Consider the following 57,671-nt stretch of genomic DNA (forward strand, 5'->3'; position numbering starts at 1 on the left):
ATGAGCGTCAATTTCGGCGACGTGATGATTGGCTAAAAGAATTTGCTCGTTGGCTTCATGGTCTCAATGATTTTTTTGTTTTGCTTTTTCTTGTCAATAATTAAACTTTTTGGTTAGGCGTTCTCGCAATTCTTCTAAATATTTTCGGCATAATCCCTGGCGGCGCGGTCAATTTCTTTGTCATTCCTCCTCTAATCCGCCGTTTTTGGAATAATATTCGTGAGTTTCGGCTGGCGTTCTTGGTCGGCCAATAGTGGAGAGACTTCAATAGTTTTCCAACATTTCTTCGGCGGTATAACAACCACCATCTTTTTTCTCATAAAAGTTATGATACTTGTCGTAAAATTCTGCTTTTTTAATACCGATTTTAATTTCTCGTCCACCATTGTCATTTTTTTCTCCCACATAAAGATACATATTGCCGTCTTGGCCGTCAATTATTTCTACTCACCCCGCAAAATGCGGATTTGTTGATTGGTAGATTTTGGTTTCATTTTCCCGCACATATTGGTGTAGTATTCATTTCAAATCTCAATTGTTTTCGGCTACTAAATAGCGGCGTAAAATATAATCTTCATTGTCTTTTTTAAGTTCTTTATAAGTAGTGTTATTTAATTTTCTATTACCACCACTGTCAGGATGAGCAAATTTTACTTCTGGAAAAAGTTGGCGAAGTTCAGATCGAACATTAACCTCGTCGAAAGATATCAAATCTTTTTCTACGAAATCCTTATAATCTAGATTACTTTCGAACGAAAGAATATCGACTGTCTGCTTTCCATTGCTGATTATAATTCCTCAACCTAATTTATTTTTCCTTTTCCCGATTCCTTTGAACGGTATTTCTAAATATCTTTCTCGCAACTTTCACTCTCCACCCGAATTTTTTCACTTTTTGGCTTCGGCAATTAATTCTTGTCCATTATTTACTTTTATTTTTTGGATTTCAATATTTTTGTTCATGGTTAATATAATTATTGATTTTATTATTATACTTTTGGAGATAACTCAACCCTGAATATATTTTAACAAAGTCAGTAGTCAAAAACCTCAATTTAATCGTTATATTTTATTAATTATGTGGCTACTTTTCTTTAAAAAATTTTCTTCATTCTTCAATAAAGAATCCTCGGTTTCTTTCCACGATTTCTAAAATTTTTCTTTCTTCGGAATAAGTTAAACCACGCGAATATTCTACTGATAAATCTTTTAGTAGAACTTTCATAATTCCACCCGAACCTTCGGCATGAATATGTGGCTCCTCTCCGCGGTCATGGGAAGTAAAGAAAAAGCGAAAGCCTTTCTTTTTCTCAAAACCTCTAATGGTTGGCATATTCTAGCAACAACCACTTTCTAAGCCGTCCGTAAACACTCGTAAACTGATATCCTCGTCTAATTCCGGTCAGTGAATATGATAAGCATCTGGTAAAATGCGATAATTTTTTAATTGTTTTAACGTGGCTTTTCGCAGTCTAGTAAACCAAGTAGTTGGGATACTTAATTTTCGGCCATCATCTAGACAGGCGGTAATTTCTTGCTTGCTGCACTCTAAACTCAAAACTCGGGGCTGATATTTGTAGAATATTAATGGCTCTTTTTGGTTATTTATTATTTCTTTTGCTCGCACGATAAGTAATTATTTTTTTGTTATATTTATTATTTTAAATCTTTTTTCCGCTTCTTCCTTATTTAATAAGTAAATAACATGAGGCAATTCAGGTCCTTTGTCGGTTCCTGTCAATACTTTTCGCACCAAGAGATAAAAATCTCTTTGGGGGGCTTGGTTGCTTAAACAAACCGATTTAAGAACTGATTTAATATTTTCTACTTCCCATTTGGCTAATTGATTCAATTGTTCTCTCAATTCTTTCAATCACAAGACCTCATTTTCCTCAATTTTAATTTTTTGAGCGGGCCTTTGAAAAAAATAAGTGGTTAAATTAATTAATTCCGCAAAATAATTCAGTTGTGGCCGGAATAACCAAGAGATTTCTTTTACTCATTCTTTTTTTTCTTTTTCGGATTTTAATCAATCAATATTTTTCTCACCTAAAAATTGTCAAGCATATTCGGCGAACTCTTTTTCTCCTAATTGCTGAATGTAGCAATTATTATATCAATTAAGTTTTTCTAAATCGTATACGGCTCCGCTGGCATGTAATCCGGACAATTTAAATTCCTTAATTGCCTCTCGCAGAGTGAAAATTTCTTGGGTGGTTCCGGGATGTCAGCCTAAAAGGAGCAAATAATTAACAATTGCTTCCGGTAAATATCCCTTGGCTCGTAATTGACTGATTAGTTGTCATTGACTAGTTTCAGGGTCCCGTTTGGAAAGCTTTTTTTTTTCTTGGTTAAGAATTATTGAAATGTGGCCGAACCAAGGCGGTTTTCATCCCAGGGCTTCGTATAAGACTAATTGTTTTCCAGTATTGGATAAATGCTCCTCACCTCGTAAAACGTGGCTAATTTTCATTAAGTAGTCGTCAACCACACACGCAAAATTGAAATTAGGAATGCCATTTTGGCGAAGAAGCACAAAATCTTCAATGTCTTGGCTCCGAAAATTGACTTCTCCCCGCACTAAATCAGTAAAAGAGTAATTTTTAGCGGAGGGAATTTTTAAGCGCAAAACGTAAGATTTTTTATGGTGGAGAAATGATTGGGTTTCCTTTTCACTTAATTGTAAGCACTTCCGGGAATATTGATAATTGCTTCGTTTATTTTCTTGGCTGAATTTTTCTCTTTCTTGAGCCAATTCCTCCGGAGAACAAAAACAATAATAGGCCTTTTTTTCGGCTAATAACTTTTCGATATATTTCCGATAAACATCCAATCTTTGCGTTTGCCGATAAGGACCGTGTTGGCCGGTTTGAAAAATCGATTCATCGGGCTTTAATCCCAACCATAGTAAATCCTCATATAAATTATTAACAAATATTTCTCGATTTCTTTCTAGGTCGGTATCCTCAATACGGAGAATAAACTGACCGTCATTTTGTTTGGCAAAAAGATAATTAAAAAGTGCCGTTCGGACCCCACCAATATGTAATTCTCCGGTCGGACTGGGTGCAAAACGAGTTCTAATCAGACTGTTTGGCAAGGGGCTTATTTTTAGCATGTCTGTCAACTTGTAATTTTTCAATTTTTTTTAATTCTCGGGCAATTGACATCATATCGAACGCTGTGAAAACTAGGGGGATAAGATAACTCAAAAGTAGTCAACTACCATGAGGTTCTAAATCTTTATCAATAATACCTTTTCCCATAATAAAAATTCTTATCATCTCAATCACAATAGTCAACATACCCATTTTTTTAAGCGTTTCCTTACAGTGCTCGTTAGATCTAGTAGCCAATGTTATTATATGCCTTTTCTTTTTATATGGTATCCCTTCTGACTTGTTAATAGCATAACACATTTGATTAAAAGGCGATTTTAGTAAAGCCGTTACAAAACCATCTAAACTAAATAATAATCCTTGTAATATAGCAATACCAATGACCAAAACTCGACTATTTTTGTCGTATCTGTGTGAATGTAAAAAATCACCAATCCCTTCGGCTACATTAAACCAAATAAAATAACAAACGATATATACAACAATTAATCCAAATAAATATTTTTGATACTGTTTAAATTCTTCTTTTATTCTCTGAAAGGTTTTTTTATCTAACCTCTTTACTTCTAATTTCTTATTTTTAAATTCTTTTTTACTACCCATATTTGACTAGGATATATATTTTAAGGTTTTTTTCACACTCAGTTGTCAGCGACCTTTCCGACGACGAGCCTGCAAAATTTTTTCGCTCCGGGCCAGATATCCGTGCTTTCTCAATCTTTTTTTTTTCTTGGGTTGGTAGGTCCGTTTCATTATTAAATAATTTTAATATATAAGCCTGATGCTGTGAAGACCTCATCGTCTACGAAAAAATTGGCAATTTCAAACCATAATCACGAAAGGAAAGAAGTTGGTCAATCCTAGTTTTGTGGTTTTTTTTCTAGCCAATAATTTAAATAATTGCCAATTTGGCATTAGCACACCCAAAAAACTGCTAAAAAAGGCGGTTGAACGTAATCGCTATAAAAGGCAAGTTCGGGAAATGATAATATCTTACTTGAAAAAAAATCAGGACAGTTGCCAAACGAACGGCAACCACTCTCATAATAATTTCGTCGTTATTATCCGTTATCCTTATCTTGACCTTGATTTTGCTACTAATCAGAAAAATCTCCACAAATTATTAATTTCCGCTTCTCAGCAAAAAAATGGTTATCGCTTGGAGAATGCTTAGGATATAAGCCAGGCAAAAGTTGAATAGAAATAATATTCACTAATTAGAAATCTTTTGGTTTATTATTTGCTCCTGGCAACACTTTCTTTATTGGCTAACTTGTACCATTTTTTTTGATTATCTCTCCTAATTTCCTTAATAATCTTTGTCCAACAAAATATTCTCATCTATTTTTCTTTTTCCGCAATTGATTCATCTACTCGTAGAATATTATATTCAGTTTTCCAAGTTTTAGTGTGAACCTTGTCATGGTGAGCCGCTAGTAATTCAATGGTTCCCTTTTGGTTAAGGAAAAGTTTAAAATCGTTAGCAAGTTCACCGGTGGGAAAACTGACCAAATAAACAATTTTTTTGCTGGAATTAAAATCCTCCGCAATTTTTTCTTGGCGAGTAATTTGTTGGTCCCAAATTTTTTGCTGATGGTGAAAATTTTCGGTGGGTGAATAATAAAAGGCTTCGCTTCAATTTTTAACCTCAATAAAGTAGACTTTTTCTTTGGTTTCTCCATAAATGTCTATTTGTAAACCTTCAATTTCTTGTCAATTTCGCACTAATTTTTCCCACTTGATTTTTTTGTTATTAGCCAAAAATTCAAATACTTTTTTCTCTCCCTCATCTCCCATTATTTCGGCTATTGAACGAGTCGGATTTGAATGTTGATGGTTTGAACTATGGTAACTGGCGGTTATTTGGGACAAATCGGTCGGCAATAATTCAATTAGATTACGGTCCAAACATTTGAGATACCGCGAGCATTCATCTCAACAACTAGCAGTCAAATATAATTCTTTTTTGGTTCGGGTTATGGCTGTGTAAAACAAATTTACTTCTTCCCATTCTAACGGGTTTTCACTAGGTAGAGTTTCTTCGTCGACCGCGATTAAAAAAACGTAGTCAAATTCTAATCCTTTAGCCTTGTGAATCGAAGAAAGTCTGGTTTTACCGGCATTTTCAATATTCCTTTCTATTAATTGCTTATCAATCTGTCGAGTAAATTCGTAAATTTCTTCTTCTGTCAAGCCCGTTTCAGCCCTTTCTTCATCCAGTAATCTTTCTTGGTCGAATTTTTCGATTATTTGCTGAAATTTATAGATACTTTTTCAATTTATTTTCAAATGGATCAGAAAATCCTCCATAGAGTTAAACGAGGAGAGGGAAAAGGGTCGATTTTTTATTTCGTCCCGAATTTTGTTAATAACAAACTTAACCAACCGGTTTTGATTATCCCCCACCACCACGAAGTCATGATTATTAGTTTCAATGAACCAATTTTTCAGCCAATTACCAATTTCATTTTTGCGATAGAGGATTACGCGAGAAAAAGATTTATCCAATTGATTGATTATTGAGAGAATGAATTCCACCTGCCGACGCAATTTTTTGGTTCATATTTCTTCTTTAATTAATTTACTTCTTAATTTTTCTGTTTTTCGGTTTTTTTTAATTTCGCTTTCTTCTTTTTCTCAGGGGATACTTTTGAGTTTTTCTTCAATTTTATTTTCCTCTTCCTCAGTTAATTGATAACCTTGCTCCGAGCCAGCCAAAAAAACCACCGGATTTTTGCCACCATTAGTTTTATTAGTGGCCAATTTTGGCTTACGCCGGGACATAAACTTCCGGGTGAAATCATTAGCCATGACTGCAATTTCCTCCGGAACCCGAAAACTGATTGATATTTCTTTTTGAACGCAATCGGGAAATTTTTCTTTTAGTAATTGAAAAATATCGTCAGTAGCACCCGCAAAAGCCATAATATTTTGCTTGGGGTCACCCACGAAAGTAAAATTGGCCTCTTTATGGCTAAATATTTCCGTAATCAGGGTCAGTAGATTTCTTTTTAAGTCCTGGCACTCATCAACTAAAATGTAGTCAAATGCCGGTCAATTAGTCGGGGTATCAGGACGGTTGCCAAAAAGTAGAACATTTTCAATCATATCTTCAAAACTTAATCAGATATTTTTGGTTTGGTTTTCTTGACAAATAGCCAGCAACTCGGAGTACAAATTTAACTCGTTGTCCGGATAGAAACCTTCAATTCGGGCCAAAAAATCCTCATATCCATTAATACTTCAATGATAGTAAGGCTCACTTTCCCGCTCGATTTCAATTTCCTGACGAAAAATGTCCCATAACTCTTTTTTGGTTTCTTTGGTTAATTTTTCTTTGGTGATTTGATTAATTAAAAAACTGAAAATGCGGCGTTTGCGAGTAATAATTTCTTGAGTGGTTCAATGAATTTTTTCATTGATTTTAGGGAAGTTATTGTTTTGATAGAGCAAACTTAAGTCTTTTTTATAAGCATTGGTTAAGACATGAATTTTTCTTTTTTCTTGAAACTTTTTGGCAAATAACTGTCTAATCATCCAATAGGCTAAGGAATGAACAGTGCTAGTCAAAATTATGGGCTGATTGTGTTCTTGGCATTTGGGACAATCTGTGTCATCACAGGGAGGAATTCTATGAGAGAATTCGGGTATTACTGATCTTAAACTGTGGTGAATCTTTTTTAGCCCCGCTTCTTTTAATTTTCTTTTTATTGATAAACTAATGTTCTTGCCAACCGCTAAAACTAAAATAAACTTTCTCCGTTTTTCATTTTGTTGATGAATAAATTTAACTCGATGTCTTAAAATCTCAGTTTTGCCGGTGCCAGGGTCAGCATCAATTATCAAAATTCGCTCGTTAAGTGGATACTCTACACAATCTTTCTGCTCCTGGGTCAATTCAATTTCATTCATAATATTTTACTTATGTGTTTGCTACTATAAAAGATTTTTTTAATTAAAATTATTTTAAAATTAAATAATAATGAATAAAAATGACAAATGCACCATTAATTATGTTCGCCGAAGTTGGTTAGATATTTTTCAACAAAAAGGCTACCACTTACTAGAAACTGTCTCGCTCATTCCCCAAAATGATCCGTCTTTGTTATGAATTAATTCAGGGGTGGCTACTTTAAAGAAATATTTTAATAACCCAGATTTGGCTCCGGCTCGCAATTTAGTTAATTGTCAGCCAGTAATCCGCACCGATGATTTGGCTAATATTAACGCCCAATCTTATCACCAAACCCTTTTTGAAATGTTAGGTATTTTCTCCATTGGTGGCAATTTTAAAGAGGAAACCATTCCAATTATTTGAGAATGATTTACTTCTCCACAATGATTAAATATGAATCCAAAAAATCTTTTTATTACTGTATGAGAAAACGATAAGACAAGTTTGGAAGTTTGAAAAAAACGGGGCGTAAAAGATGATCATATTCTTTTTGGAAACAAAGAAACTAATTTTTGGTCCATGGGTAATGGTCCTTGCGGACCAAATACCGAGATTTATTTTGATTTTCGTCCCGAAAAAAATGTGCCAAAAAATATTGAGGAATTGGATAATAAGCGTTTTATTGAGATTTGTAATGTTGTCTTTCCTGAGTTTTACCAAAAAGGAGAAGAATATTTGCCATTAGCCGAAAAATGCGTCGACACCGGAGCTGGATTAGAAAGAATTGCTATGGTTTTACAAGGTAAAACAAGTACTTTTGAAATCGATTTATGAGAGCCAGTTATTAAATTGATAGAGGGTTATTGTAAAACAGGAGAAAAATAATTTATATTAATGACCACTCAACAAAAAAAATCCACCAAAAAGATTATTCCTCTTTTAATCATTATTTTTTCTCATATTTTTCCGGTTATTCTTTCTGCCTTTTACGACCAGGCCACACACACCAGCCATAATGTCAAATTAACCGAATTAAGATATTGATTATGAGCCTTTACTTGATGATCGGCTTGGACTTCCTTGTTAACAGTGCCATGAGCGATTTACAAAATATTTGCTTCCAAAAGAAAAAAAAGCGGTTTTGGTGAACAAATATGAGATTTAATAGTTGTTGAAACTAATTTACTCGGTGGAGTAATTTTTTGCGGTGGTGGCTTTTACTTGACACTCCATACAGCGTTTAAAAAACCGATGATAACTTATCCTTTACTTGGTGATGTTAAGACCATTTACATTTGGCTTTTTTACAATTTTTTTTGGCATGTTTTAGCACCAGGTTTGGTTTTTTATTATTTTTGAAAATATTGCCAAGTTGACAAATTAGCCAAAAAAAAATGATTAGGTTTGGTTGCCAATTTGTCTAATCCCACTATTTATCTTTTTTATTTGATGCTACGACCATTAGTAAGCAGTTTTTCAAAGCACCCCCCCAGTTTTCCTCATAAATATCCCCCTGATTATCCTTATCCGCCTTTTTTTTGGATTAGAGGCGAGTATGCGAATGGAACCGAGCAACGAGCCGGACGAAGTAAGTTTTTAGGTTTTAGTTGGCCGCCGAGTTGACAGGCGGGGATAATTTGGTTAATCATAACCGTAGTTTTTTGGTATACAGTTTTTTCTCTACTTTTCCATTTTCTTGTAAAACTTAAATTGCGAAGGGACCATTCGAATCAAAAAAACAGCCCAATTTTGTCCCTAAACTGAAAAAAATAAATCAATGACTTTTATCGCTTTTGGTAATCATACTGTCCGTAATTTGCTCCACTCTCCTTATTTTTCTTTCAAAAAAATACTTTTACGGACAGAACACCACCAAGACAAAGAATTATTGCGACTTCTGGCCCAAAAACAAATATCTTATCAATTATTAAATAGAGAACAATTTGCTCGTTATAGCACCGATAAAAAAAACCAAGGCATAGTGGCTTTTATTCGGAATTATGATTATGTTTCGCTTGCTTCTTTGTTATCTTGTAAGCCAAGAGGTAAATTTCCTTTAATTATCATGTTGGATGGCATTGAGGACCCTCATAATTTTGGGGCCGTTTTGCGGACGGCTGCGGCTCTTAATATTGATGGAATCATTATTGCCAAAAAAAATCAGGTGCCAGTTAATAGCACGGTGGTTAAAGTCTCGGTAGGGGGGGTGGCTCAAATTCCGGTCTGCCAAGTTGCCAGTCTGCCCGAAGCACTGAATGAGTTAAAAAAAAACGACTATCAAATTATTGCTACTGTTTGTGAGCCCAGAGTCATTGAATATAGCAAATTCGATTTTAGTTTTCCCATTTGCTTAATTTTTGGCAACGAGCACACAGGGATTAGAAAAAATTTAATCAAAAAAAGCGACAATTCTCTCTATATTCCCATGAGTAATAACATTGGTTCTTTAAATGTTTCAGTTAGTTGCGGGATTATTTTAGCCCAAGTGGTTTCCCAATGGGAAAATCACAGAACAAAAAAAGCGGTAACCTGAAGAGAAAAAAAGATTTAATAATAATTACTTAAGGGTTGCATTCTTGTCGTTAAAATATTAAAATGATATTAATGAGTATGATGATAAAGAGAATTAAAAAACGGAAAATTAATTAACAAAAATAATCTTATACAATGAAATAACCATAAAACTATATATATATATATATATATATGACACAAGAAATCACAAATAAAGAATATTTAAGAAATATAATAATAAGCGGATTAGAGGGCAAGAAGATAAATGAACGAGAAAGTGAAGAATTAATAAAGACAATAAGTAATTTGAATCAAACTGAATGACGAAATTTTAAGATAGTGAGTAAAGAAATCCTTAAAGAGTGAATTGATGAGAAAATAACAACAACAGGTCAAATAATACCAAGCAATTTACAAAATGAAATGAAAAATTTGCTTCATGCATACGTGGATTTGGTTGCGGCAGTGTTTAGCCAGGAAATCTTGCAGGAAAGTGTGCGTTTAGCGAAAGAAAAAAATCCTCGAGGCCAACAAATGTTATCTTTAGTGCCATTATACACCCGACAGTTGAATAAAATTGCGGCTAACAAAAAGACCCGCAAACTAGATGCCGGTGCCTACCACAAGGCTGAAAAAAGTTTAGTCAAGAAAGTTAATCAATTAAAATCCATGGCTATCAATACTGCTTTCACGGGCAAAAGCTTAACCGGCCAACAAGCAGTGGAGATGGTGAAAAAAGTAATAGACCTTTTCAAAAATCTCAGTGCTGACGAAATTTATGTTGCCAAAGAGAAAGCAAAAAGTCTAATTGCTGAATATTTGAACAATTATGCTCCGACCGAATTTCGCCAATACCCACAATTGAAAGAGTTATCCAGTTCAGTCATTAATTTCCTGGACGCTTTGCTTGATGAGGAATTGTTGGCTGAGGCGGTAAAATTAACGGCTGAAGTCTGCGAAATTGCAGTGGAAAAGTTTGATTTGAAAAAGTTGGCTAGTTTCGATAAATTGCCACCAAAAGAGGCATACAAAAAGGGATACGAATATGGAGAAAATATAATGAAGGAGACCCTTCTTCAAGCGTCTCTAAAAGCCAATCTAGAAAATCGGGCTCGCAGTTTGCTGGTTAATTTAACTAATCACATTAACCGTTTAGCCAATGAGGAGGTTAATAATAATGTTTCAACGAGCGAGAAGCAGTCAATTACTCAAAGATTTTCCACTTCTCGGCAATTGCACGACTTAAACAACAACCCGGCTGAAAATACCGGAACTGGGCTATCGTTTATATCTCCGGTCAATACTTTTGGTTCAGTATCAGTAGGAAATGGCAATTCCGGCGGGCTTTCGTGAGTGGAATTTCTTGGAAAATCCCTTGACAAATTCACCACTGTGGAATCAAAAGGAAAATGATATCAAAATCCTTGATTTATCGGTTTTTCCATAGTCGGAGTCTTGGCAGTTGGTGGTTTAGCAGTCTGATTATTAATGCGAGGCAAAAAGAAAAAGGTGGTTTATCAAGAGGATAATCGTTGATAATTGCCATCTAACAAACAATATTATGTTAACCAATTTAAAAGTTAATCATAGTAAAGGCTTCATGCCGTGGGGTCAGGCATCCCCCAATCAGTTTAAGATTTAGGATAAGAACGACAAGTTCCCCGTTCTCTAAAAGAGAGCCTATAAATCTTAATAGTTAACATTTAATTTAAGTATTGTAATAAAGTAAATAAAATTATAAGTATGATATACAAACACACACACACACACAACAAAATTGTAATTGAAAGTTTTGGGGAATAATGATAAGTTTAGGTTATGATGGTTAATGTAGAAGAGTATAAAATAAAGTTAGAAACTGCTTATAAATCCCTAAGCGAAGGTCGAAAAAGTAAATCAATTTCCCTAAAAAAAGCCTATGATTTATTGGCAGAGATAATGAAAGAAGGTAAAGATCTTACTAAACAAGAAACTGACAAAGAGCTTGCAGAAAATGCGGCTTGGGTTTTTATTGAATATCTTTGGATAAATAATGATTTTTGTCTTAAATGAGAGAAAAGTAAGACTCATCCCACTAAGGAAGAGTTTGAGGTGATTAAAAAACTTTCTGGCAAGTTTGTAGAATTTTTTACTGATATAAGAGAGGAATATCCTTCGGTTATTAGTGATAAACTTTATTCAGATTTAAAGGAAGAAGTAAAAGAATTAGAGGATTTTATCAAACAAGAAGAAGAACATCAAAAATCCCCTTCTGGCAACGGTAATGGGAATGACACAAACAACAATTATAATACAGGTAATAATGATAATTCCAACGGCTCAAAAGGGAGCGGGAGAGGAAAAAAACCTTCTTCCTCAAACAATTCTGAACTGGAAGAGAAGATGAAAGATTTACAAAATCAATTAAGCACAGTCAAGCAAGAATTAGAAAAAAAGCAGCAACAAAATCCTAATTCCATTGATAGCCAGCAAGAAGAGCGAAAAAAGGATGAATTAGAAAGAGAGTTAGAAAGATTAAAAAGAGAAAAAGAAGAGAATGAGCGAAAGTCGGGAAACCAAAATCCCCAAAAAGATAGTTTTCCTTATGGATTAGTTATTGGTGGGGGAATAGTAATTTTTTTACTATTAATTGCGGTTATTTTTTTCTGGCGAAGGAGCAAAAGGAGATAAAAAATATTAATGACCCTTCCTAATAAACCGCGTGGCACCCAAGACATTTATCCACCTCGCTCGCTAATTTATCAGAAAATACAACAAATTGTTGCTGAAATACTTCATCAAAACAATTATCAACCGATAATTTTCCCCACTTTTGAAGCAAAAGAGTTATTCACCACTTCCTTGGGTTCCACGACCGATATCATTCACAAGGAAATGTATACTTTTCTTGACCGAAAAGGGCGAGAATTAGCATTACGACCGGAGGGGACCGCCAGCATGGTCCGTCTGGTTTGTCAAAATAAATTAATTAGAGAAGGTTATCCGCTGAAATTATATTACTGGGCCAATATGTTTCGTTATGAACGACCACAACAGGGGAGATATCGGGAATTTTGGCAATTGGGGGTGGAATTAATTAATGCCGACGGGGCTATTGCCGATTATCAAATATTAAACTTAACTGCCGATATTTTGCGTGGTTTAAGGATTAAAGATTTTAGTTTTAAATTGAACTATTTAGGCAACAACGAAACCAAAGAAAGATACAAAAAAAAATTAAAAGACTTTATTAAAAATACTGCTCCTGATTTATGCGCTGATTGTCAAAGGAGAAATGAAACTAATCCTCTAAGAATACTAGATTGCTCGCTTTGTAAAAATAAATATCAATATCCTTCTTATAAGAATACTTGGAGTGAAAAAGATAACAATTATATAAATGAACTCAACCGGATTTTAGACAAATTTAATTTTTCTTATCAATATGATTATCATTTGGTGCGAGGTTTAGATTACTATACTGGATTGGTTTTTGAGGTCGATTTAGGAACTGAGAAAGCAATTTTAGGCGGGGGTCGTTACGATAATCTTTACCGAGAAATAGGGGGCATAAATGCCCCAGCTATAGGTTTAGCTATCGGGATTGAAAGATTAGTGGATTATTTGACAGAGAAAAAGTTGCTGAAAATTGACAATAAGGTCGACATTTTTTTCTTGGCGGTCGTACCGGAGTCCTACATAGATATCTTGGCTTGAAAAGAGGAATTAAAAAAATGTCCTTTAATAATGGATTATAACCCAGAAATTAAAACACTAAAATCGCTAGCAAAAATTATTGACTATTACCAACCAAAAATATTGATTATAGTGGGAGAAAGAGAATTAAAAAGCGGTAAAATAGCAATAAAAGACTGCCAAAAAAGACAAGATTTTTTGGTGGAAAAAGAAAAATTAATAGAATGAATTAGTAATTATTTACTCCAAAATTAATCATTTTAGTTAAAATTACATTAATTATCACCACCAGATAAATTCCGTGGTGGCAAATAAAATGGTAAAAAAAAGTTTAGACCTGGAATTAAGGTTTTGAAAGGATTATCCAATAATCGCAGGAGTTGATGAAGCCGGGCGCGGGGCTCTGGCGGGGCCAATAATAGTTGCTGCTGTTGTCCTACCAACCGGCTTTCAAAATCCCTTAATTCAAGATTCAAAAATACTTAATCCCAGCCAAAGAAAAAGAGCCTATCGTCTCGTCAAAAAAGAGGCCCTGGAATATAATATTATTGCTAAAAGCGCCCGAGAGGTAGAAACCAAAAACCCTCTTGCGGCCACCAAAGAAGCCATGGCCGAGACTCTGGCTAACCTAAAAAATAAACCCGATTTATGCCTAGTGGACGGCCAAGAGAAAGTTGTGATGGAAGGATTTAAAATTGTCAGTGTGGTAGGTGGCGATCGACGATCCATTAATATCGCCGCCGCTTCAATTGTTGCCAAAGTAACCCGAGACACCATTATGCAGAAACTTCACAAAAAGTATCCTCTCTACGATTGATTTGGCAATAAAGGCTACCCTAATAACGCCCATTTGGCTGCTATTTTCCAGCATGGAATCTGCGATTTACATCGCCAAACCTACGAACCGATAAAAAGTCTATTAAAACCGGACTGCGATAAAAAAAAACTTGCGGAGAAGTATAAGATTGCTTAAAAGTGGGCTTTTTTATTGGCTTCGGAGGCTTCCATATATATAAAAATAGTGCTTGAATAAGTTATAAGAAAATTATGGCAAACTGAAAAGATTTTAAAAACTGGCTAGAAAGGAAAATAGTAATTTCCGACGGCTTAAAAGTTAAAATTAAACTAGAAAAACAAACAATATATGGAGGTACGAGAGAAGGAAAAATAGAAGCATTGGAAAAACAATTGAAAAATAAAAATAAGGAGGTAAAATGACTACAAGAACAGTTAAAAACAGGTTTAGGGATTGAGAAATATCACTTGCAAATTGTAGTCAATTATCCACCCCAGTAAATAATAAATAAAATTATATTATAGATAGAGGAAAGGGATATAAAATGCTCTCTCTCTGTATCAATAACAATAATAAAACTTTAAAATAAATTAAATAAATGGTAAATCAAAATCTATATCAAGGGTTCTCAGAAGCCTTTTTAAAAAAAGTAATTACTGCTAGTGGGAAAAAAATTAACGTTACGGGTAAAGATTATTATCAGATTTTAAGTCTCAAGGCTGATGAATTGCTGAATCAAGAAGTGGAAAAAAAACAAACAGGTTCAAACGCTGGTGATACTTATAATGAAGCAGGGACAAAAATTCGCAAGGCTTACCTTAGAGCCGTTATTAAGGCCCACCCCGACCGCGGAGGAACTAGTGACCAAAGGATGTTAGTAGAAGAAGCTTGAACCATATTGATTAATAATGCTGCTAAACTAGAATACGATAAAATTTATCGGAATAACATTAGCGATGTCGCTTCGGATGCCATTCGACGTAAAACCAAGGAAAGGCTGGCTGAATTAGCCAACCGCACCGACCCCAGTGGCGGTTCTATGACTAATGATGGTTCTACCGGTCAAGAATGGGGAGGCCAAAGTGTAGATGTTAGCCGCTGAAAAGCAACTTGTTTTCCTAGCAATGCTTTCATTGCCGGTAGGGTAGATGGAGCAACCAGCAAAAAATATCTGGGTCGTTTCGCTAATTTTGTAGTTTACGTTTACGGCAAGTTGCGTCCTTTGCAAACGGAATTGTGGGGAGAAGGACATTTAAGTAATAGGATCATAAACGAAACCGAATTAGGGGCTTATGCCAATTTCAAACAGGAAGTTTGGAAAAAGAATTCTTTAGACGAAGTAAACGACTATTTAGAGAAAGTAGAAAATGCCTTAAAAGATGCAGCTCTGAAGGGTGGTCCGACAACAGAGCAAGCAGCCCAAGCAGTTAATTTAACTAAATTAAAAAACTTGCCGGATTAGGATTTGTTAAGTGGGAACGAAGATGCAGCCGAAACCGAAACTTTTCATTTCGTGCAAGGTTGACCCGGAACTAACAAAAAAGGAATTAGCAAACGAGGCATCAAATCGATTCATGAGACTAATCCAAATCACATAGCCTATCAAACAGTAATAGAAAATGCTAAAATTTTCATTCTCTATAAGAAAAAAATTCAGACCAAATTAGGAGAATTAGAAGGAAAAGATTGATGAAACCCCTTTTTGCCGGCCATGAAGACCTTATTCCGAAACAAACTAAATCGGCTAGGAGAATTAGAATTAGTGAAAGAGATGGGAAAGGATAGTTATGGTGCTGATGTAGTGCGGGATACTTATACCCAAATGAAATACGGAAAATTAGATGGGGATAAGTTTAACAGAGATGTGGGGCAGATTTTTGCTGAAGCCCAAGCCGAGGCCACCGGCACCGGTGGAGGCGGAAACAACAATAACTCTCCGCCACCATCCAACGATTACTGAAAAGCCGCCATTAGGGAAATAAAAGATATTTTAAGTGCTCTTTCTTCAAGCAATAATATTGTTAAGTTACCGAATGGCTGAGAAAATCGCTACCAAGGGGCCAGTGATGCCGATGTTGACCGGTTTAAAGCCGAAGACTTGGATAAAATTTGAAGATATTTGGCTCGTAAAGAAATTAATAAACTATTAGCACAAAAAAGTCTGCTTATACAGGAGGTTTTTGGTGCGATAGGGATAAACAATTCAGACGACTTAAAAAACCATTTTGCCAATTTCAAAGGTAAGTTGGCGATTGAAACTGAAAGAGACCGGTTGATGGACTTAATCGATAACCAGCAACAAGACCGGCTGTCAGAGGTACAAGACGCCATTGACGAAATAAAGCAAACTTTACAAAATGCCGGTTTGGATCACAAAGGAGAAACAATCATCCTAGGTAATACTTGGGAAACTAATTTCAAAATGGGTTATCGTTATAAAGACAGTTCAGATATTCAGGCTGAAAAAGTGAGAATTATGGCCACGATTAATGATTTCTTGGCCCGCGAATCATCCGACAGTGCTACAGTAATTGCCGAAGTCGAAAAAATGTTGCAGGACAGTGGATTAAACGAAAGCATTCTGGGAACTGATTGAAGAAAAAAATTACAAGTAAAAAACAAAAATGAACGGGAAACTGAAAAGAATAGATTAATTAAATTAATTGCCGAGGAAATTCAACGAAAAAAAGATACGGGTGATTTAAGCGAAACCGAAGCCGAGGAAAAGAAAAAAGAGTTAGTCAAACAATCGGCTACGAGTGCCAAAGGGCAAATTAAAAGTAAATTAACCGACGGTCACCAAAAATTAGCAGTGGGAGAAAATGAATTAGACGAGGCATTGGCTCCTTACACAACAGTGGAGGAAAAATTGGAAAGTTTGACTGGAGTGGAGGAAATTTCAGCCTTTGAAAATAATTTGTTAGCGGTTATTGACCAGAAAAAGAAAGAGAAATTAAATAACATTGCTAATGAAGCCATTGAGAGCATTAAAAAAGAAATTGGCGGAGACCAAGATATTGAATTAGGGGCAAATGAGGATTTTGAAAATATAATTAAGGGTCTGGTTAATCCGGATGAAATTGAAAATCTAAAAAATAGAATTGTAACTCTGATTAAGGAGCAAAAAATGGCTCGTGGTTTGGAACAAACTAGCGATCTTTCCGGCGAACAGCCTGATTCGCCCACTTGACCCAAAATGCTTGTGGTTGCGGTTTTGGTTGGGTTTCTGCTAGCGACTGTTGCCCTTATTATTCGAAAAAACCGCCGACAGAAATTGAGTAGAGAGAAATAAGTTGCTAAAAAATAAAACCTAATTTGTGCCTCGTGGATGGTCAAGGGAGAGTGGTAGTAAAGTATAATGCTTTTTACAAATATGGAGGAGGATTTTTAATTGCTAAATATATTCAATACGCACCAAAACCGAGAGTAAACAAAATGTAAACCACAGACAAAATGAGAGCAAAAGTGGCTCAATTATGATGATTGTTGTCGGTTAATATCTGCTCTATTTTTATGTAATTAAGGATAGCAAAAAAACAAGTAGCCAATGGATAGATAAAGGCTTTTAAAAATGTTCCTAAATTTATTAATATTTTTTTGGTTCATGCAAGTAAATTAGACATATGTATTATTTTATTATTTTCACATATCGCTAAACAAAAATCTTGAATAAGTAAAAGTAAAAAAATGTTATATGAATGCTGGGTCCTTGAACGATAAAATTCACCTCTGCTATATCGACATCGAGGATTTAAGACAATGGATAAAAGAGAATCATCTCCTTGATAAAGATTTTACTCAAAAAAAAGCAAAATGAACTCAAGCAATTAATCAACAGCCTAATTTCTTTTCTGATACCGAATTATTATTAGCATATCAAGACGCTCTACTTTTAAAAGTTCTTACTGAAAGCCAAGCAAATTTTTTAGTTAAAACCTACCAATTAGAATATCAAAATATTTGTGAAAAACTTTTTCAAGAACCAAAAAATGTTTTTCTGATTGGCGCCAGACAGTGAAAAATAATGAATGATGATATTTTATTTGAGGAAGAAAAGAAACACCAAAATGCGGAAAAGGTTGTAGTATTACTGAAAGATAAAGAAAGTATTGTCGAAAAATTGACTGCTTTGTTTTTAAGTTAAAAATCAGATCTTTTATTCCTAAAATTAATTAACAAATATTTTTTTTCTTTCTCTCAATTACAGTCTTATTGGTCAGGACTTTAGGACTCATTCGGCTATATTATAGTAAAATTATCGCTATTGTTAAAAATAATAATATGGAAGTAGCAATGTATGTAGAAATACCCAAAGGCAGTTCGGACAAGTATGAATATAATCCAGATACTAAAAAATTAGAATTAGATAGAGTTTTGTCAGTTGCTATGTATTATCCGGAAAAATATGGTCTTATTTTTGGAACTTTGGCACCAGACGGAGACGCATTAGACGTCGTTTGCTTAACTGAAAAAACTGGTGGGGCAGGAGAATATATTAAGGTGCGAATTATTGGAGTTTTAAGAATGACTGACAACGGCGAGCAGGACGACAAATTAATAGGGGTTGACATTAATGAACCTGAATTGAAGCACATTCGGAAATTAGAGGATATTCCTGAATTACGAAAAAAAAAAATTAAACATTTTTTTTCTCATTATAAAGATTTAGAAAATAAAAAAGTGCAAGTCGGAGAATTTGAAGGTCAAGGGCAAGCCGAAAAATTATTAAAACAATGTCAAGAAGCCTACAAAAAGTAAAAAAAATAGCAGTCATTTTCTCATTTTATTAATGTAGCATTTTTGGAAGTGTGCCCGAGCGGTTGAAGGGGCTGGCATGGAGAGCCAGTAATATCTAATCCATATTCGGAGGTTCGAATCCTCTCACTTCCTCCAAATGGCAAGCAAAATTTATGTGTTGTCCGGGTTACAACAAGACAAAATTACAAGTAATCTAGTTATTTTTGCCATAAAAATAATAATATATGCCAAAAATAATTCGCCGTAGTAAAGTTCAACTAATTTGTGGTAAGGCCAAGCCAGGTGCCAATTTAGCCTTTTTGAAAAATATGGCCTTATTTTGCAAGGAATTTAACGATAAAACAAAAGATAAGGACGGACAGATAGTTAGCGTGGAAATAAGTGTTTATGACGATAAGAGTCATAGTTATAACATTAGCACGCCACCTGGTGTTTATCTATTAAAAAATAGACGCAATGATTATAAAACGATAAGGGAAAAAGAAAAAAGAAAAGAAGCCCGAGAAAAAGAAAGAAAGGAAATTTCAGAAGCCGAATTAGAAGAAATTGCTCGAAAGTTAATGCCTAGTTTGAATACTGATGATATTGAAAAGGCTAAAAAAATTGTTCGAGGTACAGTGCGAAGTTATGGCAATTTTAAGATAAATTAACGCTTTTTCTTGCTAAAAACAAGTAATTTATCACGGATTTTGAACCTTGTTAATTAAGGCTTCAAAGTGCTGGGGTTGGTGGATAGCCATTTCGGATAACTGTTTACGATCTAACTTGATTTGGGCTAAAAATTTTAAGCGCATAAATCTAGAATATTTAAGCCCTTGTTTGCGGCAAGCAATATTTATGCGCCTTATTCAGTCTTGACGCTTGCGCCGCTTTTCCACTTTTCGATCCCGATAAGCATAAACCAGTGACCTGTTTACTTGCTCTTGGGCTGTTCTAAATAATTTTCGTTTGGAGCCAAAATAGCCCTTGGCTTGCTTGATAATTTTTTTTCGCCGTCTACGCGTGGCTGGGGTATTACTTGCTCGAGTCATATGATTTGCTAATAATTAAGAACAAAATAATGCTAACATTATTCATTAAGATAAATCCTTAATTATTGGGGGAGCATAAAAACTCCCCGTTTTTTATTTCGCCTTTTTTTTCTTTCCGCTGCTAATAGCCTCTTCTTTATGGGCTATCGTTTTCTGGCAAAATTTACAATATTTTTTTAAACTTAATTTCTCCCCTTGGGGCTTTTTGGCCTTGGAAGTCCGATAATTTTGATGTCTTTTCTGACAGCCACCACAAACTAAAAATAAATCGACCCTCATAAATATCTACTTTTTTTTCTTCACCGCAGCCTTTTTAGGATTTTGGGTCTCTTTTTTGCATTGGTTCTGGGTCATTCTGATAAATCTGTTTATTTGCTCTTCTGAAGGTTTTTGTCCCAAAGCAGTTAACATGTTCCTTATTTGCTCTCTATCGGGTGTTTCTATTTTCTTTTTTCATTCTTCAATCTGTTTCTTGAGAATATAACGAACGATAAAACCACCGATAATTGCTCCTATTATCAGAGCTATGGGGGCAACAATTACATATGCTTGTCAATCTTTCATAACATTATAATATATATTTTACATTATAACACGTTTTTTAAATCACCTTTAATTTGGGTGACGTCTTTTGTTTTGAGAGTTTTTCTTCTCTGCACGGAGTGGTTCCTTAATTAAGTTTTGTTACAAAATTAAATATATCAGAAAAGATGGTAAAGTAGAGTGAGTTTGGAGACGATTTTGCTCTCTCTCTCTCTCTCTCTCTCTCTCTCTCTCTCTCTGCTGTGTGTTGCGAAACACAAAAGAGAATAATGCTGATTTTAGACAACAATTAAATAATTTCATAAATATAAATAAATATATCATAATATATGCCAACACAAAACGTAACATTCACCATAGCCGGAACAGCCTTTACTTTTGACGAGAAAGAAATGCAAGCCAAAGGGGGTTGATTTTCATGGGTCACAGGTTACACTCCTGGTAAACTTCTGCTAAATGTGCGAGTAAAACAAAAAACGGTAGGCACAACACCAGTATCAGTTCTGATTATCGAATTATCCAAGGCTAGCGGAACCCAAGCCAATCAATATGAAACCGACGTCTTTTATGAATTCTTAATGGACCCTAGAAATCTAAATAAGGATTTTACTATTCAGGATTTACAGGTGGGCGAAGGAAAATTAGAAGTTAAAGGACACAGCGTAACTATCCCCCGCTACGCTTATCACAATATTATTCCACCCGTGGAAGTGGGCACCCCATTGATAGATAATTATACTCGTCCTAGTGATGCAGATATCGATAGTGCTGATAATGCTACATTTAATAATTATGTAAAAGACTATAATCGAGTGCGTTTAGATTATCGCATAATCAGAGAATTTAAAAGACTTTTTAATGAGGCTAACAGCGAGGGAATTTATTATGAACTTTCAAAAAAAGCCAATGATTATTTTAATGATACTGCTAGTCCAGATGCTAAAAGGGATTTGCCTGAAGCGTGAGAAATTGGTGATGCCAAGGCCCCGGACACCAAAAGAAATGATGTGGACGCTTTAAAAGTTGATTTGAAAAGACATTGGGGAAACTTTGAAAAGAAAATTAATGCCCAAAAGGTGCCAATAGACTGAGTGAGGAAATTAATCAACGATTGGAGAGCCGCCGGAAATTCGACTGATTCCGAACACAACGAAGCGGTCAAAGAATGAAAAAATAAAGTAAAAGATTCCGAGGAAGTTAAGAAGTATAAGGAATTAGAGGGGAAAGTAAATGGAAGCGACCCCAAATATTCAAAACATAAAGGCAAATTTGATGAGGAAAGTAAGAAATCAGTTGATGGAGTTTCTGCCAATGAGGATTTGGAAACCATAGCAACACCACATCTCAACGAAATCTCCGAGTCCGATTTTTTTTCCTATGCAGATGCTGTTGTTGCTAATAAAAAAAAGTTTAAAAATGATTTTAGAGATTTTCGAAAAACTGCTGAAAAGATTTTAGCCCGTAAAAAAGCCGTAGTAGACTTAATTGAAGGATTAGTAACCGGTGATACAGGTGGCGGTGGTGACAAATTGACCTGTCCGAATTGTAATCAAAAATTTGACGCACTTTCTTTTGAGTATAACGGAAAGAAATATCATAGCCAACAATGTGCGGATGAGGCCAAACAAAAAGAGAAGGACCAAGGTGGTGGAGGGCCAGACCAAAATCAAGGAGTCGCCCAAGCCCGAACAGCAGCCATTCAAGCCATTAATGAGGCTCTAAACGAAGACCCAAAAATCGCCACTAGTGATTTAGATTACAACCTTCAGGATTGAGAAAACCGGATAAAAGGGTTGAACGCTGAAAAAGATATTAATAACCTTCACGACCAAGTGAAAGTCAACATTGCCAAAAAACGAAAAGAAAAACAAAACCAGGAGAAAATGAATAAAGCCGGAAAAGACATCGATAAAGCGACCGGACCGGAACTGATAAACAAAATTAAAGAACTTGAAAAGTATGAGGGCACAAATCCCTACGAGGAGCAATGAAAAAATGTCGTTGACCGGAACATTGACCGAACTTTCCAAGAAAACGCAGAAAATACCAAAGAGTTAATTAAAGATATTGTTGAAGCCGCAATGACTGAACGCGGAGTTAGCGAGGACGAATTGGGAACAGAAGAAAAAGAATTATTCACCAAAATAAAAAATAAAGAAATTGACGACAAAGAACAACTAAAAAATGCCAAAAATACTTTGGTGGAATTTATCGGTAACAAAGATGCTGAGAAAAAAATTGATAATTTACGGAAGGAAGTAGAAGCCGCTCGCAGTTCGGATCAGAAAGATGCGGTCAGAAGTAAATTAATGGGATTAAAGAGGGAGGATAATATTTATATCAAAAAGCGAGAAGCCAAAATCGAAAGCCTACTGACAAAATTAGAAAGTAATACGGATGATACCACTGGTAATGATAAACCGGGTATTCCATGAAAAGTAATTTTGCCGATAGCGGCTGTGGCGATTGTGATAATAGTTGGTGTGGTGCTGGTAATGAGAAAGAAAAAGCAAAAAGAAATTAGAAATTTAGAAGATTAGTAGAGGTTTTTTCTCAATTTTTAGGCAATGAGTGCCAATTTTCGCAATAAAATTAATAATATATGCCCGACGACGAGAAAGAATTAGCCCATATCCGTAATTTTGGTAATAGCGCCCATATTGATGCTGGAAAGACTACTACCACCGAAGCCATGCTTTATTTAGCCGGAAGAATTCGAGCGGTGGGGACAGTGCATGAAGGCACTGCCAAAATGGATTTTATGGACCAGGAGCAAGAGCGGGGAATTACCATTCAATCCGCTGCCACCAATTTTTGATGACAAGATCATCGAATGAATCTCATTGATACGCCAGGCCACGTGGACTTCACGGCCGAAGTAGAAAGGTCTTTGCGAGTTTTAGACGGAGCCATAATAATTTTGGACGGCAAAAAAGGAGTAGAAGCCCAAACAGAAACAGTTTGACGTCAAGCCAAAAAATATAGATTGCCTCGGCTAATTTTCATTAACAAGATGGATGGGGTAGATAATATCGGGAGATTTGACGAATGCTTAAAAAGTATCCGTGAAAAATTACGCGCCGTGCCTTTGGTGGTTCAGTTTCCTATTGGAGCCGGTCGTGAATTAGAGGGATTAATAGATATAGTCGAGCAAAAGGCTCATTACTTCCAACTTGGCGATAAAGACGAAAATTATCAAACCAAAGAAATCCCTTCTCACCTAATAAAAAAGACTCAGAAGTATCGACAAGAATTACTGGAAAAATTGGTGGAGATAGAATTAGAAAAAATGGTTGAAGAAGGCAGAGAAGAAAGCCCTATTCTCCAGAAGTATGAAAAAAAGGAAGAATTGTCTGGGGCAGAAATAAAAAAATTACTACGCCAGGCTACTTTAACTGGTAGATATTTTCCAACATTTTGTGGTTCTGCTTACAAGCACGTGGGGGTGAAGTTACTTTTAGACGGAGTGGTGGACTATTTGCCTTCTCCCCTAGACGTTCCCAAAATAACGGTTTATTCACCCCGAGATAAAAATAAAACCGGAGAAATTAATTGTAATAGCCCTCTCTCTTGTTTGGCCTTGGCTTTCAAAATTATCTTTGATGATTATAATAACAAATTAACTTTCTTTCGAGTTTACGCTGGCAAGGTAGAATCTAATTCTTATGTCTATAATGTTAACAAAAAAAGAAAAGAAAGAGTTAGTCGCTTGTTTCTCATGCACGCTAACGATAAAGAAATAATTAAGGAAGTGGGAGCCGGAAATATTGCGGTGGCTATTGGTTTGGAAAACACTGTCACGGGAGACACGCTGGGAGAGGAAAACAGTCCTTGACTTTTGGAAAATATTGAGTTTGCCGAGCCGGTAATTTCGCAAGCCATTGAACCAAAAACCAATGAAGATAAAAATAAATTAAAAATAGCCCTTGATAAATTAAAAATCCAGGACCCAGGTTTTAATTACTGAACCGACCGAGAAACGGGACAAATGATTATTGCTGGCATGGGTGAAGTGCATTTGGAAGTTTTGGTGGAGAGATTACGCCGAGAATTTAAACTTGCTATTGAAAGTAAGCAACAACGAGTATCTTATCGAGAAACTATTACTAAAAAGTTAGCAGAGGTGTGAGGAGAATACAAAAAACAAACCGGAGGTAGCGGACATTTTGCTAGAGTCAAACTTGCTTTTGAGCCCAATCCGGGCAAAGGATTTGAATTTGTGGATGCCAAAAAAGGTCAAGAAATGTCCGACAAAGACGCTGAGGAAGTAAAAGAAGGATTGGAAGAGTCCATGTCTTCAGGTTTACTCTTAAGTTATCCTTTGCTAGATATTAAGGCCACTTTATTAGAAGGAAAAAGGCATGAAGTCGATACTAAACCTGGTGATTTTAAAAATGCGGCCGTTTTGGCCTTTCGGGGTGATGGCGTAGCCGAAAAAGAAAAAAGAATCAAGGAATTGGGGGTGGTTTTATTAGAACCAATTATGCAGATAACGGTAATAGTGCCTAAGGATTATTTGGGGGATACTTTGGCTAGCCTTGGTAGGTGTCATGCTGTAATTGAAAATACCGAAGAAAAAGAGGGAGAAAGTTTTATCACTGGCAAAGCCCCTTTGCGAGAAACGCTTAACTATTTGGCTACTTTACGCCAGTTGACTGGAGGTCGTGGTGCTTATTCCTCATATTTATCTCATTATCAAGCAGTTGCCAGGGATACTTTGGAAGAGATATTGAAGGAAAAAAAATTATTAAATACTTCTAATTAGTTTTTACAAAGAAGGCATTCTTTGCTAGTTAAAAAACAGCATTTTGATTGACAAGTTATCCTTTTTTGCTAGGTGGAGAAAAGAAAATTTTCGCAGTTCTATTTCCGAAATTTTACTTAATTAATTTCAGGTGAATATATTTTTTGGCTTTTCAAAATTGGGGGTTTTTTTCCGGTCATTCAATAATATTTAAATTATCGACAGTCAATTCTTGAAAAACGTCTAAATTATCATTTACATTTAAACGAAAAAAATCAAAATGATTTAGATAATAATCATTTTTTATTCTATACCTTTGGAGAATGTTAAAAGTGGGAGAAGTTATTTTTTCTTTAATTCCCAGATTTTTGGCTATTAATTGGGTCAGAGTGGTTTTTCCGACTCCCAATTCACCTTGTAAAATTAAAAATGTGTTAGGATGTAAGCGAGGGATTAAAAGCCGGCTCAATTTTTCCAACTCCTCCAAGTTTTTAATTTTTTGCGTTCTTATCACTATAAAGAATTGTTATTATTTAATCTCCGATATAATGTTTTTATCTATTTTCTTTTCTAATTTTCTGTTTTTTCAATAGTAAAACACTCCTATTGTCAATGTTAGACAAGCAGAAACAACCAAAAGAGTTAATGTTAATTTTATGATTAATTAGTTTTACTAATTAATCAAACTTGCTTCTCCGCTTTCATTTTATGCTGTAAAATTAAAAAAATTTTCTATTTTTTGATAATTCTCTCGATAAACCGAAATAGTTGTCAGCAAATTAAATCCTTTTTTTACGTTTGAGAAAATTCTTTGCAGGTTATTAGCCATAAAATAGGCACCCCAACTTAAACCTCCCTTGCCTTCGCAATAGACCTGATAATAAAGAAATAAAAAGAGAATGCTAATGCCGGAAATTATTAATTCCGGCAATTGGTAAAGGGTTGCCAAAAAATTGAGATTAGTTATTTGTTGAGAATTGTTATCTAATGTTTGGTGTAATTTTTTCAAATTTTGGGTTGGTTCAGAAAATTGTAGTCCTTCTAGTCAAGACTTTATTTGTGCTTTCTCTAAATTTTGGTAATTTTTCTTTTTAGTTAGACTAGCCTCCCGATCTGAACCGAAAACATAATGAAAAAAAGTATATCAAATTAAGTTGACTAAGATAAAAATAATCAGCAAAGGAATTAATGGGAACAAATTATAGGAATTAATGAGAAAATACAAACTAAACACCGCAAAAGATATATCAACAAATATTTCAAATAAATCCACTGGAATAGTAATAAATTGACGAGAAAATTCCGGCACAATATTATTAATTATATACACTTTTTCATCAGGGTTTTTTTTCATTAAGTCTTTATTTTTAGAGACACATTTTAGTAGTTTTTTGGTCAAGAGAATGCTAACCTGCCTCTCATAATTTTTCTTTCAATAGTTAAGGAACAAATGAATAATTATTTTCAGCGGAAAATAAAGCAAAAAAAGAATAAGTAATAATTTATTTCAATCCACATGTACCTTGCCATCCACAACCTTTTCAATAAGTGAGTATTTACCAAAAAGATAAAAAAAATGCCCCCGACCCCGGTCATAAGATAAATTATTGACTAAATTAAAACGGATAAGAAAAGGTATATAACTAATAAAAAAAGTGAGTAAAAAAAGAAACAAAAATTTTCATCGGAATTTTTTGTGAAGGGATTTTAGTAGTTTTTTGGAAAGCACAATAAATTATTTTTTAACGAACTTTTTAATAAATAATTTTATCAGAAACTAGCCAAGAATACTCCCAGTTTCTCCAAGTGGGAGATGAACTGGCTAAAATTATAATATAATAAGTGATGGCTACTAATATGCCTCTAAATAATCACTTTGGGGTTAGGAACTTTGCTGTCAGAGACAGTATAGCCTCGTGAAGTAGGAACACGACCAGAACAATTCTGGTGAGGTCTACATGAAGCCCCCACTTATAGAAGTGAGGGTAGTTCACATATGCGTATTTGTTAAGCAAAATTAAAGAAAGGGAGTAAAATTGGAACCGTGACTGAGCGGCCTAAGGGAGCAGACTGCAAATCTGTTATTTCGTCGGTTCGAATCCGACCGGTTCCTCCAAAATATCTCAGTTTTATGGATGTTTGTTAGATAATGGAGTTTCGCACTGATGTGTTTTGGAAAAAAAAGAAATGGAAATCTGAGACGAAACTATTAGTGATATGTGGAGAAAAGAAAACAATAATACTTCCTCTGCGAGGAAGAAAAGAAAATAATATGAATAGTAAAATTTTTTCCAAAGAAGGAGAAATACAGAGTATTCCCCATGAGGGAGAAATCTGATTAGTAAAGTTTGAGAAATTAAAAGGATTTTCTAAACCTTATCGCCCTTGTTTAGTAGTAAGTAATGATTTTCAGAATTAATTTGATAATAAAATAGTAGTAGTCCCAACCACCACTGATGACATTAAGAATATTGAACCTTTTGAAGTTTTTATTAACAATGCCCTTTAAACTGGTTTAGATTGCCCCAGTAAACTTCTGTGTAATTATCCTCATACTATTTATAAAAAATTACGATTAGTGGATAAGCAACGACTCGGAATAGTCAGTCCAGAAATAATGAAAAAGGCCTTAAAAATAGTGCTTAATTTAGAAAATTAGAAAATAGGGTTAAAACATTATAACAATGTAAAATTATAATATTATGAAACGAGTAGAACCAAAACAAACTTTAAGCATTACTATTCCTACCAGTCTTTATCAAAAATTAATGAAAGAGGTAGGAAAAGGAAAAATTGGCAAGTTTATCAAGGAAACGGTAGAGGAAAAATTAGAGCAGGAAAAAGAAAATTTAGGTAGAGCCTATCAGGAATGCTACGCTAATAATACTCATTTATTAGAATTGGCAAAAAAATGAGAAAGGGCTGGAATAGAAAGTTGATTAAATTACGAACGAAACAAAAGAAAATCAGTAGCGACTAAAATCTTAAAAAAAAGAAATGACCGAAAAGTTAATTAGACGAGGAGAAGTTTTTTGAGTAGATTTACCAGACAGCAAAGGACGAGAATTAAAAGAAATCCACCCTTGCTTAGTAATTTCAAACGACAGACAAAACTTATTTAGCCCTTTAATAACTGTTATGCCTATTACTTCTTTGAAAGCAGGCGACAAAATATTTCCTTTTCAAATTTTTATCCAATTAAAAAAAGAAAGCGTGATATTAGTAGACCAAATTCAAACAATTGACAGAGAGAAATTTTTGGATAGAATTGCCAAAGTCTCGGAGGAGATAATGGAAAAAGTAGAAAAATCTTTACATATTACTTTGTCCTTAAAAAATTAAAAAAATATGCTAAAATTATTTGATTTTCAAGAAAAAGCCGTTTTAGAGATAGTAGAAAAATATGAAAAGTATCTCAATCAGTCAATCATCATTAAAAGAGGCGATGAGGAAATACCAGTCCCTTTTATTCAAATTTTAGATGCTTTAACTGGCTCAGGAAAAACCGTAATTTTAGCCAAAACCGCGGGAGAGATTAGTAAATTACCTCCATTAAAACCTATAATTTTGTGGTTAAGCAAAGCCAGTGTAGTAGTCGAACAAAGTTTCAATAATTTAACTAGGGGCGGTAAATATCACCACTTATTAGGAAAAAGCGAAGTTATTATGTTGTCAGAATACCAAGAAAGATTATTAGAGGAAAATGAAACTCTGGTTCTTTTTGCTACTGTGGGAACTTTTAACCAGAAAGACAAAGAGGTCGGCAATCGCCAAATTTATCAATGTAAACTAGACGAACAAAGTCAAAGCACCTGAGAAAGTTTAAAAAAACGTGGTGAAAGACCTCTATTTATTGTTTATGATGAAGGGCATAATTTATCCGACCAACAAACTGACTTATTATTGGAATTGAAGCCGAGTGTGTTCTTAATTGCCAGTGCCACCATGAAATTTCCCCAAAAACTCAAAGAACAGTATGACGAATTAAAAAGAATAAATAAATGAGAAAATAAAGATTTTATAACTCGGGTTGATACTGGAAAAGTGGTAGAAGCCGGTTTAGTGAAAAAAATAATAAAGCTAGCCGCTTATGAAACACCAATGGAAGAAACAGTTTCTTCATTAGTGGAAGATTTAAAACAAATTGAAACACAAATTAAAATAACTAATTTACCAAACGAAAAACCCAAGGCTATTTATGTTTGTCGCACTAATGTTTTAGAATTTGACCCTACTTTACAAGACGATATTAATCAAAATTTTTCGGAAAGAAAAGCCCCTCCAATTTTAATTTGACGATATTTAGTAGAAAAATGTGGCATCAAACCAGAAAATATCGCCGTTTATTGTGATTTAAAATTTGCCAAAAATTATCCTAAACCTCCGGAATTTAAATTATTTAGCGGTGGTGGTGAAAAAAAATATCAAGAATTTATTGCTGGTGATTATCAGCATATCATTTTTAATTTAGGCTTGCAAGAAGGTTGGGATGACCCATTAGTTTATGCGGCCTATATTGACCGCTTTATTAATTCTAAAATTGCGGTTAAACAAATTATTGGACGAGTTTTGCGACAACCTAAACCCAACATTACCCACCAGTTGCCGGAAATGCTAAATACCGCTCATTTTTATATTCAGATAGAAAAACAAAGTACTTTTCAAGAAGTAATTGAGGAAGTTAATCAAGAATTACAACAAACTGCTCCGGAAATTGAGGTAAAAGTGGTAAGTTCGACTGAAAAGCCTGAATTAGTTAAAGTTCAAGGCGACTATGAAGTGCCAATTATCATTTGCAATAGTGCTGATGCTGAACCAGAAATAAATAAAATTATCCAAAATATATCTGATTGACGCCAGGATAAAGAAAAAACCCAAGGCACCGGCTATCGCTCAATTACTAAAAAATATATTGACGAGCAAGGTAATACTCAGCAAGTTTTAAGAGAAAAAATTGGGGAAACTAGCCGCACTACTGCCCGAGCCATTTTTTACCGAGAAATTATTCGCAAACTGCCCCAAGCCCGTGGAGTTTTTTGTCTCGACGAACCTAAATTCGATGCCCTAGTTGGTTCTGAATCATGAGTTCACAAAGAAATTATTGAAAAAATTAACAAAATAGTTGATGTTTACTTGGAAAACTCTTATCTCGAACAGAGTTCAGTGGAAGTTTATAAAATTCCTGATATTTTGCTTTATAATCCGCAAAAAACGCTCTCCTTTAAAAATAGTCTTCATGAAAAATATTCCCAATTAAACAAATTAGAAAAGGAATTCGCTCAAGAGTTAGATAAGTTTGCTGTAAAATGGTGTCGCAATCCTTCCCGAAGTGGTTATGCTATTCCTTTAATTACTCGTGGTGATACTCGAAACTTTTATCCGGATTTTTTGGTTTGATATAAGGATAATGTTATTGCTATTGACACCAGTGGCGAACATTTAATTAAAGATAAAACCGACCGTAAATTACTTAATATTTTGCCCTCTAATAATAATTCTCCACACACATTGGTTCGTTTTGTTTCCAAAGGAGAATGGAACAAGGAAGTAGAAAAAATTAACGATGATGGTTGAACTCTATGAAAAAGGCGAATAAATGATGGAAGTTTATCAGTTGTTAATTTGGAAAGTTTGCCAGAACTTATTGAACTAATGCTAGAAAAATAAACTAAAAAAATAACTTAATGGAATCTAAAAAAATCAAAGATACTCTTTTGCTCCCTAGGACTGACTTGCCGTTGAAAAATACTAATCATTTAGAAACGGAAAAAAAAATTAGAGAAAAGTGAGAAGAAAGAAAAATCTATCAAAAAGTATTAGAAAAAAACCGCAATAATCAGCCTTTTATCCTCCATTCAGGCCCACCATACGCCAATGGTAAATTACATATCGGACACTTTTTAAACTTTATTATTAAGGACATTATTGTCCGTTTTCAGGCCAGCGAGGGCAAATATACTCCCTTTTTGCTGGGTTGGGATACTCATGGACTACCAATTGAACACAAAATGATTCAGGCTCACCAAGGTCAAAAAATAAACTTGCGGCAAGTTTGTCATGATTTTGCCCTGTCACAAGTTCAAGCCCAAAAGGAACAATTAAAAAAACTGGGACTTTTTACGGACTATGAAAAATATTATATTACTTTAGACAAAGAATATGAAGCCGAGCAAATTCGAGTTTTTGGGGAAATGGCAAAGAAAGGCTTGGTCTATCAAGGATTCAGACCTATTTATTGGTCTTGCGGACACGAAACCGCGTTAGCCGAGGCCGAAATAGAATATTACGAAAAAAAGGATACTTCTCTGTATTTTAAAATTGCTTCTCCTGAATTTTCAAAATTTTTTGGAAAAAAAGTATATTTTCTAGTTTGAACTACCCAACCCTGGACCATTCCGGTTAATCAACTGCTTGCAGTAAAAGAAACTGCTCGTTACTTGTTAATTGATTGCGATGGTGAATATTTAATAGTCATAGAAAAAATGGTTGATAAACTAAAAAAATGGGGAAAGACTGTAAAAATAGAAAGAGCGCTTGAAGGAAAAGATTTAGTATTGAGTCATGATTACTTACATCCTTATAGCAGAAAGGGTGCCGAAAATAGGATTGTGAAAGGAGATGAATTTATTCAGGAAGAGGAGGGAACCGGAATAGTACATTTAGCACCAGCCTTCGGTCTCGAAGATTTTATTATAGCAAAAAGAAACGAAGAATTAATTTTTGGATGAATTGAATGTCCCTTGGAACCAAATGGAATTTTTAATGAAAAAATTGGAGTGCCGAAATTAGTTGGTAAACATTATTCAGAAGTAAATAGTTTAGTTATTGTTGATTTAGAAAAAAGGAATTTAATAATAAAAAAAGAAGTGATTAGTCATAGTTATCCCCACGATTGACGAGATAAAAGTCCCTTAATTTATCGTTTAACTAAGCAATGATTTATTAAAGTAGAAGCAACAAAAAAAGAATTGTTGGAGAATATTGAAAAAGTAAAATGATATCCAGGTTGAACCGAGGAAAAAATGAAGCAAATAATAGCGGCTCGGGAAGACTGGTGTATTTCACGGCAGAGAAAATGGGGAGTTCCTATTCCGATTTTATACCAAAATAATGAACCGATACTTAATTCTGAAATTATTGATTATGTGGCAGAAATTGTGGCTGAACGGGGTTCTGATTGTTGATTTGACGGAAGTATTTTGCCACTTTTGAGAGAAAAATTTCCCAATTTGATAAATGAGAAAACATTTTTAGGACAAGACATTATGGATGTTTGGTTGGATAGCGGGGTTTCGCATTGGTGTGTTTTGAAAAAATAAGTTAATTTTATATGACTGACAAAAAAGGTAATATTTTTTCACGGATTTTAAAATGAATAAAGGGCTTGATTTCTAACAAAGTTAACAAAAATAATAATAAAGGAAAAAATGTCAACTCTCCTCAAATTAATGCTGGTGATGAAAGCAACATCACCATTAATAACAACCGAACTTATAACATATACAATAACTCTCCTAGTAAAGATACAATTACAAGCCCTAGTGCTGTTAAAAATAAGAAAAAGAACCAAAAGAAAAAAATAAAAAAAGAAGAAGAAAAAAATGTTAGACAAAACCAAACAGAAAACAGGGAAAAATCGGAAAAAAACCAAGAAATGCCCCAACAAGAATTTGAGAGGTTGCTCATGAAAGTAAAATTCATAGCTTTTGGAGTAATGGGGAATATTAAATGAGATAAAATAAAACCTTTAGAATTTCAAAAAAATGAAGAAGAAGAATTTGCTAGGTTGGCATTTGAAGTCGGGGAAAAACGATGCTATATAACGTATAAAATTACAGAGAAAGACAAACAAAGACTTCTAAAAGAAAATACTGCTGAGATAGTAGAAAGATTTATCACTCTACATTTAATAAATCATGGAAAGAACGACTATTTTGATTATCATTGTCCAGATTGTAAGCAAACTACCTTAACAAGGTCATTAATAGTAAACAGTCCTGAGCATGAGGAAGCAATATGCTGTAATCTTTGCAGATGAGCAACGTCAATGAAAGTATACCTGGAATATTTGAATGATAAAAAACATAATTCCTCCTTAGAGTTCTATGAATGACTGAGAGAGCGTAATAGGAAGATGGCTAAGATGAGAAAATCAGAACCTTTCTAAAATCTACTTATAACATAGCAAAAAAATCTTAATAAAATGAACCAAAAAGAAAAAGACCAACTAATTCAATCTCTCCAAACTAAAATCCAAGAACTAGAAGCCAGATTAGAGGACTATTCACAAGAAGGAATAAAAATTCTCTTTTCTGGCAAGGCCAACTCTCAAAGAGTAGCCCGAAAAGTAAAACCCAGAACTTTAAAAGAAATAACAAAATTAAGTATTAGCAATGAATAGCAAAATAATCGATTATATTTCAGGAATAAAGGTAAATGCTACTCCTGAGGAACTGGAATCGGTACAACCTCTAACTCATGAGTTAGTCGAGGTTTATGGTTATAATAGAGAAGAAATAAAAACTCATCCCCAATTTCGTATTTCTCTTTCTCCTTCTGATGAAAAAAGAAATTATCCGGTTGATATCGCGGTTTTTGAAAACAATAAACTCAAAATAATTTGTGAATGTAAAAAAATATCGTCTCAAGAAGGCAAAGAACAACTAAGAAAATACTTACGAATGTGCGAAGCCAAGATTGGAGTCTGGTTTAATGGCAAAGAACGCATAATTTTGAAAAAAATCGAAACTAGTAAGGGAATTGATTTTAAAGAATTAAATGATATTTTGCCTTTTGGAGTTTGAGAAGAAACTCATCCTCGTTATGAAGAATTAAAGCCCCGGGAAAACTTGAAAAGCGTTTTTCATCAGATTAAAAAAAGTCTACAAAAAACGGTTATTGGTAGCACTAATGAGCCTGATATAGCGAAAAATGTCCTAAAGATTTTATTTTGCAAAATTTTTGATGAAAGATATCAAAGTGAAAATGGATTTGCCGAGTTTTATGCCAATATTGATAAACCGCAAGAGAGTTCAGGAAAAATTAGGACAATTTTCACTAAGGTGAAAAATAAGTTTGAAGATGTTTTTGATAAAAATGAGGAAATTAAACTGGATGATAAAAGCGTAGTTTTTATTGTTCAAAAATTACAATGAATTAGTTTAAAAAATTCCGGGCGAGATGCGGTTGCTGATGCTTTTGAAGTATTTATTGGCACAGCCCTAAAAGGAGAACACGGACAATTTTTTACTCCGCGAAATGTGGTAAGATTTGTTATTAATTTTTTAGATGTAGAGGAAAACAAGAAAATAATTGATCCGGCTTGTGGAACGGGTGGTTTTATCGTTGAATCTCTCCGTTATATTTGAAAAAAACTTGATGATAAGTATTCAACAAAATGAAAAAAAGAAGATTTAGAAAACGAAAAAATCAGGATAGCCAGAAAAAATATTTTTGGTTGTGATAGGGACAGTTTCTTATCTCAAGCATGTAAAGCCTATATGTGTATCCTTGGCGATGGAACTTCTAATATTTGAAACGAGGATAGCTTGGTTAAATTTACCACCAACTGAGAAAAAAAATACAATATAATTTTGACTAATCCGCCTTTTGGTCAAAAAATCATGGTTGAAGAGGAGAAAATTCTCAAAAAGTTTACTTTCTGACGGCTAAACTCGAAAAGCAAAAAAAACAAAGCTGAACCACAAATTTTATTTTTGGAACTATGTTGTAGTTTACTCGAAAAAAATGGCAAATTAGCCATAGTTTTACCGGAAGCCAGTATTTTTGGTAATAAAATTTATCGTGAACTTCGAAAAATTCTACTCCAAAATTATAAAATAATAGCAGTTTTTAGCCTTCCCCCGGAAACATTTAAACCTTTTACCGGAGTAAAGCCAGCGATTTTGGTCTTAGAAAATAGACAAGCCAGTGACAACGATAGAGTTATTTGTGTCAACATTCAGAACGTTGGTCATGATAAGAGAGGAAAAATTTTATACAAGTATGATAAAAATGGTGCTCCGCAGAAAGACGAAGATGGAAATTTTGTGGTCAATGATGAACTAGGTAGCATAACTGCCAAATTAAAAAGTCATCATAAAATTGTTCATTATCAAGAAGCAACCGAAAAAGACAAAGTTTTTTTTATTACTCATGAAGACATAAAACAAACAGAAGACTTGATTTTAATCCCGAGTTATTACAATGGCTTCCTTAATAAACAAGAGACGGAAAGTAATAAACTAGTTCTAACTTTTAGAGAAATTATTGACTGTGGTATAATAGAAGTTAATAAAAATAATAATATTCCGACTGGTGATGAAATAGGGAGCAGAAATTATTTAGAAAATGGCACTATACCATTCATTAGAACTTCGGATATTACTAATTTAGAAATCAGAAGCAATCCTCAGCAATTTACTAGCGAGGAAATTTATCAAAAATATAAAGATAAACAAGATATTAAACCCTACGACATTTTATTAGTAAAGGACGGTAAACATTTGGTAGGTGAGTGTGCCATTATCATGCCAGGTGAGGAAAAAATTATATTTGCTGCCGGGTTTTACAAAATTAGAATTATCAAAAATAACTATGGAATAGACACTTGAAACTTTGTTTATGCTCTCAATAGTGAAAAGGTTAAAGAGCAAGTTGATAAACTATTGTTTTACTCTACAGTTCCCCATTTAAGCAATCGAATTAAAGAAATTAGATTAATTTTTCCAAAAGATAAAGAAAAATTACTGGAAAATAGCAAAATAATGAAAGAAATTTTAACCAAGAAATTTGAATTGAGAAAGCAATTGAAAAAAATTTATACAAAAAACGGGAATGAAAAATAAATATAGCGAAAAAAAAATCTACTGACCCGCTACTCTCTACGTCGAGGGTCAAGATCAATTTCGTGGTTGGTTTAATTCTTCACTAATTACGGCAGTTATTCTGGCCGGCCAAGCCCCCTATCAACAAGTTCTCTCACATGGTTTTGTAGTTGACGAAAAAGGGCATAAAATGTCAAAATCTTTGGGTAATGTCCTAGATCCCGAAGACCTTATCAAACAATTTGGAGTTGATATTCTCCGTTTATGAGTAATCAGTTCTGATTTTAGTAAAGAAGTAAAGGTCAGCATTGCCATTTTGAAAAACTTGCGAGAAAGTTATCAAAAAATCCGCAATACCCTCCGTTTTTTGCTAGGTAATTTAGCCAATTTGCCACCCAATTTAAAAAATAAAAAAGATTTGGAATCAGAATTACATTTGGTGGATTATTATATTCTTCGTAAATTAGGAAAATTAACCAGTGAAAGTCAAAAAAATTATGGTGAATACAATTTTAACCCCATTTATACCTCTTTATTAAACTTCTGCATCAATGATTTAAGTTCCTTCTATTTTGAAATTAGCAAAGATAGTTTATATTGCGATAGTCTTTCTTCTCTGCGGCGACAACAAATTACTACTACTCTTTATTATCTTCTACAAGGGCTACTAAAAACCATTTCTCCAATTTTGCCTTTTCTTGCTGAAGAAGTTTATCAAAATATCCCTTTCCGTTTTGGTTTTGCTGGTCAAGAAAGCGTCCATTTAGCGAATTATTCGTCAACTTTGTCTCTCTCGCCCTCTATGGAAAAAAAAACAGCAATAATTACCAACTTTTTTTTACCCCTACGCCAAGATGTCTACCAAGCCCTCGAAAAAGCCCGCCAAGAAAAAATTATTAATGCTAATTCACAGGCTCATTTAATAATTTTTTTAAAAGAAAAAAACGGACCAGATTACTCCCGACTCAATTTAGAAGATTTATTATTAGTAGCCAAAGTTGAAATTAAAGACCAAAGAGAGGATGGTGTATGAGAAAGCAATTTTTCCGCTATCAAGGTGAAAAAAACAGACCGGGCAAAATGTATCAGATGTTGGAATTATCGGGACTTAGAAAAAGATATTTGTCAACGCTGTCAAAAGGTTCTTGCTGACTTTTCAGAGTAAAGAAGAAAACGTGATTATGTTTAATAATTCAATACGAGAACTCAATTATTAGAACAACTCCGCTGCCAAAGGAGGTTTATGACGACTAAAAACAAGTTTGTTAATTAACAAGACGTTATTTTTCACCTTATCGCTTTTTTACCCAAATCACCACCATACTTATTACTAGGAAAACCAAAGAAATTGTTCCTATTCCGTAATAAACACTTTTATTATCTTTATTATTCGTTCTTTGGGGTGAACTTTGTTGATTGTTTTTTTCATTAGAAGCAGGATTTTTGGTTGGGGTGCTGGGTCGACTTTGATTGTTTATAACATTTTCAATTTCGGCTCATTCCTCATCAGTAAATCCAGGCCTAGAATGGTTAAAAAACTGATAACCTCGATAATGTTTTCGCCCGGATTTATGTTTTACTATTTGATAATCCTCAGGAGAACCAACCGCATGATCTCAATTTTCTGTCTCAATTTTTCAATCTTGGGGATTTTCCTTAATTTCATTAACAAATGCACGCACAATTTCTCGTTGATATTCAATAAGATTTATAAAGTCCTCTAAATTGATTGGTATTCCTTGAGTTATATTAAATTTGCCTTCTCGATCTAATTCTCAAAGTGATGGTTCCTCTAATATTTGGTTTTTTAGTTCTTTTTTTATTTCCCTATTTTCTTCATCTATTTTTTTAAAAATTTCTCCTTCACCAATAGCTCTGCCTTCTTCTACCGCCTTTTTTGCTTCTCTTCCGCTTTCTCTATAGTTTTGAAAGAGTCTATGGCAAGTATCTTCAATTTCTTTTATTTGCTCTTGTAAATTTTTTTTCATATCGTTTTGACATTATACAATAGTTTTATATTATATCACGCCTATTACGCCAAAAACTCTTTCTTATTCATGCGAATTAATTTCTCACCAGTGAACTGGTAAATATAATCAACATATTGAAATATTTCGTAGTGGTGATCAATTACTAGAATCGTCTTGCCTTTTAACTTAGTAAAAATATTTTCTAAAATGATGCCTTTTAAATTAGGATGAACATTACTTAATATCTCGTCTAAAATGTAAATGTCGTAATCGTTAATAAACATTTTCATCGCTGAAATTTGCTGCTTTTGTCCTTCTGAAAGATCTGCGCCCCCCTCTCTTAATACAGTATCAAATCCTTGGGGCAATTTAGCAATAAACTCGTAAATGCCGGTTTTTTGGGCCGCTTGGATTAATTTTTCTTGGTCTTTTTTATTATATGTCTGCGGATAATAAACATTTTCGGCAACACTCATGCGGAAAAAAGTGGGTCGATTAGTTTGATAGCAAATATGTCGATGGAGACTAATAGTGTTGATTTCTCGCACATTGTGGCCACCAATTAAGATTTGTCCGGCTTTTAAGTCATAAAGTTTAAGAGTGGTTTTGGTAATGGTACTTTTACCAATGCCATTTTTGCCAGCAATGCCGTAGATTTTTCCTTGTTGAAAAGCGAAAGTAAAATTTCGTAAAATGTCTTGTTGGGGTCGTTTAGGATAAGCAAAAACGACATTTTGGAACACCAAGTCGCCATTTTTGAAGGGCAAAGTTGGCAGAGAAGGTTTTGATTCAGCAAGAGCGGTTGGCTGATTTAATGTTTTAGCACCCTCATTAACAAGGGTTAGACTACTGGAAAGTTCATCTAAGGTTAACAAAGCGTCAATTACTTTGCCGATTTCGCTGTTTAAACTGCGAACCGAAAAAAAGTAGTGAGAAAAATTTCCTATCAGAAAGACAGTTCCCATTTTAGGACTTGACGAATAAAACAGTAGGGCCAAGGCCATAAAAAAAGTGGGTATATTCGGAATAATAATGTATTGTGGGGCTGCTTTAAATAAAGTGCTATACCAAAGTGATTTTCTATTCTTACGGAAAGTTGAATCCAATTGCCGGTCGATTTTTCCTTCTTCGTATTTTTCTCCCGAAACTGCTTTAATATATTCCAAATTATTAATACGCTCGAAAATAATTTTATTATCTTCTTCTTGGCGTCTTTTTGCTACCATATTTAATTTACTGGCCTTTTTGAAGAGTAAAATCTCCACGATAACAAGAACAACAAACAAACCGGCCACGATGGCTAAAAGTGGCAAAGTAGTACCTGGTCCTCCAAAATTAAAGTCGAAACTCAGCAAGAAAATTATCGAAAAAGTCACATAAATCAAACGGTTAGGAATGAATCAAATACTATAAGCAATTTCGTCTAAATCATCAGCAAATTGGGTAATTAAATTGCGAGAAATTTCCGCCGAATTGGTGTATTTAGCCCGCACAAGTTGTCGAAATAAGTCTTTTTTTAAATCTTTTTCAATGCTGTCATAAGCATAACTCATTAGATAATAATGAGTGAGGGAAAAGAGTGATTTCGCCACCAAAATAAGGATTAGCGAATAAGTAATAAACCATCAAATAGATAAAGTATCACTTTTAAATCAACGTCAACCAAAAAAATTGAATGAAAATTCGAAATCATGATGAAACACCTGCCGACCGCCGACACTGGCCTTTTCAATTATTTCTTTGACTTTTTCTTTCGTCAAAGAGCCTTTTCCTTGCATTTCCCCAGCAATATTTTCTTTGGTTTCTTTTTGTTGTCGGTTGGTTTCGTCAGCCTCGCTATTTAATATTTCTCTTACTCTCTCTTTAGTAATTTCTTTTTTTTTCTCCCCACCTTCCTTTTCTACGGCTTTAATGACTTTTTCACTCAGAACTTTTTCGCGGCTTAAAAGGGCATTCTTTAGATTAACCCCAATATTGAAATTAACCAAAGCCGTGATTACGGCTAGTAAGGAACAAAAAAAAAAGAGGAGTGGATTATTTTTGATAATCCTCCCCAACACCAGAAAGAGTAATTTTACTTTGCTTTGTTTTTTTGTTTTGAGAACCGATTTAGTAAATACAGTAGCAGGAGACATTCCGAATAAGATATATATATTAATAATATTTTGATGAAGCAACTAATCCGTAGTTGCGTTTGTTACAATAATAATATTTATATATAATTCTAATTCTCTTTTTCTCCAATCCCTAATTTCTCAATCACTTTAGCAGCAGCTTGCTGTTCGGCTTCTTTTTTGTTCCGACCCCGACCACTTTCCCGAAAAGTTCCCAGCACGTCATTAACTTCCATAACAAATAATTGTTGATTTCCAACTCTCAATACTCTCTTTAGACGATAGATAACTCTATTTTTCCGAGCCTGGCAATATTCCTGTAATTGGCTTTTGTAATCCCAAATCATATTTTCTTTGCCAACAACCCAAGTAAAAATAGTTAAATTGAGGAAACGCTGGACGGTTTTACCCCCCTTTTCCAAATACAGAGCCGCTGTAAAAGATTCAAAAACGTCCGCCAATATACTCTCTTTATCAGATCCCTGGTTTTTTCTTTCTCCTGTTCCCAGTTGCAAATATTTTCCTAACCCGATTTCTCGGCTTAAATGGGCTAAAGTACTCTCTTGGACCATCAATTGCTTCAATTTACTCATTTGTCCTTCTGCATAATTGGGAAATTGCTGATAGATAAAAAGGCTAGCGTAAAAATTCAGCACACTGTCTCCCAAAAATTCCAAAGTCTCGTAAGAGGAAAGAGGCTGGTCATCGTTTTCTCAATCCAGTTCGGCATTATTTTTTCTCATTAACTTTAACTCATTAAGGTAAGAGGTATGTCGAAAAGCCTGTTGAAAACGTTCTGTATGCTTAATACTCTCAATTATTTTTTTGATTTTTTTTAGTTGATAAGTCATTACTTATTTTTTACTTTCGTTTTTTCTTCTTCGTTCCAACCATGTTTTTGGAGAAAATCATTGACGGCTTTCCTTTCTTCAGGATTCATTCCATCTTTTGCTTCTCCTTGCCTATAATCAGGATCGGCCTCATCCTTCACCGGCATCAAAAAAAATTTACTTAACAGATATTTAGTGGCATAGGTTTCACTAGAGCCTTTGGCCTTGGCTAAATCCACATTGCTGCCCACTGCTCAAAAGTTAAATAATAGACGCTGTTCGGGATTTTCGGCATCCACCACTTCTAATTTTTTTAGATATTTAATAAAATGTTCCTTACCCTCTTTTTCATGGATTAAAGGTTGACTGGTATCATCGCTTAATAAGAGGGTCAATTTATATTTCTCTAAGAGAGGTCTCAGTAGTTTAAGGACTTGTAATTCGTTGAAAAATTTATATTTTTGAAATTTGTTTTCTTCAGTGCGAATTAGCTCTTTGATTTCGGATTGGATGAGTTGGAGTTTAGTATAAACATTTAATTTTCCCATAATTATATTATTTTTAGCAACAACTAATTATCAATAACATCCTTATTTTTTTCCAGAAAATCGTGAGTAGGATTTCAGTTAGTTTCTCGCTGGATATTACGCAACCTTCCTTCGGCAGCAAGAGTAATTTTTTTAGGTAATTTGATTAGTAAACGTACATAAAAATCTCCCCGTTTAGGATTATTCATTCCTACATAGCAGCCCTGTCCTGGCAGAACTACATAATCACCGTGTTGGCTGCCGGCCGGGACCGTGATTTTGGCTAAATCTTTTAGCACTCCTCCTAACTGATAAGTTTCCAGAGTAATTACTTCGACTGTACCTCCCAAAATGGCGTCCAAAAAGGAAATCGGCAAATCCACATAAATGTTATTGCCCTTGCGTTTAAAATAAGGGTTTTCTTTGACCTTGACTGCGACCCGAACATCCCCACGAGTACCGCCATATCATCCGTCATTACCAATGCCCTGATAAAGGAGTGTTTTGTCTGGCTGAATGCCACGGGGAATATTAAGTTCAATGGTTTCTACCTTAGTCAAATTTTTTTTGCCTCCGCATTTTCAACATTTTTTTTCTACTACTTTACCTTCTCCTTCACAACGATCACAAGTATCTTGGGTACGAATAGTCCCTAAAATTGTTCTCTGGATAGTATTAATTATTCCTCGCCCTTGACATTTCGGACATTTTTTAATATCACTGGACGAAGCCGCCCCTGTTTGTTTACAAGCATCACAGGCCCTTTCTACTTTTAAAGACACTTTTTTTTTCACTCCTAACACTGATTCTTTGAAAGTCAAGGTAATGCTCGTTAAAATGTCACTTCCGTCCTGAGGTCGGGTTCCACGAGAGCGAGAGTAATCGGTCCCACCAAAAAAAGTGTTAAAGATGTCCTTAAAAAAATCTCCGCTACGGTCAAAACCGCCTTCTGGTGGTCCTTGAAAACCTTCCGCGCTACCGTATCGATCGTAATTTTGCCGTTTTTCGGGATTGCTTAGAACTCCATAAGCCTCATTAATTTCTTTCATTTTGGCCTCGGCTTGTTTTTTTTCCGCTTCTGATTTACTGGCTCAGCGGTCGGGATGCCATTTCAGCGTTAACTTACGATAAGCAGATTTTATCTCTGCCTCGGAAGCACCTTCAGATACTCCGAGAACTTCATAATAATTTTTCTTGGTCATGAAAGAACTAGAATTAAACTAGTTTTACTATTTTTTGTCTTTGTCATCCTTTTCGGGCGATACATCCATAGTATCTTCTTCCGAGCCCGAAGCATAGCCTTCGTCCTCTTTTTTTTCTTCGGAAGGCATTTTGTTGGCTAATTCACTGGCTAATTTCATCATTTCTTCGACTTTATTCAATTGTTTTTTAATAACCGGATAATCTTTTTTGTCTACGGCTTCTTTTAATTCTTGATACAATTCCACCAATCTTTTGAAGCCTTCATCATTCTCATTGAAATCCTTATGCTTTTTAAATTCTTCAATTCTCTCTTCAAAAGTGTGACAATATGTTTGAGCCCGATTGAGCAATTCCGCATTACTTTTATATTCTTCGTCTTTTTCCCTATTTTCTTCGGCTTCTTTAATCATTCTCTGAATTTCTGCTTCACTTAAATTTTGGCTGTCGCTGATAGTAATTTCGGCTTTCTTATTAGTTGCTTTATCCTGCGCGGTCACATTAACTATTCCATTAACGTCAATATTGAAAGTAACTTCAATTTGGGGAACACCCCTTGGCTTTGGTGCAATACCACTCAATTCAAACGTTCCGACTATTTTATTATCGGAAGCACGAGGTCTTTCTCCTTGGAGAACGCGAATATGAACGCTCGGTTGGTTATCCTCGGCCGTGGAGTAAATTTTGGTTTTAGAAGTAGGAATAGCGGTGTTGCGGGGGATTATTATGTCGTTAATTCCTTCTTCACCTCTGGCCGATTGAACCTCAATACCCAAAGAAAGCGAAGTAACGTCTGAAAGCACGATATCTTTGCCAAAATCACCAGCCAGAACTGCACCTTGAATGGCAGCTCCAATTGCTACCACTTCGTCCGGATTGACGGATTTATTAATTTTTTTCTGGCCGAATTTTGCTTCGAGTAATGTTTCTACCTTTGGCATACGGGTTGAACCACCCACCAAAATTATTTGGTCGATAGTCAAACTTCGGCCTAATTTCTTTTCAGCTGCTTGAATGGCTTGGTTGACCTCTTTCATGGTCCTTTCCATATAATCTTTGGTTAGGGCTTCAAATTTGGCCCGAGTAATTTTTGCTTCCACGTGGGGTGTTCTGCCTCCGGTTGGTGGAATAATGTAAGGTAGAGAAATCGTAACTTCTGAACTATTTGATAATACTTTTTTGGCTTTTTCGGCTTCCTCTTTTAACCGCTGTTTAACCACCTTTCTATCATTTTCGGTTTCTCCTTCGGACAATAAATCGACTTTTCGCTCTTTCTTAATTTCCTGAACCACATAATCAACTATTTTTTGGTCGAAATCGTCTCCTCCTAAATCTCTAATGCCAGCCGTAGCAATGGTTTCAAAAACATCTCCTTCACTGCTCTTAGAAATCTGGAGAATGGAAACATCGAAAGTTCCTCCTCCCAAGTCATAAACAAGGATAGTCTGTTCTTTTTCTGCTTTATCTAAACCATAAGCCAGGGCTGCGGCTGTGGGCTCATTAATGATTCTAATCATCTCGCGGCTTTTCTTTAAGTCCTTGGGGTCCCCAAGTCCAGCAATAATCGCCGCATCGATGGTGGCTTGCCGTTGACTATCGTTAAAGTAAGCCGGCACTGTGATTACTGCCCGCGTAATTTTTTTTCCTAATTTTCCTTTCGCGCAACTTACTAAATAACGCAAAATTTCCGCCGAAATTTGTTCCGGAGTATACTCTTTTCCGCCCAACTTTTTTTTGACTTTTTGCCCCATTACACTTTTGATAGAAGTAATAACCTCGGGGTTGATTTCGACTTGTTTTTTGGCGTCCTTGCCTACTAGAATTCTTTTCTCGTTGGCATCATAGCAGACCACGGAAGGAGTGGTGCGGTCGCCCTGGGTATTTTCCAATACACGCGGGGTCTGACCCTCTATGATGGCGATACAAGAATTAGTTGTTCCTAAGTCAATACCTACAATTTGTTTAGTGACGTCTTTATTCATATTATTAATTTTAAACAACAATCATTTCAGACATATTGCGAAATTTAATAAAAGATTTACGGCTTAGGCAAACAAAAAGTTAAGGAAATAAATATTGCTATCAAGACCATATAAATATTGCGAATAAAATTAGTTAATTTAGTAAAATGAGTAGCCTTATAAATGTTTTCTTTGCGCTCCTGAGCGGGCGAAAAACTATCTTCTTCACCAAAGAAAAAAGAACAAATTATAATTACTATTCCCAAGATTCAGAGGAGTATTTTCAGTATTAGCATATATATAAGTTTAAAGCGAGATGTAACCACAAAAAACGACTCCCCCTTTAAAAAAACCCCCTCCTGGTATTAATAAAGCAAACAACACGATAGCGAATCCTTTTGTATAGATTGCGGATGATACGATGCTTCTTTTGTTATTAGATAATTTTATAATGGTGGAGATGAGGGGATTGAACCCCTGTCCTTAGACAGTTAGCAATTACTTCTACAACTTAGTTTATTAATTGTTGTTCCTTATTAAGCACTAATAAACGAATGCCGATTAGTAAGTAGGATATTTTTAGTAAGGGAGTGACAATTAACAAGTATAATAACCAAACTTTAATAATTGACCCAAATTTTATATCGAGCCGAACGAATTGGGCGAACGGCAGAAACTAGTTGAGAAATACGATTAATTAATTATATTCTCGCGTAGTTGTATCCTGGGCTGCTATTAAACAATCCAACAGGAATTTCGTTAGTTTCTTCGTCTTGATTTTTTTCAAAACCGGATTATTGCCATAATTACCGACCTTAATCTAAGTCAAAACACACATCCCCAAGAATAATTTTTCATCTATATAATAATTTTATAATAGTTGAATACTGACGGAGAGGTCCGGTGATACACGAGTATCGTTTGTATATACAAAATATAATTATGAAAGGTAATTTTAATATGTACAAAATAAATAAGGGAGGTTGTAATAATAATTTTATACTTTACATTTTTTCCTCAATTATTTCTTTGCTGGTTATTTTGATAATTTTTTTAATTGTTGTGTTGGTTAAAAAGAATTAGTGCTTTTTTTGCAAAAAAAAAAACATATAGCGATTAATAAAGACCAAAGGCATAAAATTTCAAGTAATCAAGAAAACACAAAAAATCTTTTCTTCAGTTCCAAGTTGAATTGCCACGTAATTTAGAATCGTCAAAAAACGAAAATATAAAAAATATGTCAATCCAACAAATGCCCGATAATGTAATCTTGTTTTATAGGGAAAAAGATGTTCATTATCAAGGAGAAAAAGATTATTATGGATTTACCAACTTTTCTTCTCATAAGATAACTACGAGGGGGCTGCCACGCCTGTTAATTGGCGATGGGAAAGTAGATCAAAGTAAGGGATATATAATGCCCAACACTACTTTTGAGTGAAAAACCAGCGAACATCTTTTTAATGCAATGAAATTTACCCAAGAAGGGAGCGTAAATGAAGAACTGATTAAAGAAGTTTATAACCAGCCTGATCCGATGAAAGCCAAAAATTTCGCGGGAAGTAAAAATGGTCTCTACAACGTAGCAAACTGATGATACCGAAACAACTATAAAGAGGCGGGTTATAATTATTTGGTTATGAAATGAGTAGTTAGAGAAAAATTTAATCAAAATAAAGTCCTAAAAGATTTATTGGTAAACACCGGGAGTAAAAAGTTAGTGGAGAACTCTGGAAAACCTAAAGATAAGTGAGGCAATGGGCAAAAAGGAAATTATACTAATTTAGAGGAGGGGAATTGACTAGGCAAAATATTAATGGAAATAAGAGATGAATTGGCACTAAATCAACCAAAAACTGATTCAAATTCACCACCCCAAAGCCCTCCTTTCGACACTTCTCAACCAAATGTTTCTAATGGTGGTTCCAACTCACCAGACACTAACCAAAATTCTCCAAACAATCAATCTCCCAATCAAGGGGAACAAAATAACCCTAATGAAAACGGCCCGATCCCCAACCCACCGACTAATGGTGATAATCATGACCCTGAAAAGAATGATGATTCTCCACTGCCGAACTCAGATGCTGACATTCCGCCGATTGACATGTCCGGAATAAATAGTGCAGCAACCACCGAGCAAGCCCAACAAGAAGCCCGAACTCAAATTCAACAATTATTTGCTAATAGTAAAGTCAAACCCGACGATTTAGACCCATTTTTGTGGAAAAATAAAAATAGTTGAGAAGAATATTTAAAGGAATTAACAACCCAGTCAGAAATAGCCACTTTTGTCAAAGAAATAGAAAAGGAAATTAGGGAAAAATATCAAGCCCAACAAAATAAAAATAATGATTCTTCTCTCGATTCTTCCAACAAAAATAAAATATCGGTCTGGTTGATAGCGAGCGGAGTTTTGTCAGCGGTGGTAATTTTTTCTGTCCTTATTTTTCGTCGCAGAAAGGCAAAGTTTTCTCAAAAGAGAAATGTGAAAAAACTCTAAAGATTAAGATAGACATTTGAGTTTATTAATCATATAAAATTTATAATATATACGACATATAGTATACAGATGGGTGAGGCAGATATTTTCTACCCCCCCCCCCCCCCCTATGAATAACAACATATTACTAACAAATAATTACATAATTTTCAAAGGAAACAATTTATCAGAAGCACGCGACTGGGAATGAATGAGTCCTGGACACTGAGGAGCAAAGTATGAAAATGAAACAGATCCGGATCCTTCTAAACATACTCGCTGAGTTTTTGTCACATCTGATTACGACCAGCAAGATTTTATTGTGGACCAAGGAGGAGTAACAAGGTGAGGTTATTGAAATCACCACGATAGCAAGGTGCATAAAAAAACAAAGGACACTTATTTGATGAAAGCGGACTTAAAGAATGTTTTTGAGAGAGTTCTCGAAGACAATGATTTAGGTGATAGAATAACCTTTTGGAGAGGTGTATTGAGCGATGCCCGACAGGATAACATAGAAAATTTATGATTTATTGCTGAAAAAGAGTATTTAAAAGAAGTTATAGATATAATGACTGCTCTTACGAGTTTGCAAACTCGTATCGATCGGAATGGAGTAGCACAGGAAGTTATATTTATCAAAAATAATTTTGCCGAAGTAGAGCGTTTTATTCAGGAAAAAGGAGAGGTTGTTGAAGGAAATGAGCCAAACCAGAATAATACTGGAAACAATACTCGCACCCCAGCCGGAGGAGAAATCATGACCGATGTGGAATATAATAATTTAGTGGACCAACACGCTGCGGATAGATCTATTATCAACCGGTATAATGAATTATGAAATAAAATGCACGAAAAATATCAAGAATACGAAAGAACTAAGGGTTCTCTCCTACGGGAGATAAATGAAAAATCGTCCGAAGTTATAGACCCCGATACTGGGAGGATGGTAAGTGGCGATTTGTGGCAAGGGAGAAAAATTACTGCGGCTGACAGTGAAGCCTCTAAAAATAATCTAAAAGCCCTGGCTCAAAAATGATTAAAGGGAGGATTGAATGATATGATGATCGCCAAAAAAATAGAGGTAGTTGAATTAATGGAGGAGTTAGTTGGTGAAGGAGAGGAAAATGATACTCAAAATAATAATCCTCCGCCTACAGAAACTCCCAATACGCCTAATATCTCTGCTTTTCGTCAAGAGGCTATTAATACTATCGAGGTGGCTCTTAATCTGGAACCGAAAATTGCTAATAATGATTTAGACGAAGGTTATCGGCAATGAGAAAGTCAGATTAATGCTGCTAATGAAGAAAAAGATATTGACAATATAAAAGACCGAGTATTAGTTGACATTAAAGCCAAAAGAAAAGCCAAAAAAGATGCTGCCAATATCGCCAATAATCTGTCGACGGACGGCAAAGATGCCGAAGCATTAAAAAAGCAGTTGGAAGAAGTGGAAAAAGCGAAAGGTCAGCAAAGTTATGAGGACAACCAATCTGCCATTGATAATTTAAAAAATGAGTTAGCCAAAAAAGTTAGTTATGAGGAGTATCGGCAAGTCATAGTTGAGACGATAAAAAAAACCCTAACTAAATATAATATTGACGCGAACGAATTGGATTCAGAAAGTAAAGAAGATTGAGAAAAACTAAAAAACGGAGAAATTACCGACCCGAACCAAGTTAATGAGATAGAGAAAAAAGTAGTTAAAAATGCGGGAGAAAAAGGGTCCCAAAAGAAATTGACCCTGATTTTTAGTGAGTCACAGCAGGACCTAAAATCGGGAAAAGCGGCGGAAATCAAAAAAGCGAAAAATAAGTTGAATAATTTTATGGTTAGCACCGATATTTACGAAAAATATCTTTTCTCCCAACGGGAAGCAGAAGCAAAAGCATTACTTAAAGAGTTGGAAAATTATTCTAGTCAAAAGACAACCAACTCTCCTTCTAAATTCCCTTGAGTAGTGATTGTTCCAGTGGGAATGGTCTTGCTGATAATTGTTGGAGCGGGGATGGTAATCTATCGAAAAAGAAAGAAAAAAAGATTAAAAAGGCATATGTAGTGCAAAATACTTGGGCATTCTCGGTGAAAAAAATACGGGTGGTTGGGTTTGCCCTTTCTTTTTTTGGATAATTAACTGTTATTCCATAGCCTCAAGAGTCAGGCAAAAGTATTAAATATTTTAAATGGTCGTATAGGAGAATGTAATTTTATAGTGGTTCGTATAAATGTTTTTGCTTCGCCGAACCTTTGGTTTCCAATAACTTCACTTTAATTCCATTTACTGAAGCAAAATCCAGGCAATTATCTCAATTTAATTGTTGGTGGTTGATATTAAAAATTTCTAAAATCTTTTTGCTGGTTTCTGGAGCCAGTGGAGCAAGCAAAAAAGATGCAATTTTTATTCCGTTGGTTAAATAATTAAGGGTTAAATTCAAAAGCAAAATATCGCCTTTTTTGGCTAATTCTCAAGGGGCTAAATCAGAAATTAATTTATTACTTTCATTAAGTAAATTTTGTATTTGAGAAAAAGCTTCCGTAAGTTCATATTGATTCATTTTTTTTTGAAATTCTGCTACTGCCAAATTACATTTTTTTTGGTATTCCTCTAATCTTTTTCTTTCGGTTTCTTCTTTTGGCTGCTCTTTTTTTCAACTATAATTATTTTCCGGAACAATTCCTCCATTATACAAATGGATCATTTTATTTACCCGTGAGACTAAATTACTTAAATTATTCACAAAAAAGTCTTGGTAAAAATTGCTCAATAAATCCTCCGTGAAAACTCCATCTTGTAAAAAATTAATTTTGGCTATTAAATAAACTCTTAATAAATCACGTGGGTATTTTTTTAACAATTGCAGTGGGTCGATAACATTGCCTTTGCTCTTGCTTCCTTTTCGACCTAACTGGTCTAATATTCAACCATGAGCCAGTATTTTATCAGGCAACTGGGCGGATAAAAGTCTTAAAATAATCGGTCAATATATGCCATGAAAACGAGCAATATCCTTACCGATTATTTGCACTATTTCCCAAGAATTTTTATCCTTTTTGGCACCGGCTAATTTTTCCAGCACATATTCCGCACCTCTATCGGGTTTTTGGCTATCAAGTTCTCATATTTCCGGAACAGAAAAAAACTTAACTTCTCCTATTGATTCCTTTTCTTGAGCTTTGATTTCTAACGCACCGGAATATTTTCGGGTTTGATAAAAATAGCCTTTTCATCAGATATTATTAACATAAAAGGTTTCTTCGCCAATCTTTTCCAAATCCGTAATTGTTAAGTTAGTTTCTTCTAATATTTCTCTTTTGGCCGCAGTTTCGGGCGTTTCGCCTGGTTCTATTTTTCCACCGGGGAACGTTCACTTGTCGCGTTTTTTACTGTAAACTAAAAGATACTGATTTTTTGGATTAGCAATTGCTACACAAGCAAATTCCTTAACCTTACTATCGTTAGGTACTTTAGGGAAAAAAAAATATTCCCCAATTGGAGAATTAAGATAATTAAGCAAAGCCTCAAACCAGACATAAATGACCATTTTTTCATTGTTGGGAACTGGAATGCCTCACTTGATATCACTACGGGTAATACACAAATCTCGCCTTTCATTTTTGAGAAAATTTTCGAATAATTCTTTTTTAATGTTAGGTGGCAAAAGAAAATTGGGGTTTTTTTGATAATATTCTATCAATTGTTGGTAATAATTACTAACTCGCAAAAAATAAGCCGGTTCTTTAATTTTTCGCAATTCGGACTGACAATTAGGAGTCGGACATAAATTGTTGTTAATAACTTTGCTATCGCTCACGTAATCCTCACAGGCAACACAATATTTTCCTTGATATTCCCCTAAATAAATATCGCCTTCATTTAATAATTCAGTAAAAATTTTTTGGACTTTTTTTTTATGGGTGGAAGCAGAAGTGCGATAAAAAATGTGTTCAGAAATGCCTAATTCTTTTCATAATTGTTGAAAAAGTAAAACATTTCGGTCTACTAATTGTTGAGGGCTAATGCCTAATGAAGCCGCTTTTTTTTCAATTTTCTCACCGTGGTCATCACTGCCGGTTTGGAAGTAAACCTGATAACCTTGACTTTTTTTGTAACGGGCAATAATATCAGCAATAATCATAGTATAAGCATGTCCTAAATGCAAACGATCATTGGGGTAAAAAATAGGAGTGGTGATATAGAAATATTTCGGCATATTAACAAATATTAAGTAATTTTTGAAAAGTAGGCTCGGATAGTTTGTCTTATAAGATTAAAAATAAAGACATTCTAAAAAATATAAAAAGTAACAAATAATTTCAAAAAAATTTTAAAATATAAATATATGGAGCAGATCGAAGTCATTAACCATAAAGGGGAAATAGTAAGCAAACAGCCACTTAATAATAAAATTTGGAAATCTCAATTTTCTCGTTGAAATATTTCTTTGGCTAATCGTTATTATACTTTTAATCAACACCAAAAAACACATAAGACCAAAACGAAAGGGGAGGTAGAGGGTGTTGATGAAAAACCGCATCCCCAGAAAGGAACCGGACGAGCGCGTTCTGGTTCGCCTTACAACCCTCAAAATCGGGGAGGGGGGATAACCTTTGGACCAACAGGTCAAGAAAGTCGTTCTTTGTATATTAATAAAAAATTCAAACAAAGTGTCTTTCAATCGCTTTTGGGAGAAAAAATGAGAAAAAAAGAGATAATAATTGTAGATAAAATAGCATTTGCTAATTACAAAACCAAAGAGGCTGAAAAATTCCTTGACTTTTTGCCAGTTAAAAAAACCCCAATTCTGCTTGTGCTATCCAAAGAGGAAGAAAATAAAGAAAAAATAATTTATTCTTTTCGCAATCTGTCTTATGCCAAGATTAGCGATAGTAAATTAGTTAATTTCTCGCAAGTATTATCTTCCAATTATCTCGTTTTTACCCATTCGGCTTTTTCGGAGATAGAAAAAAGATTGGGTTAATTAAACCCATAAAATTAAAATTATGTTTGGTTGGCTAAAAAGATTTCTGCAATGACCGGAAGGAGGCATTAAAAACATTAGTGATTTGGGTAATTATATTAAGGATTATTGATGAAAATTATTAATTTTCATAATTGTACTTATTGTGGTTATTTGAGTAATAGTAAAAATCCTAAAGATGATTATTTCTTTGATAAAAGGTAGATAATTTTCAGTACTATTTTTTTGTCGAATAATTAAATTGGATAATGGTTTTAGGGAAAAAAACCAGATAAATCTCAAAATTGATTGACTTTAATTTAAAATAATGAGATTTATTTGTTTATTCATAAAAACATAACTGTCGCGACAAAAAACTTGCAAAATACATAAATAACAATAAGAATACAAAAACTAAAAATAATTGAAAACGGAGGGCGTTAAAAAACCTAGCTGCCAAGAGAAAAAAAATAAAATTTTTGCCGTAAGGCTTAAAAAATAATTCAACTTTACAAAAAATCAGGAAAAAAATATTTGAGTAAGTAGATAAAAGTCATGATGATAGTGCATGAAATAAGGCTATCAATAAATCGACGTTTTCAAGAAAAACACTTCTTTTTGCAAGTATTAGAAGCTTTCATGATAATAATATGATTCTAAATCCTTTTTAATATATATGGTAGGACTAGGTGGATTCGAACCACCGGCCTCACCGTTATCGGCGGTGTGCGCTAACCAACTGCGCTATAGTCCCATTTTTTCAATATTGGTATAAAAATTGCTGCTGGCTAATTGTTTCTCTAACTCATGATAATAATCAATTTCTTCTTTGGCTATTAGTCGACAAGGAATTAAAGATTTTCAAAAATGTTTTTCTTCTTCTTCAATCACTAATTCTAATTTTTTTTCTTCAATAATCTTTTTTATTCTTGTCATTTCCTCTTTGTCTGGAGAAATCAATTCTCTTTTTTTTTCATCATAATTTGTTTTTTCTCAAATTTCGTTTGGCAAATAAGTAAGTAAATATTCTTCTAAATTATTGTCATTGCCCTTTAAATTAATTTTAAGACTATATAATGGTTGAAAATAATTCGACAGGGAGACGAGAGGCAAAGACTTTAATTGTAATTTTTTAACTAAATCAGCCGGAATATTTTTGCCCCCTTCTAAATAAATTAAAATGCCGAAAGGGGCCTGGAACAAGGCCTGAGTAAAATGATTTTCAGCCACACTATTCTTTAATTTCTCTCAAATCTGATAAACTTTTTCTTTAGGAAAACTGTGTTCTCGGGCAATGACAAATGCTTCTTTCGGAATTTCTCTTTTTTGCCTAATTAGAAGTTCAATTTCCCTTCTTGCCGTCTGATGCTCTTGACTCCGAAGTTCAGATTGACGGTCTTTTCTTCATTTTTTATTTTTGGCTGCAGAATGTCCTGCCATAAACTATTTTTTACGAGATTTTTTGCGTTTTATTAAGAAAAGCAAAAAAAATGAAATTAGGATTATAATTCCTAAAAACGAAAATAACAAAATATTTATTAGAAGGGACGAAGAATTGGGGTTTTGGTTTTGAGTGGCTAAATCCTCTTGGAGACTATTTTCTGGGATAACCAAAGTGTTAATTAATTGGTTATTAGAATAATTTTTGCGAAAATAAGCACTATTGGGAGAACGAAATTTTAAGGTTAAATCTTGACCTTTTTCGATACAATTAGCAATGAGAGAATGAGATTTATCAATATTTTTGCCTCTTAAATCAATTTCATTAATGTTTATGTTAAAGTTTTGGATTTCGTCCTGCACGGAATAAGAGGAAGCTAGTTTTAGACGAATATTTTCATTAGATTTTCAGGTAATTTCCACTGGTTTTATTTTTAAGGTAAGGTGCGAAAAATGAAGAGGTTCTAAATAAATATTTCCATCTGTATCGTATAAAGTAAGTTTATCATTAGAGCCGAGCAGTGGAAATCCCTCATTATCGTCCGGAACACACAAATTTCAATAAGTTTCTATTACTCCTCACCTGTCAATGTCGGCAACATCACCACGAAAAATCTCATTTCTATTTTTGCTAGTTTTAATTTCTAAATGCTTATATCCTAGATACGCGTAATTTTTACCGTCAAGTGAGAAAGGAAAGCGGAGTGAATTTTCTAAATCAAAATCATAAGTTATATTTCCCTCCATGTCATCGCTTTTTCCACTCTGCCTAATATTCAAAAAATATTTAACCATTCTAACGTTTGTGAAATCTTTTGCCTTTGTTAGCCTTTTTAGAACCAACTACTTTTCTCCATACTCTCCGGGAGTCTCGCGTTAGCAGAGAAAAATTTTTCAAAGTAATTTTATACTCTGGGGAAACTTTTAATAGTGCCCGAGCCAATGCTAATCTAATTGCCCCGGCTTGGCTTTGCGGGCCGCTGCCTTTTACTCGAGCAAAAAAGTCAAAATCATTTTCCTTGTTAAACAATTTGAGTGGCCGAAGAATATCCTCGCAGAGCGAAGGTTCCATATAAAAATAATCGTGAAGACTCTTTTCCTTCCCATTGTTTGTTCTGATCCGGGCTTGCCCGGTGCCTTCTTTTAAATAAACTCTTGCGTTTGCTTCTTTACGGCGTCCTAAGCCATTATAGTTATCATTCATGTATAATTTTTTTTATTTATATATTATTTTTTAAGATAAATTATTCGTGCCTATTTTTTTTGATAGATTTTTTTCGTTTTTTCAAAGTTCTACTTGTCAGCATTATAATTAGGGTTGTTACGGCCACAATCGCAACAGCAATTATTATTGGCTGAGAATAGTCGGATTTATTTTTTTGATTTTTATTGTTGTCAACGGGATTTTCCCCCCTTTTGTTATTGTCTGGTGAGTCGGAGTTTTCCCGGCTTTGCTTAATGCTGGTTCGGGCCGATTTTACGGCGACGAAGTTCTGGCTATCATCGATTGGCGAGTATTCTCCATCCTTTTGGGCGGCTCCTAATTCTTGTTTGACTTTTGCTTTGAATTGGGCTAAAATATGCTGATAGGCTTCTTTTTCCTGGTTTTCAATCGCTTCTTGGGTTGTGTGTTCTTTAATGGCTGTCAGGAAATTTTGCCAGGGGTCATCAGTCGCCAGTTGGAGATTTTCGGCCTCGGCTAATCAATTAGCGAAATTACGAATGGCGTTGTTTCAATAATTTTCTAGTTTTTTCTCCTCACTCAAATCATTTCAGCGGTCTCGCAATTCACTCAACAATGTGTCGACCTCATTTTGGCGAGCGGAGTAAGCATTTTTTTCCTCCTCGGAAACTGCTGACGAAGCAAAATTTTCTAATCCTTTAATGAAACTTCACAAATCACTATCCGCACAGGTTTTAGCCTGGCTCAACAATTCACTCAATTTTTTTGTGGCTCGGTGATTTTTAATGGCCGCAATAAGGTCATTTTTAGTGGCCTCTAATTCATTCAGAGTCAAATTTTCGTAATCATGGAATTTACTATCCAGTTCGGTGATATTCACTGGCGGGGAATTGTCTAATTCGGCCTTTATCTCAGCAACCAGCAATTTTGCTCTCTCTCTCTCTCTCTCTCTCTCTCTCTCTCTCTCTCTGTATTGTCATTACTTTTTATTTCTACTATTTTTGTTTTGGCAGCATTAAGAACGGAGTCAAAAAGAGAGGGATTTCTAGTTTTTCTAATTTCATCATTATAACCTTGTTGTTGGCTATGACTGAGTAAGTTTCAACCATCCAATTTTTCTAACTTGTTTTTAATGAAATCATTTCTCGCTATTTTTAAATTTCTCTCTTCTAATATATGAGTAAAAACCATCTCTTTCATTTTAAGAACACTTTCAATGTCATCGCTAGCGTAGATACTCTTCAATCCCTCTTTTTCTTCTTGATTTAACTCATTAGAAGCGTCAATCGAATCCTTAATAAATTTTAGATCCACAGGACTCATAATTTTTTCATAAAATACGTTTTTTTTAATTGCTTCGGCTTCATAATGCCTTAATGCTTCAACATAATGTTCTAAAAAACTACTCCGTGGACTAACGTTGGCTAGAGAACGTTTAATTTTTTCAACTGTATTAAATAATTTGGTATTTGCTTCAGTATTTTTAATTTTTATTCTCTTATAATCTTCATTACATTCTTTAGTATTACATTTTCAAAAACCATCGTGCATTGGCTCTTTTTTTATACCACTTTTTCTTGTTATTTTTAGGCATATTACACAACCATGCTCTTTACAATATTTTCACTCACGACCATAAGCATCATTTTCAAAAACATCTTTTTCACAAGGTTTATTACGACTAAATTTACTACTATCTTTATATTTCGAACATTTTTTGACCATACATTATTAATTAAATTTTATTTCTTTTTTGATTAAGTTCAGTTTTTGGGTGGCTAGAACTTTTAAGTATTCAGTATTTTTTTTTAATATTTCTTTAATTCTGGGTTGATAATCAATATATTTTTTTTGGATTTTTCCCAATTTTTCATTAAGTAAATCAATAAGTTTGAGTTTAAATTGGTGATAGTTGAGATTTTGTAATTCTTTTTCGGTCTCCTTTATTCCCTGCTTGCTTAACAAAGCATAAATGGTTAAGAGGTTGGAAATACCTGGTTTTTTGGCCGGATCATAATAGATTTTATTTTCACTATCAGTTTCCGCTTCTTTAATTTTTTTAGTAACAGTTTGCGGGTCGTCTAGCAGAGCCAAAAAATCATTTTCACTTTTTGACATTTTTTTTTGCGGGTTTTTTAAGTCCATTATTTTAGCCCCCAAATGAGGTATAGTAAATTGCGGAATTTTTAGCAGTTTTTGGCCGTAAAAATTATTGAATTTCTGGGCGATATTGGTGGTTAATTCGAGGTGCTGGGTCTGGTCTTGACCGACAATAACCAAGTCTGCATCGTAGAGAAAAATATCCGCCGCCATTAAAACTGGATAAGTCAGCAAAGCCAAATTACCAGATTCTTGCTCTCTTTTTTTCTCCTTGTATTGAATCATATTAGACAAAACACTAACTGTGATGTGCGGAGAAAGTAAATAAGCCAGTTCGACATGCTCTTTTATTTCCGATTGTATGAATATTTTACAATTTTCCTCTTTTAGACCACAAGCGTATAATAGAGAAGCGATTTCGTGGCCGATTTCCCGATAATTAAAGTTGGGTTTGGGAATGGTTAAGGAATGTAAATCACAGATCATGATAATGACCTCATATTCCTCTTGTATTTCTAAAATATTACGGATTAATCCTAAATAATTTCCTAAAGTAAGAGTGCCACTGGATTGGATACCAGTAAAAAAACGAGGTTGAGGCATGTTTGTTTTTACTCCAATTTTTTGTTTACTGCCGTATTTTCGGCTACTGATTTTGCCTCGCCTTTGGCCTGGATAATGGCATCCGCCACCAAACTAGCAAAAAAGTTAATGGGCTCACTTTTTTCATCATTTCCCGGAATAACATAATCTACTAATTTAGGATTACAATTATTATTACAAACCGCAATAACAGGAATTTTGGCTTTTATAACTTCCCGAAAAGCCGTTTTTTCTTTATTAAGTCCAATAATGAATAGAACATCAGGTTTTTTTTCTTTTAAATCAATCACCCCCTCATAAATGTTTTTTAACTCGTCTTGCCTTTCTTTGTACTTTGCTTGTTCCTTTTTAGTTAGACTTTTAAAAGTGTCCTTTTTGACAAAAATATTTAATCTTTGT

The 57,671-nt window shown here is 34.4% G+C and carries 56 protein-coding genes, 3 tRNA genes and 1 other RNA gene (2 of these 60 running past the window's edge); 30 read left to right on the forward strand and 30 right to left on the reverse strand.

Annotated elements, in window-relative coordinates; all coding sequences use genetic code 4:
* The 6 genes from DHMRE_RS02545 to rpmH all read right to left on the reverse strand — a co-directional run.
* A protein-coding gene (locus DHMRE_RS02545) for a hypothetical protein (protein ID WP_322632139.1) crosses the window boundary here: on the reverse strand, positions 1-963 show its 5' portion. The gene continues 528 nt to the left of window position 1, outside the view; 963 of the gene's 1,491 nt are visible here — the first part of the coding sequence; the start codon lies at positions 961-963; the stop codon falls past the left edge of the window.
* A gap of 121 nt (positions 964-1,084) precedes the next feature.
* A complete protein-coding gene (locus DHMRE_RS02550; protein WP_322632140.1) occupies positions 1,085-1,333 on the reverse strand; it encodes a DUF4160 domain-containing protein in 249 nt (82 codons plus the stop codon).
* Between the two features lie 3 nt (positions 1,334-1,336).
* The gene (locus tag DHMRE_RS02555; RefSeq protein ID WP_322632141.1) at positions 1,337-1,627 is read right to left on the reverse strand and encodes a DUF2442 domain-containing protein; all 291 of its coding nucleotides are present in this window, start codon (positions 1,625-1,627) and stop codon (positions 1,337-1,339) included.
* Positions 1,628-1,636: 9 nt separating this feature from the next.
* Positions 1,637-3,118 carry a glutamate--tRNA ligase gene (gltX, locus tag DHMRE_RS02560; protein ID WP_322632142.1) on the reverse strand — a complete coding sequence of 494 codons (1,482 nt, stop codon included), beginning with the start codon at positions 3,116-3,118 and terminating at the stop codon, positions 1,637-1,639.
* Positions 3,081-3,722 carry a hypothetical protein gene (locus DHMRE_RS02565; protein WP_322632143.1) on the reverse strand — a complete coding sequence of 214 codons (642 nt, stop codon included), beginning with the start codon at positions 3,720-3,722 and terminating at the stop codon, positions 3,081-3,083. The genes gltX and DHMRE_RS02565 overlap by 38 nt, the downstream gene beginning before the upstream one ends.
* Before the next feature lie 6 nt (positions 3,723-3,728).
* Positions 3,729-3,872 (reverse strand): 50S ribosomal protein L34, encoded by a 144-nt coding sequence (gene rpmH, locus DHMRE_RS02570; protein WP_322632144.1) that lies wholly within the window; start codon positions 3,870-3,872, stop codon positions 3,729-3,731.
* A gap of 28 nt (positions 3,873-3,900) precedes the next feature.
* Between rpmH and rnpA the strand changes: the two genes are divergently transcribed.
* Positions 3,901-4,293: a ribonuclease P protein component gene (gene rnpA / locus DHMRE_RS02575; protein ID WP_322632145.1), complete on the forward strand. Its 393-nt coding sequence runs from the start codon at positions 3,901-3,903 to the stop codon at positions 4,291-4,293.
* Between the two features lie 167 nt (positions 4,294-4,460).
* On the opposite strand, the gene DHMRE_RS02580 is transcribed toward rnpA, so the two are convergent.
* Positions 4,461-7,031: a UvrD-helicase domain-containing protein gene (locus DHMRE_RS02580; RefSeq protein WP_322632146.1), complete on the reverse strand. Its 2,571-nt coding sequence runs from the start codon at positions 7,029-7,031 to the stop codon at positions 4,461-4,463.
* Between the two features lie 70 nt (positions 7,032-7,101).
* Here DHMRE_RS02580 and DHMRE_RS02585 point away from each other — a divergent pair, with 70 nt between their 5' ends.
* From DHMRE_RS02585 to DHMRE_RS02630, 10 genes are all read left to right on the forward strand, one after another.
* Positions 7,102-7,899: an alanine--tRNA ligase-related protein gene (locus tag DHMRE_RS02585; RefSeq protein WP_322632147.1), complete on the forward strand. Its 798-nt coding sequence runs from the start codon at positions 7,102-7,104 to the stop codon at positions 7,897-7,899.
* A gap of 9 nt (positions 7,900-7,908) precedes the next feature.
* The gene (locus tag DHMRE_RS02590) at positions 7,909-8,787 is read left to right on the forward strand and encodes a hypothetical protein (RefSeq protein WP_322632148.1); all 879 of its coding nucleotides are present in this window, start codon (positions 7,909-7,911) and stop codon (positions 8,785-8,787) included.
* Between the two features lie 4 nt (positions 8,788-8,791).
* Entirely contained in the window at positions 8,792-9,565 is a 774-nt protein-coding gene (gene rlmB / locus DHMRE_RS02595) for a 23S rRNA (guanosine(2251)-2'-O)-methyltransferase RlmB (protein ID WP_322632149.1), read from the forward strand.
* Positions 9,566-9,720: 155 nt separating this feature from the next.
* Positions 9,721-11,067, forward strand: a complete 1,347-nt coding sequence (locus tag DHMRE_RS02600; RefSeq protein ID WP_322632150.1) for a hypothetical protein — start codon at positions 9,721-9,723, stop codon at positions 11,065-11,067.
* Positions 11,068-11,346: 279 nt separating this feature from the next.
* Complete coding sequence (locus tag DHMRE_RS02605) at positions 11,347-12,198, forward strand: hypothetical protein (protein WP_322632151.1); 852 nt, start codon at positions 11,347-11,349, stop codon at positions 12,196-12,198.
* A 9-nt stretch (positions 12,199-12,207) separates the two neighbouring features.
* Positions 12,208-13,458 (forward strand): histidine--tRNA ligase, encoded by a 1,251-nt coding sequence (gene hisS / locus DHMRE_RS02610; RefSeq protein WP_322632152.1) that lies wholly within the window; start codon positions 12,208-12,210, stop codon positions 13,456-13,458.
* 61 nt (positions 13,459-13,519) lie between these two features.
* Positions 13,520-14,176, forward strand: coding sequence for a ribonuclease HII (locus DHMRE_RS02615; protein WP_322632153.1), 657 nt, complete (start codon positions 13,520-13,522; stop codon positions 14,174-14,176).
* 74 nt (positions 14,177-14,250) lie between these two features.
* On the forward strand, positions 14,251-14,499 hold the full coding sequence (locus DHMRE_RS02620; protein ID WP_322632154.1) for a hypothetical protein: 249 nt from the start codon (positions 14,251-14,253) through the stop codon (positions 14,497-14,499).
* A 98-nt stretch (positions 14,500-14,597) separates the two neighbouring features.
* Positions 14,598-15,461, forward strand: coding sequence for a hypothetical protein (locus tag DHMRE_RS02625; protein WP_322632155.1), 864 nt, complete (start codon positions 14,598-14,600; stop codon positions 15,459-15,461).
* Between the two features lie 3 nt (positions 15,462-15,464).
* On the forward strand, positions 15,465-17,291 hold the full coding sequence (locus DHMRE_RS02630; protein ID WP_322632156.1) for a hypothetical protein: 1,827 nt from the start codon (positions 15,465-15,467) through the stop codon (positions 17,289-17,291).
* Between the two features lie 73 nt (positions 17,292-17,364).
* Here the strand turns inward: DHMRE_RS02630 and DHMRE_RS02635 are convergent, their stop codons facing one another.
* Entirely contained in the window at positions 17,365-17,622 is a 258-nt protein-coding gene (locus DHMRE_RS02635; RefSeq protein WP_322632157.1) for a hypothetical protein, read from the reverse strand.
* Positions 17,623-17,693: 71 nt separating this feature from the next.
* Between DHMRE_RS02635 and DHMRE_RS02640 the strand changes: the two genes are divergently transcribed.
* The 4 genes from DHMRE_RS02640 (at position 17,694) to DHMRE_RS02655 (ending at position 19,407) form a co-directional block, all read left to right on the forward strand.
* Positions 17,694-18,143 carry a hypothetical protein gene (locus tag DHMRE_RS02640; protein WP_322632158.1) on the forward strand — a complete coding sequence of 150 codons (450 nt, stop codon included), beginning with the start codon at positions 17,694-17,696 and terminating at the stop codon, positions 18,141-18,143.
* A gap of 137 nt (positions 18,144-18,280) precedes the next feature.
* Positions 18,281-18,757, forward strand: a complete 477-nt coding sequence (locus DHMRE_RS02645; protein ID WP_322632159.1) for an inorganic diphosphatase — start codon at positions 18,281-18,283, stop codon at positions 18,755-18,757.
* A gap of 44 nt (positions 18,758-18,801) precedes the next feature.
* Positions 18,802-18,892, forward strand: a tRNA-Ser gene (locus DHMRE_RS02650).
* An 89-nt stretch (positions 18,893-18,981) separates the two neighbouring features.
* Positions 18,982-19,407: a hypothetical protein gene (locus DHMRE_RS02655; protein WP_322632160.1), complete on the forward strand. Its 426-nt coding sequence runs from the start codon at positions 18,982-18,984 to the stop codon at positions 19,405-19,407.
* A gap of 27 nt (positions 19,408-19,434) precedes the next feature.
* Here the strand turns inward: DHMRE_RS02655 and rplT are convergent, their stop codons facing one another.
* The 4 genes from rplT to DHMRE_RS02675 form a co-directional block, all read right to left on the reverse strand.
* Complete coding sequence (rplT, locus tag DHMRE_RS02660; RefSeq protein WP_322632161.1) at positions 19,435-19,788, reverse strand: 50S ribosomal protein L20; 354 nt, start codon at positions 19,786-19,788, stop codon at positions 19,435-19,437.
* A gap of 93 nt (positions 19,789-19,881) precedes the next feature.
* Positions 19,882-20,067: a 50S ribosomal protein L33 gene (gene rpmG / locus DHMRE_RS02665; protein ID WP_322632162.1), complete on the reverse strand. Its 186-nt coding sequence runs from the start codon at positions 20,065-20,067 to the stop codon at positions 19,882-19,884.
* 6 nt (positions 20,068-20,073) lie between these two features.
* Positions 20,074-20,352: a YneF family protein gene (locus DHMRE_RS02670; RefSeq protein ID WP_322632163.1), complete on the reverse strand. Its 279-nt coding sequence runs from the start codon at positions 20,350-20,352 to the stop codon at positions 20,074-20,076.
* Between the two features lie 120 nt (positions 20,353-20,472).
* Positions 20,473-20,634, reverse strand: coding sequence for a hypothetical protein (locus DHMRE_RS02675; protein ID WP_322632164.1), 162 nt, complete (start codon positions 20,632-20,634; stop codon positions 20,473-20,475).
* A 26-nt stretch (positions 20,635-20,660) separates the two neighbouring features.
* Between DHMRE_RS02675 and DHMRE_RS02680 the strand changes: the two genes are divergently transcribed.
* Entirely contained in the window at positions 20,661-22,871 is a 2,211-nt protein-coding gene (locus DHMRE_RS02680) for a hypothetical protein (RefSeq protein WP_322632165.1), read from the forward strand.
* 62 nt (positions 22,872-22,933) lie between these two features.
* The gene (gene fusA, locus DHMRE_RS02685; RefSeq protein WP_322632166.1) at positions 22,934-25,096 is read left to right on the forward strand and encodes an elongation factor G; all 2,163 of its coding nucleotides are present in this window, start codon (positions 22,934-22,936) and stop codon (positions 25,094-25,096) included.
* Between the two features lie 112 nt (positions 25,097-25,208).
* On the opposite strand, the gene tsaE is transcribed toward fusA, so the two are convergent.
* A complete protein-coding gene (gene tsaE, locus DHMRE_RS02690; RefSeq protein WP_322632167.1) occupies positions 25,209-25,589 on the reverse strand; it encodes a tRNA (adenosine(37)-N6)-threonylcarbamoyltransferase complex ATPase subunit type 1 TsaE in 381 nt (126 codons plus the stop codon).
* A gap of 192 nt (positions 25,590-25,781) precedes the next feature.
* Positions 25,782-26,429: a hypothetical protein gene (locus DHMRE_RS02695; RefSeq protein WP_322632168.1), complete on the reverse strand. Its 648-nt coding sequence runs from the start codon at positions 26,427-26,429 to the stop codon at positions 25,782-25,784.
* A gap of 684 nt (positions 26,430-27,113) precedes the next feature.
* Here DHMRE_RS02695 and DHMRE_RS02700 point away from each other — a divergent pair.
* The 10 genes from DHMRE_RS02700 to DHMRE_RS02745 all read left to right on the forward strand — a co-directional run bounded on the left by DHMRE_RS02700 (position 27,114) and on the right by DHMRE_RS02745 (position 37,066).
* Positions 27,114-27,191, forward strand: a tRNA-Cys gene (locus DHMRE_RS02700).
* Between the two features lie 156 nt (positions 27,192-27,347).
* Positions 27,348-27,494: a hypothetical protein gene (locus DHMRE_RS02705; protein WP_322632169.1), complete on the forward strand. Its 147-nt coding sequence runs from the start codon at positions 27,348-27,350 to the stop codon at positions 27,492-27,494.
* A gap of 283 nt (positions 27,495-27,777) precedes the next feature.
* Positions 27,778-28,092: a hypothetical protein gene (locus tag DHMRE_RS02710; RefSeq protein ID WP_322632170.1), complete on the forward strand. Its 315-nt coding sequence runs from the start codon at positions 27,778-27,780 to the stop codon at positions 28,090-28,092.
* A complete protein-coding gene (locus tag DHMRE_RS02715) occupies positions 28,073-28,417 on the forward strand; it encodes a type II toxin-antitoxin system PemK/MazF family toxin (protein ID WP_322632171.1) in 345 nt (114 codons plus the stop codon). Before DHMRE_RS02710 ends, DHMRE_RS02715 begins: the two co-directional genes overlap by 20 nt.
* Positions 28,418-28,423: 6 nt before the next feature.
* Positions 28,424-30,742, forward strand: a complete 2,319-nt coding sequence (locus DHMRE_RS02720) for a DEAD/DEAH box helicase family protein (protein ID WP_322632172.1) — start codon at positions 28,424-28,426, stop codon at positions 30,740-30,742.
* 17 nt (positions 30,743-30,759) lie between these two features.
* Positions 30,760-32,394 carry a class I tRNA ligase family protein gene (locus DHMRE_RS02725; RefSeq protein WP_322632173.1) on the forward strand — a complete coding sequence of 545 codons (1,635 nt, stop codon included), beginning with the start codon at positions 30,760-30,762 and terminating at the stop codon, positions 32,392-32,394.
* A gap of 11 nt (positions 32,395-32,405) precedes the next feature.
* Positions 32,406-33,242: a hypothetical protein gene (locus DHMRE_RS02730; RefSeq protein WP_322632174.1), complete on the forward strand. Its 837-nt coding sequence runs from the start codon at positions 32,406-32,408 to the stop codon at positions 33,240-33,242.
* A 36-nt stretch (positions 33,243-33,278) separates the two neighbouring features.
* Positions 33,279-33,476 carry a hypothetical protein gene (locus tag DHMRE_RS02735; protein WP_322632175.1) on the forward strand — a complete coding sequence of 66 codons (198 nt, stop codon included), beginning with the start codon at positions 33,279-33,281 and terminating at the stop codon, positions 33,474-33,476.
* Positions 33,469-35,922, forward strand: coding sequence for an N-6 DNA methylase (locus tag DHMRE_RS02740; protein WP_322632176.1), 2,454 nt, complete (start codon positions 33,469-33,471; stop codon positions 35,920-35,922). The genes DHMRE_RS02735 and DHMRE_RS02740 overlap by 8 nt, the downstream gene beginning before the upstream one ends.
* Positions 35,912-37,066 carry a class I tRNA ligase family protein gene (locus tag DHMRE_RS02745; protein WP_322632177.1) on the forward strand — a complete coding sequence of 385 codons (1,155 nt, stop codon included), beginning with the start codon at positions 35,912-35,914 and terminating at the stop codon, positions 37,064-37,066. Before DHMRE_RS02740 ends, DHMRE_RS02745 begins: the two co-directional genes overlap by 11 nt.
* Before the next feature lie 127 nt (positions 37,067-37,193).
* Here DHMRE_RS02745 and DHMRE_RS02750 read toward each other — a convergent pair whose 3' ends face one another.
* From DHMRE_RS02750 to ssrA, 7 genes are all read right to left on the reverse strand, one after another.
* Complete coding sequence (locus tag DHMRE_RS02750) at positions 37,194-37,889, reverse strand: hypothetical protein (protein ID WP_322632178.1); 696 nt, start codon at positions 37,887-37,889, stop codon at positions 37,194-37,196.
* A gap of 44 nt (positions 37,890-37,933) precedes the next feature.
* Positions 37,934-40,006, reverse strand: a complete 2,073-nt coding sequence (locus DHMRE_RS02755; RefSeq protein ID WP_322632179.1) for an ATP-binding cassette domain-containing protein — start codon at positions 40,004-40,006, stop codon at positions 37,934-37,936.
* Between the two features lie 89 nt (positions 40,007-40,095).
* Positions 40,096-40,836 carry a ribonuclease III gene (gene rnc / locus DHMRE_RS02760; RefSeq protein WP_322632180.1) on the reverse strand — a complete coding sequence of 247 codons (741 nt, stop codon included), beginning with the start codon at positions 40,834-40,836 and terminating at the stop codon, positions 40,096-40,098.
* Complete coding sequence (locus tag DHMRE_RS02765) at positions 40,836-41,363, reverse strand: ERF family protein (protein WP_322632181.1); 528 nt, start codon at positions 41,361-41,363, stop codon at positions 40,836-40,838. The genes rnc and DHMRE_RS02765 overlap by 1 nt, the downstream gene beginning before the upstream one ends.
* A gap of 23 nt (positions 41,364-41,386) precedes the next feature.
* Positions 41,387-42,544, reverse strand: a complete 1,158-nt coding sequence (locus DHMRE_RS02770; protein ID WP_322632182.1) for a J domain-containing protein — start codon at positions 42,542-42,544, stop codon at positions 41,387-41,389.
* A 27-nt stretch (positions 42,545-42,571) separates the two neighbouring features.
* Complete coding sequence (dnaK, locus tag DHMRE_RS02775) at positions 42,572-44,524, reverse strand: molecular chaperone DnaK (protein WP_322632183.1); 1,953 nt, start codon at positions 44,522-44,524, stop codon at positions 42,572-42,574.
* Positions 44,525-44,955: 431 nt separating this feature from the next.
* Positions 44,956-45,345: a transfer-messenger RNA gene (ssrA, locus tag DHMRE_RS02780) on the reverse strand.
* Between the two features lie 395 nt (positions 45,346-45,740).
* On the opposite strand from ssrA, the gene DHMRE_RS02785 reads away from it, so the two are divergent.
* Together DHMRE_RS02785 and DHMRE_RS02790 are read left to right on the forward strand one after the other, a co-directional pair.
* Positions 45,741-47,006: an NADAR family protein gene (locus DHMRE_RS02785; RefSeq protein WP_322632184.1), complete on the forward strand. Its 1,266-nt coding sequence runs from the start codon at positions 45,741-45,743 to the stop codon at positions 47,004-47,006.
* Positions 47,007-47,115: 109 nt separating this feature from the next.
* Positions 47,116-49,047, forward strand: coding sequence for a hypothetical protein (locus tag DHMRE_RS02790; RefSeq protein ID WP_322632185.1), 1,932 nt, complete (start codon positions 47,116-47,118; stop codon positions 49,045-49,047).
* Positions 49,048-49,195: 148 nt separating this feature from the next.
* On the opposite strand, the gene DHMRE_RS02795 is transcribed toward DHMRE_RS02790, so the two are convergent.
* The gene (locus tag DHMRE_RS02795) at positions 49,196-51,199 is read right to left on the reverse strand and encodes a class I tRNA ligase family protein (protein ID WP_322632186.1); all 2,004 of its coding nucleotides are present in this window, start codon (positions 51,197-51,199) and stop codon (positions 49,196-49,198) included.
* 129 nt (positions 51,200-51,328) lie between these two features.
* Here DHMRE_RS02795 and rplD point away from each other — a divergent pair, with 129 nt between their 5' ends.
* Positions 51,329-51,967 (forward strand): 50S ribosomal protein L4, encoded by a 639-nt coding sequence (rplD, locus tag DHMRE_RS02800; protein ID WP_322632187.1) that lies wholly within the window; start codon positions 51,329-51,331, stop codon positions 51,965-51,967.
* 656 nt (positions 51,968-52,623) lie between these two features.
* Here the strand turns inward: rplD and DHMRE_RS02805 are convergent.
* From DHMRE_RS02805 to rpsB, 8 genes are all read right to left on the reverse strand, one after another.
* Positions 52,624-52,700 (reverse strand) — tRNA-Ile (locus tag DHMRE_RS02805).
* On the reverse strand, positions 52,691-53,386 hold the full coding sequence (locus DHMRE_RS02810; protein WP_322632188.1) for a hypothetical protein: 696 nt from the start codon (positions 53,384-53,386) through the stop codon (positions 52,691-52,693). The genes DHMRE_RS02805 and DHMRE_RS02810 overlap by 10 nt, the downstream gene beginning before the upstream one ends.
* 3 nt (positions 53,387-53,389) lie before the next feature.
* Positions 53,390-54,181, reverse strand: a complete 792-nt coding sequence (locus tag DHMRE_RS02815) for a hypothetical protein (RefSeq protein WP_322632189.1) — start codon at positions 54,179-54,181, stop codon at positions 53,390-53,392.
* Position 54,182: 1 nt separating this feature from the next.
* Positions 54,183-54,590 (reverse strand): 30S ribosomal protein S9, encoded by a 408-nt coding sequence (gene rpsI / locus DHMRE_RS02820; RefSeq protein WP_322632190.1) that lies wholly within the window; start codon positions 54,588-54,590, stop codon positions 54,183-54,185.
* A 40-nt stretch (positions 54,591-54,630) separates the two neighbouring features.
* Positions 54,631-55,449 (reverse strand): hypothetical protein, encoded by an 819-nt coding sequence (locus DHMRE_RS02825; RefSeq protein ID WP_322632191.1) that lies wholly within the window; start codon positions 55,447-55,449, stop codon positions 54,631-54,633.
* A 26-nt stretch (positions 55,450-55,475) separates the two neighbouring features.
* On the reverse strand, positions 55,476-56,294 hold the full coding sequence (locus tag DHMRE_RS02830) for a hypothetical protein (RefSeq protein ID WP_322632192.1): 819 nt from the start codon (positions 56,292-56,294) through the stop codon (positions 55,476-55,478).
* 6 nt (positions 56,295-56,300) lie between these two features.
* Positions 56,301-57,272: a tryptophan--tRNA ligase gene (gene trpS / locus DHMRE_RS02835; RefSeq protein ID WP_322632193.1), complete on the reverse strand. Its 972-nt coding sequence runs from the start codon at positions 57,270-57,272 to the stop codon at positions 56,301-56,303.
* Between the two features lie 8 nt (positions 57,273-57,280).
* Positions 57,281-57,671 carry the 3' end of a 30S ribosomal protein S2 gene (rpsB, locus tag DHMRE_RS02840; protein ID WP_322632194.1) on the reverse strand. The gene runs 395 nt beyond the window's last position, so only the last 391 of its 786 coding nucleotides appear in the window; its start codon lies beyond the right edge, outside the window; the stop codon is at positions 57,281-57,283.

Origin of the sequence: endosymbiont DhMRE of Dentiscutata heterogama, assembly GCF_002888635.2 — a bacterium.
In the GTDB taxonomy this organism is placed as follows: domain Bacteria; phylum Bacillota_I; class Bacilli_A; order Mycoplasmatales; family CGIF01; genus CGIF01.